The sequence below is a fragment of the Mesorhizobium qingshengii genome (genome assembly GCF_900103325.1).
Lineage (GTDB): Bacteria > Pseudomonadota > Alphaproteobacteria > Rhizobiales > Rhizobiaceae > Mesorhizobium > Mesorhizobium qingshengii.
This window is the reverse complement of sequence record NZ_FMXM01000007.1, coordinates 1-56521: the sequence shown is the minus strand read 5'-3', so window position 1 is coordinate 56521 and position 56521 is coordinate 1. Positions and strand designations below refer to the sequence as shown.

The following is a 56521-nucleotide window of genomic DNA, read 5'->3' as shown; positions in this document are numbered from 1 at the left end:
TTGCCTCGCCTCCGTCGATCATTCATTCACCTTTTGCGCCTAGGCTGATCCAAGCACGGAATGCGCCTGCGCGAACCCCCAAATCGCGATCAATACGCCCTAAGGATTGAGGTATGGTTGACGCAACAGCGTCATTTGACGGCAATCGGCTTGCGGCAACTGAGGCGTCGCCCCGCGCCTTGCCGCGGGACCAGGCCGGGCCGTCGACATCCGTGGTGTCCGCCGAGGGCCTCACGGCCTATGCCGAGTTCTGCCGCTCGGCGCTGTTTGCGCCGGCGCAGAGTGCTGCCTGGGTCCTGAACTGGGCCGGGCAGCTCGGACCGGATCTGCTCGTCGCGACGCTGAGCGCCGAAGGCAGGCCGGTTTTCTCGCTGGCCCTGGAGGTCAGCGGCACCGGACCGTTCCGCGTCGCCCGCTTCATGGGGGGGCGCCACGCCAACGGCAACTTCATCGCCGTCGATCCGCAATGGCTGACCAGACCGGATATCCCGGCCATCCGATCGATGCTGACCGCCATTACCAAGGCACGTCCGGACATCGATCTCCTGGCACTGGAAAGATTGCTGCCCGATCTCGATGGCGTCGCCAATCCACTTGTCTCGTTTGACCATTTCGCCAGCCCCAATCTGTCGCTGGCTGTTGATCTCGCCGATGGCTTCGATGCACTGCTGCTGCGCGCCAGCGGCAAGCGCAAGCGCAAGAAGCACCGCTCGCAGATGCGCAAGTTCGAGGCCTTCGGCACCCATCGCCGCATCGAGGCCACGACTGCGGACGAGGTGAACAGGCTGCTCGACGCCTTCTTCGAGATGAAGGAGTTCCGCTTCCGCAAGATGGGTATCACCAACGTCTTCGGCGACGAGCAAGTGCGTGCCTTCTTCCGCGCGCTGTTCACGCAAGCGCTTGCCGAGGACAAGCCTTCCTTCGTGCTGCACGGGCTCGAGGTTGCCGGCAAGCTGCGTGCCATCACAGGGTCAAGCCGTTCGGGCAAACGCCTGATCTGCGAGTTCGGAGCGATCGCCGAGGACGATCTCGGCCATACCAGCCCGGGCGACTTCCTGTTCTTCGACAATATCCAGGAAGCCTGCGAGACCGGTTTCGAGGTCTATGATTTCTCCGTCGGCGACGAGCCCTACAAACGGCTGTGGTGCGATATCGAAACCCAGCATTTCGAAGTACTTTTTCCCTTGACCCTGAAGGGCCGCGCGCTGGCGCTGACGCTCCGGCAAGGAGCGCGGCTGAAGGCCGTCATCAAGAATAGCCCGACGGTCTGGAAGCTGACCAAGATGCTGCGCCGCAAGGCGGCGGGACAGACAGCGGCTCGCACCGAGGACGAAGGCTAGAGTCCCTTTCATCCGGCGGAATCGGGATGAGGCTTTATCTATCAGTTTGAGGCCGGCCTCAGAAATTCAGGGCTTCCCTGAGCGCCGGGCCGGCCCTGACGCGCAGATCGAGATCCGCCTCGATATGGTCGATGTGGTGCAGCATCAGCCGGCTCGCCAGCCCGGAATCGCGGCTCTCCAGCGCGCCGACAATGCCGGTGTGCTCGCTATGCCCGCAGGCTGACGCTCCGGATCGCCCATAAAGGGCGATGACCAGCGACGAGCGCGCCACCAGTTCCTCCATGAAGCGCTGCAGGATGGCATTGCCGGCAACCGAGGCCAGCAGCAGATGGAAGTCGCCCGACGCCTTGATTTCGGAGCGTCGCGCATGTGGGCCGCGCTCGGCGATGAAGCGCCCCTCCTCGTCGAGCTGCGCCTTGAAGGCGACGATGTCGGCGGCGGTGACGCGCCCGCAGGCGGCGATGGCAATGCCCGGCTCGATCAGACGGCGCGAGGCGAATACCTGGCGCGCCTCCTCTGGCGACGGGTTGGCGACGAAGGCGCCACGGTTGCGCTCGGTGCGCACCAGCCCTTCAAAGGACAGCATCTGCAGGGCCGCGCGTGCGACAGTGCGGGAGACATCGAACAACGTGCCGACCTCGCCTTCCGACAGCTTGGTGCCTGGCGCCAGCCGGCGATCGACAATGGCATCGCGCAGCTGGTCGCGGATCGTCTGGGCGCGATCCTGCGTGGCGCTGTCGGCGGCTGAATAAACCTGGTCGGCGATGTTCATGGCGGATTGTCCTGCCCCCCTTCTAACGCGACTCGCGAGGCCAGCACGAGAGGCAAAGTGAACACGAAGGCAAAAAAGATTGCATACGATTTTTGTGCATATCGCCCACAATAGCCCATAATTTGTGCAATGCACAAACCGGCCCATTCTGTGAGCGGCGATCAAGAATCCGGATTCTGCCGACGATTCAATCGCTTGGCCACTCGCCTCGCGATTGGCACGCATGATGCTTTGGTTAATGCGACCAAACGGGGAAGCCTGATGTCCAAAGCCGCCGAAATCGACATCGTGTCCGTTTCGAAAGTCTATGGAACGACGACCGCCGTCGAGGACATCAGCCTGAAGATTCCCGCCGGCACCTATTGCTGTCTGCTCGGCCCTTCCGGCTGCGGCAAGACGTCGACGCTGCGCATGATCGCCGGCCACGAGAGCATATCCAGCGGCGATGTCCGCCTCGGAAATACCGTCGTGACGGACCTGCCGCCGGCCAAGCGCGGCACGGCAATGATGTTCCAGTCCTATGCGCTGTTCCCGCATCTAGACCTCATCGACAATGTCGCCTTCAGCCTCAAGATGAAGGGCGTCGACAAGGAACAGCGCCGCGCCAAGGCGCTGGATATGCTCAAGCTGATGCAGATGGAGGCCTATGCCACGCGCCGCCCCGCGCAGCTTTCCGGCGGCCAGCAGCAGCGCGTGGCACTGGCGCGTGCGCTGATCACCGATCCCGAGGCGCTGCTGCTCGACGAACCACTGTCGGCACTCGATCCGTTCCTGAAGATCCGCATGCGCGCCGAGTTGAAGAAACTGCAGACCTCGCTCGGTATCACCTTCGTCCACGTCACCCACAGCCAGGAGGAGGCGATGGCGCTTGCCGACCTGATCGTGGTGATGAATGACGGCCGCATCGAGCAGGCGGCCCCGCCGCGCGACGTGTTCGAGCGACCGGCCACCGCCTTCGTCGCGCGCTTCATGGGCGACCACAATGTCATCTCCGGCCGTGTCACCGGCAGCCAGGACGGCATGGTCGTCTTCGACGTCAATGGCGGTGGCTCGCTCACCGCCAGCGGGAAGTCACAGGAAGCAGGACAGCCGATCGACATCGCCATCCGCACCGACCATGTGCGCATCGGCGACGCACCCTCGCCCGGCCTCGGCTTCACCGGCATCGTCTCCAACATCGAATACCGCGGCGCCACGGTGAAGCTCTCCGTCACTGGCGCCGGCATCGGCGATTTCACGGTCATCGTCGACGATTCCGACTTCTTCGCCAAACCGGTCGCCATCGGCGACGCCGTACCGCTCGCCTGGGATCCGCAAGACGCGATCGTCCTCGGCCGCCTTCATTCATGACGTCAACGAAGCAAAACAAGAAAGGGGAATAGACATGACAAACACCACGCAAGCCAAGACGGGCCTATCGCGCCGCTCGCTGCTCAAGACAGGTGCGGCCGCCGTCGGCCTCGCCGCCGGCTCCGGCGCCATCACCGGCTTCCCGACCATCTGGGCGCAATCCAACATCACGCTGCGCCAGTTCGGCACCGGCGTGTCGAACCTCAATGCCATCGCCGACAAGTGCAAGGCCGACCTCGGCATCACGCTAGAGATGACGGCGACCGATTCCGACGCCGCCGCCCAGCGCGCCGTGACCCAACCCGACAGCTATGACATCGCCGACATCGAATACTGGATCTGCAAGAAGGTGTTCCCCACCGGCGTGCTGCAGCCGATGGATGTCAGCAAGCTGAAATATTACGACGAGTTGGTGCCGCTGTTCAAAACCGGCAAGCTGACGCCCGACAGCGTGATTGCCCAGGGCACCGCGCCGCATACGGTCGGCTTCGTCGAGGCGCAGGACAGCAAGGTGTTCGCCAAGACGCCGACCAACTGGTTCACGATGGTGCCGACCATCTACAACGCCGACACGCTGGGCATCCGCCCCGATCTCGTCGGCCGCGACATCACCACCTGGGCCGACATCATGGACCCGGCGTTCAAGGGCAAGACCGCGATCCTCAACATCCCGTCCATCGGCATCATGGACGCCGCCATGATCATGGAAGCCATGGGCAACATCAAATATGCCGACAAGGGCAACATGACCAAGGAGGAGATCGACAAGACCATCGACTTCCTGATCAAGGCCAAGCAGGGCGGCCAGTTCCGCGCCTTCTGGAAATCCTTCGACGAGAGCGTCAACCTGATGGCGTCGGGCGAAGTGGTCATCCAGTCGATGTGGTCGCCGGCTGTCGCCGCCGTACGTTCCAAGGGTATCGCCTGCCGCTTCCAGCCGCTCAAGGAAGGCTACCGCTCATGGGGCGGCGGCCTTGGGCTGGCAGCGCATCTCTCGGGCGCCCAGCTCGACGCGGCCTATGAATATATCAACTGGTATACGTCTGGCTGGGTCGGCGGTTATCTCAACCGTCAGGGCTACTACTCAGCCAACATGGTCTCGGCCAAGAAGTTCATGACCGAGGACGAGTGGGGCTACTGGATCGAAGGCAAGCCGGCCAAGGGCGACATCAAGGCGCCCGACGGCACCGTCATGGAAAAGGCCGGCGCCCTGCGCGACGGCGGCTCGTTCGAGGAGCGCATGGGCCATGTCGCCTGCTGGAACTCCGTCATGGACGAGGACCGCTACATGGTGAAGCGCTGGAACGAGTTCATCGCGGCGTAAAGAGCCGGCGTCGCCGCCTTCTCCCCTTGTGGGAGAGGGCGGATTGGCGCGCAGCGCCAAGACGGATGAGGGGTGTTGGACGGAGTGCCGTCATTGTCAAGATGGAACACCCCTCATCCGACCGAGCTTCGCTCGGCCACCTTCTCCCACAAGGGGAGAAGGAAAGGCCGCTCCGCCCGTACCGCGAACCTGCACCGGGAAAATTGATGACAGTCGCGCTCGAACGTCCCGCAATCGCCGCCGCGAAACCCGCCAGGCGCCGCCGCTTCTCGCTCGGCGCCGTCACGCCCTATCTGCAATCGGCACCGCTGGCGCTGATCCTCGGTGCGTTCCTGCTATTGCCGATCATCATGATCGTCGTCGTCTCTTTCTGGGACTACGACTTCGCCGCCATGTACCCGGATTTCCTGACCACCAACTATTCCGACGTGCTAGGCTCCTGGGTCACCTGGAAGACCTATCTCAACACCATCAAATTCGCGGCCATCGTCTGGGCGCTGACCTTGTTCATCGGCTTCTGGGTCGCCTATTTCCTCGCCTTCCACATCCGCACCACGGCAATGCAGATGGTGCTGTTCCTGGTCTGCACCGTGCCGTTCCTGACTTCCAACATCATCCGCATGATCTCGTGGATCCCGGTGCTCGGCCGCAATGGGCTGATCAACACGACGCTGGTGCATCTGGGCATTGTGCCCAAGCCCATCGAATGGCTGCTCTATTCCGAATTCGCCGTAGTGCTGGCCATGGTGCATCTCTACACGCTGTTCATGGTGACGCCGATCTTCAACACGCTGATGCGCATCGACCGCTCGCTGGTCGAGGCCGCCCACGACGCCGGCGCTTCGGGCTGGCAAGTGCTGTGGAACGTCATCATTCCGCTGGCCAAGCCAGGCATGGCGATCGGCACCATCTTCGTCGTCACCCTGGTGATGGCCGATTTCTCCACCGTGCAGGTGATGTCGGGCGGGCAGAGCGCATCGGTGGCGCTGATGATGAAGAACCAGATGTCGCTGCTGCAATATCCGGCGGCCGCCGCCAACGCTGTCGTGCTCCTGGTGCTGGTGCTTTTGATGGTCGCCGGCATTCTGCGCATCGTCGATATCAGGAAAGAACTGTGACATGAGCCACGAAAAGCGCACCTTCGAATTCTACGTTCTGGCAGTGTTCTTCACGCTCTTCGTGCTGTTCCTCTATGGCCCGCTGTCGGCGATCCTGATCCTGTCCTTCCAGGGGCCCGAGGGCGGGCTGACGTTTCCGCTCAATGGCGTCTCGCTGCACTGGTTCGCCAATCTGTTCGAACGCCAGGCGGTCGGCGATTTCGGCGGCAGCTTCAGGCGCTCGCTGGTGCTGGGCGTCATGGTGATGATCGTCACCGTCGTGGTGTCGCTGCTCGCGGGTCTTGCCTTCCGCCGGAAATTCCGCGGCGCCACAGCCCTGTTCTACCTGGCGGTCGCCAGCCTCGTCGTCCCTTCGATCATCATTTCGCTCGGCATCGGCGTCGTCTTCCAGCAGATCGGCTTTCGCCCGGCCTGGTACACATCGGCCTTGGGCGCGCATCTGACCTGGACGCTGCCCTTCGGCGTGCTGATCATGTTCGCCGTCTTCAACCGCTTCTCGCCTGCCTATGAGGAAGCCGCGCGCGATCTGGGCGCCACCTCCTGGCAGACCTTCGTCCATGTCGTGCTGCCGATGATCGCGCCGAGCCTGATCGGCGTCGGCCTGTTCGGCTTCACCTTGTCCTACGATGAATTCGCCCGCACGCTGATGACGTCGGGCACCTTCAACACGCTGCCGCTGGAAATCTACGGCATGACGACCAATGTGACGACGCCGGTGCTCTATGCGCTGGGCACGGTGACGACCGTGTTTTCCTTCCTGGTGATCCTGGCGACGCTGGGCGCCATCCTCTATGTCGGCCGCCGCCGGGCGAGAGCTTGATCGTGCGGATACTGGTGGTGAACCCCAACACGACGGCCAGCATGACCGAGACCATCGCGGCGGCGGCGCGCGCGGCTGCCGGCGCCTGGACCGAGGTCGTCGCCGTGACCTCATCGATGGGGCCGGCCTCGATCGAAGGCTATTATGACGAGGCGCTCGCCGTGCCTGGCCTGCTGATGGAAATCGCCGCCGGTGAGCGGCGCGGCGCGCAGGCGGCCATCATCGCCTGCTTCGACGATACTGGCCTCGATGCGGCGCGCGCCATGGCCGCGATTCCCGTCATTGGAATCTGCGAGGCGGCCCTCAGCATGGCGTCCTTCATCGCCCAGCGCTTCAGCGTCGTCACCACCACCGACCGCTCGCGCGTGCCGGTCGAGGCGCTGGTGCAGCGCTACGGCATGGCGGGACGGGCGCGCGTGCGCGCCGCCGACATTCCGGTGCTTGCGCTTGACGATCCGGCATCGGGCGCGGTCGGGAAGCTGCGCGACGAAATCGCCCGGGCCATCGACGAGGACCGCGCCGAAGCCATCGTGCTTGGCTGCGCCGGCATGGCCGATCTCGCGCACCGGCTGCAGGCGGAATTCGAACTGCCGGTCATCGACGGTGTCGGCGCGGCGCTGAAGCAGGCCGAGGCGCTGATCGCACTCGGCCTGTCGACATCGAAGCGCGGCGCCTATGCGAGCCCGCTGGCCAAGCCCTATCGTGGTGTGCTGAAATCCTTCTCACCCGGAGCAGTCGCAGCGGAGTGAGCGCAATGAAGCCAACCATCCGCACGCTGTCGCTGCAGGAGCTGACGGTCCTCGTCGACTGGGCAGCGGCGGAGGGCTGGAACCCTGGTCTCGAAGACGCGGCGATGTTCCAGGCCGCGGACCCCGAAGGCTTCATAGGCGCCTTCGTCGGCAACGAAATGGTCGCGGCGATCTCGGCGGTGGCCTATGGCCGCGAATTCGGCTTCATCGGCCTCTACATCTGCCGGCCGGACAAGCGCGGCAAAGGCTTCGGCAAAGCGGTCTGGAACGCAGGCATGAAGAGACTTGCCGGTCGCACCGTCGGCCTCGACGGCGTGGCCGAGCAGCAGGCCAATTACCGGCGCAAGGGCTTCAGCCAGGCCTATGAGACCATCCGCTACAGCGGCCGCATGGCGGGCCCGCCGGTCAAGGCCGACGGACTCAGGACGGTGAGGACCGAACTCGTGCCCGACATCATCGCCTATGATGCCCATTGCTTTCCCGCCCCCCGGCGCGCCTTCCTGCAGCGTTGGCTGCAGCCGCCCCACCATGCGCTGGCGGTGATCACATCTCTTGGAACGACGGGCTATGCCGTGGCGCGCTCGTGCCGCAATGGCTTCAAGATCGGCCCGTTGTTTGCCGACGACATCGGGGTCGCGCTGCACCTGCTGGAGGGGCTGGCGGGTGCGTGCGAGGGCGACGACCTGCACATCGACGTTCCGGCCGCCAGGGCGGACTTCATCGCCGCGCTCGATGCGGCAGGGTTTTCACCGACCTTCACCACCATGCGCATGTACAAGGGTCCGCCCCCGAAGCTCGGCCAGCACCGGATATTCGGCGTGACGACCCTGGAACTGGGATAGAACTGGACTTCTGAACAGGCTTCCGCGGGCGATCCACGCTCCTTTACGCGGCGGAGCGTCGTCCTGGCACCGGATTGCCCGGCGGCTCGTGGCCGAGCGGCGTCACCAGTGTCAGGTCGGGATAGCCGTTTTCGATCAGCTTGACGGCGGCCTGTGCCACCTCGTCGTCCGGTTCCAGCATCGAGAGAAAGACCTCGGTGGCATCGCCGGCCAGACGGCCGATGCCTTGCGCATCGGCCGGTCCGCATTCGACAACGACCAGGTCATAGGCGGTGGTCAGCGACTGCATGATGATCGGCAGCCGATCGGCGGCGCGCATGGCGCGGACCGGATCGGCGGTGCCGACGGGAATGACGTGGCAGTCCGAGTAGAGATCGGCGTGGATGACGTCGCTGAACTGCGCTTCCGAAGCGAGCAGATTGGTGATGCCGGGGAAAAGACCGCTGTCCAGCATCGGCCGCGAGGCAGCCCCCGACGCGGTCAGGTCCAGCAACAAGACGCGCAGGCCGGCGTCCGAGACCTCGCGCGCCACCAGGACCGCCGATGCGGCTGCCTCATCACCCTCCGGCGAGACGAATATGGCGCGCGCGGCCCCGCTTGCGATCAGTTTCTCCGCCGCCTTTTCGATGTCGATCTCACCCAGGCTGGAACGTGCCGGTTCGGCCTCGGCAGCCATGCGCTCGGCTGGCACCGCCTCGGGAACCGCAACCATGCCAGGGACCTCGGCCGTATCGGGCGCGACGGTCTCGGGCATTGCAGTTGTATAGGGCATCGGGCCCTTGTCGGGCTCCACCACCGCTTCAGCCGGATATTCCCCCATCTCCTGGAGGGCGGCAGGTTCCTGGCGGACAACCGGCATCGCGACCTCATCGATCGGCTCGAAACGGGCACCCGCCGCCGGTCGCATCGCGCGGCCTGAAAACAACTCCTGCAGAAGCGTCACAATGGCCATGATCAGCAGCGATGCGACGAAAGCGGCGCTGACGATCGGCAGGACCTTCGGGAAATAGGGCTCGGACGGCACCGAGGCCTTTGAGGAGATCCGGGCGTCGACGGGCAGATACTTGCGATCCTGGCGCGAAGCCGCTTCACGGTAATTGGTCAGATAAAGCTCGAGTTGCTGGCGCTTGGCTGCAGCGTCGCGCTGCAGTGCGTCGAGATCGACCTGCTGTTCACCGGCGCGCGCCGAAGCCGCCTTCAGCGTATTGACATCAGCGACAAGCTGGCTCTCGCGCGCCTTGGCCGTATCGGCCTGCGCCATCAGGCCCTTTATGATCTTCTCGGCTTCACCGCGGATCTGTGCATCGAGATCGGCCAGTTGTGATTTCAGCGCGCGAATGCGCGGATGATTGCCGAGCAGAGTCGTGGAAAGATCGGCGATGTTGGAGCGCAATTCGACCTGTCGTTCACGCAGACGCTGGATCAGGTCCGATGCCAGGACTTCCGGCACGGTATCCAGCGAACCGCCATTCCGCAGCACCTTGCGCACGTTGTCCGCGGTCGCTTCCGCCGAGGCACGATTGCCACGCACTTTCGACAGTTCGCTCGACAGCTCCGCAAGCTGCTGCGTGGCCAGCACCGAGTTGTTGCCGCCCATCAGAAGATCAGACTGGGCGCGGTAGGTCGCGACCTTGGCCTCGGCGGCCTTGACCTGCTGCTGCAGGTCGGCGATCTCCGGCGCCAGAAAATCAGCGGCCGCGGCATTGGATTCGAGCTTGGCTGTCCCTTGCCCAGCGATATAGGCAGCGGCGATGGCGTCAGGGATCGCCGCTGCAAGCGTCGGATCCTGCGAAGAAAACTCGATGGCGACAATGCGGGTTTTTTCGACGCCATAGACGTTGAGCTTCTCACGCATCTTCTTCAGTACGCGCTCGTCGACCGGTACGTCCATCGGGTCGCTTTTCAACCCGACCAGAACCAGCAGGCGACTCAACGATGACATGCCGGCTGCTTCGTCGAATTCGGGCAGTTTTGCCAGATCGAGCTTCTGCGCCACCTGCTTGAGGATGTCGTTGGAGGAAATTATCTGGACCTGGGTGGCAATGCCCGACTCATCGAGGATTGGCTTGTCGGTGTCGTTGTTGCCGGCCGGCCGCGTGTAGACCGATTCACGCGGAATGATCTCAACTTGTGCCTGGGCCTTGTAGTGCCGGGTTGCCATAGAGGCGAACGCGAAAGCCGCGCCGGTCACCACCAGCGTGACGACGAGGATGCGCAGCCAGTTCCTCGCCAGGCTGGCGAAGAGCTGCCTGAGATCGACATCGACATCTGCGGCCGCGGACTGAACGGACATGCATCCCTACTCCGGTACTGGGTCAGGATGCACCGTAAACAACTATGGTAACTCAGCCGTTAAGATCACGGTAAGCTTCCGTTAGGGTTTACTGGAGAGCAACAAACAAAACCGCCAAAGACCGCAAAAAACTCTTGCCGGCGCCCGCCGTATCCGCCGCCTCCTTTACCGGCCATTAACCCTAACAGGATGATAACGAAACCCGATCCCGAGCTTGCTGCGACGCTGCAGCGACCAGTCGAAGGTACGTGTCCGGTCATGAAAAGCACTGCTTCCCTCTTTCGCGCGCTGCTCGCCGTATCGATGCTTGCCGGCTGCTCCAGCTACCGGCCGACGCCGGCGGCCTTCCATGAGGTGCTCGATCAACCCTACCGCCTCGGCGCCGGCGACCGCGTCCGCGTCACCGTGTTCGAGCAGGACGGGCTGACCAATACCTACAGTGTCGACCAATCCGGCTATCTCTCCTTCCCGCTTGTCGGCGCCATACCGGCTCGCGGCCACACCGCACAGCAGATGGAAAAGGAAATCGCCGACAAGTTGCGACAAGGCTATCTGCGCGATCCCGACGTCTCGGTCGAGATCGACCGCTACCGGCCGATCTTCGTCATGGGCGAAGTGGGCGCTGCCGGTCAATATTCCTACGTCCCCGGCCTGACGGTGCAGAAGGCGATCGCCATTGCCGGCGGCTTCACACCGCGCGCCAACCAGGAAAGCGTCGACATCACCCGCGACATCAACGGCAAGGTGATGACCGGCCGCGTGGTCACTTCCGACCCGCTGCTGCCCGGAGATACCGTCTACGTTCGCGAACGTCTCTTCTGACGAACCACCACGTGGCGGACAAACTCAGGATCGTCCATTGTTTTCGCTCACCCGTCGGAGGAATTTTCCGACATGTGCGCGACCTGACCGAGGCGCAGGTCGCCGCCGGGCATTCGGTCGGCATCGTCTGCGATTCGACGACGGGTGGAGAATTCGAGGAACGCCTGTTCGAGCAGATGAACGATATGCTGGCGCTCGGTATCCATCGCACGCCGATGCAACGCCATGTCGGCCCGGGCGACGCGACGTCGGCCTGGCGCACCTACAGGATCATCAAGGAATTGCGGCCGGACGTGCTGCACGGGCACGGCGCCAAGGGTGGCGCCTATGCCCGTCTGTTCGGCTCATTGTTGCGGGTATCAAGGTCTCGCGTAGCCCGCCTTTATTCGCCGCATGGTGGCTCCCTCCACTATGACGAGAACACGACCACCGGAAAGCTGTTCTTCGCGCTCGAGCGCTTCATGGCCCGCTTCACCGACTGCCTGCTGTTTGTTTCCGACTACGAAAGGCGAACCTATCGCCGCAAGGTCGGTGAACCGCCGATCCCGAACACCTTGGTCTACAACGGCCTGCGCGCCGCTGAGTTCGAGCCGGTGCTCACCGGGCCCGACGGAGCCGACCTGCTCTATATCGGCATGATGCGCGACCTGAAGGGACCCGACATCTTCATCGATGCACTGGCCGCCGCCGGCCCCCAACTCGGCCGCGCGCTTACCGCGGTCATGGTTGGCGACGGTGACGACCTGCCGCGTTACCATGGGCAAGTGAAGCGCCTCGGGCTCGACGGCAATGTCCGCTTCCTGCCGCCGATGCCTGCCAGGGAAGCCTTCGCGCTGGCGGCGCTCGTGGTCGTTCCGTCGCGCGCCGAAGCCATGCCCTATATCGTCCTCGAGGCGCTTGCCGCGGGAAAACCGATGATCGCCACGGCCGTCGGCGGCATACCGGAGATTTTCGGTGCGCTCTCCCCTGCCCTGATCCGGCCCGACCCGAACGAGCTTGCGGCCAAGATGAGCCAGGCGCTGGCCGACCCCGCCGCCTATCGCAATCTGATGCCCGATGAGGCCAGCCTCAAGGCGCGCTTCGGCGCCGATGTGATGGCCGCCGAGATCGAGAAGGCCTATTTCGCCGCGCTCAACAAGTAGGCCGCAAACCCCAAGCCATTCCAAAGCCACCTGTTGTTTCAAGGGTTTCTTAGCTCTCTTTTGCTATTCACCGCAGGGAAGCTTGCGGAAAAGCCCCATGAACGAGATCGACCCCGCGCGCCGCTTTTCAGCAGAGGCGGTGCGTAAATTCGACGCCCCGACCGACGGCGATACGCCCGGCGGCATGAACGACGTCGCCCGCCAGGTCGCGTCGCAGTACAGGCGCGATACGATGTCGCCGATCATGGTCAGCGGCGTCCTGCGCATGGTCGAATTCGGGCTGCTGTTCCTGTCCGGGCTCTGCTCCTATTTCTATTACGTCGGGTTCTTCAACTATCTCTCCTGGCAGTACCCGCTGGCGATTGCCGCCACGTCCTTCCTTGCCGTGGTGCTGCTCGACGTCACCGACTGCTACCAGGTTGTTGCCCTGATGCGGCCGATCGCCAATTTTGGCCGCGTCCTGCTGGTCTGGGCCGGCACCTTCGCCCTGATGGCGTTGACTGCCTTCGCCATGAAGATGTCGGAAGACTATTCACGCCTGCTGTTCGGCACCTGGTTCGTCGTCGGTTTCGTCCTCATCTTCGGCCTCAGGCTGGTGATGTCGAAGCTGATCCGGCGCTGGGCGCGCGACGGCCGCATGGAGCGGCGCGCCGTCATCGTCGGCGGCGGCAAGGCGGCGGAAGTCCTGATCCGCTCCGTTGAAAAGCAGCCCTACAACGACATCCGTATCTGCGGCATCTTCGACGATCGCGGCGACAAGCGCTCGCCGCCCATCGTCGCCGGCTATCCCAAGCTCGGCACCATTTCCGAACTGATCGAGTTCGCCCGCATCGCCCGCATCGACATGCTGATCGTGTCGCTGCCGCTGACGGCCGAGTCGCGCGTGCTGCAGCTGTTGAAGAAGCTGTGGGTGCTGCCGGTCGATATCCGCCTGTCGGCACATTCGAACGCACTGCAATTTCGTCCGCGCGCCTATTCCTACATCGGCTCGGTGCCGATGCTCGACATCTTCGACAAGCCGATCAACGACTGGGATTCGGTCGCCAAGCGTGCCTTCGATATCGTCTTCAGCCTCATCGGCATCGTCGTATTCTCTCCTGTGATGCTGGCGACAGCCATCGCCATCAAGCTCGACAGCAAGGGACCCGTGCTGTTTCACCAGAAGCGGCACGGCTTCAACAACGAGATCATCGAGGTCTACAAGTTCCGCTCGATGTACACGGACCGGTCGGACCCGACCGCCAAGCAGACGGTGACCAGGAACGACCCGCGCGTCACCCGCGTCGGCCGCTTCATCCGCAAGACCTCGATCGACGAGCTGCCGCAATTCTTCAACTCGCTGCTGGGCTCGCTGTCGCTTGTCGGCCCGCGCCCGCACGCCATCGCCGCGCAGTCTCACAACCTCCTCTACAACGAAGTGGTCGACGGCTATTTCGCGCGCCACAAGGTCAAGCCCGGCGTCACCGGCTGGGCGCAGATCAATGGCTGGCGCGGCGAGATGGACACCAACGAGAAGATCCGCATGCGGACGGAGTACGACCTCTATTACATCGAGAACTGGTCGCTGCTGTTCGACTTGCGAATTCTGTTCCTGACGCCGATCCGGTTGCTGAACACGGAAAACGCCTATTGAGCGCGATTTCCCACGAGCTGCCACTGGGCGCGGTCAACGCCAAGCTGATCGCGCTGATCTCATCAGCAGCGGTTTTCCTCGGCATATTCCTGTCCGGCTTCGTCATCAGCGAACCGGCGCCCTATGAACTCTATATGGCCGGGCTGATCGCCATCTGGGCGCTCTTCGGCCTGAGGATTTCGCGTGCGGCGCTGCCGCTGCTGGTGCTGCTGGTGACGATGAACATCGGCGGCATGATCGCCATGACGCAAATGTCGGACCTCGCCAACACCCCGCTCTATCTCTCCGTTTCGCTGTTTCTCGCCTTCACCGCCGTGTTCTTCGCCTCGGTGACGGCGGTGCAACCCAGCCTCTACCGGCTGATCTTCTTCGCCTATGTCGTGTCGGCGGTGATCACCTCGCTGCTCGGCATTGCCGGCTATTTCCACGCCTTTCCGGGCGCGGAAATGTTCACCAAATACGACCGTGCCGCCGGCGCCTTCCAGGACCCGAACGTCTTCGGGCCATTCCTCGTGCTGCCTGGCATCTATCTGCTCTACCTGCTGCTGACCGGGCCAATCCGGCGCATGCCGCTGGCGGCGGTGCCGCTGCTGATCATCACCGCCGGCATCTTCTTCTCCTTCTCGCGCGGCGCCTGGGGCATGTTCGGCGTCTCGGCCATCCTGCTCACCGGCTGCCTGTTCCTGCAGAGCGCCAGCGGCATGTTCCGGCTGCGCGTCGTGGTGATGACGATCGCCGCGCTATCGCTTCTGGTCATCGCCATGATCGTCATCTTGCAGTTGCCCGGCGTGGCGGAGATGTTTTCCAACCGCGCCCATCTCGAACAGAGCTACGACACGGCCCGTCTCGGCCGCTTCGCCCGCTACGCGATCGGCTTCCAGATGGCGCTCGAGCACCCGTTCGGCATCGGCCCGCTGGTCTTCGGCACGATCTTCGGCGAAGACACCCACGACATCTGGCTGAAGATGCTGATGGACTATGGCTGGCTTGGCTTCGTGTCGTTCCTGACGCTCGTCGCCTGGACGATAGCGGCCGGATTCCGCATCCTGCTGCGCGACCGGCCGTGGCAACCCTACCTCCTGTGCGCCTACGTCGCCTTCATCGGCAATATCGGGCTCGGCACCTTCATCGACATCGATCACTGGCGCCATGTCTATCTGCTGCTCGGGCTGATCTGGGGTGCAATCGCGCTGGAATACCGGCATCAGCGGCTGTTGCGGCCGGCATTGCCGGGTTCGCCGGCGACCGGATCCACACGCGCGCGATAAATGCCGAATTTCGGTTGACCCGAGCGGGGTTATCACGATACATCGCGACCGGTCCGGAGTGTAGCGCAGCCCGGTAGCGCACTTGACTGGGGGTCAAGGGGTCGTCGGTTCGAATCCGGCCACTCCGACCATTTCGAAGCAGGACTTGCCCCCAAAGGTCCGCCTCACCAGACGCTCAGCCAAATCTTGGATCGTGCCTGTTACCTTGTTGCTCAGGCCTCGGGTCGAATCCGACCCGTTTGTCTAACCCTGGCACACATCCACCCACTCAGCGCCGGTAAGGTCAACCACGCGCTGCGGTGCAAGTCGCACGGCGGCGTTGGTGGCGCCGGCGGCGGGCACGACCTCGTCGAATTCGCGTAGCGACACGTCGCAGTAGACCGGCAGCGGCGCCGGCAGGCCGAACGGGCAGACACCGCCGACAGGATGGCTCGTGGCGGCGACAACCTCCTCAGCATCCAGCATGCGAGGCTTGCCGCCGAACTGGTCCTTGAACTTGCGGTTGTCCAGCCTGGCGATACCGCTGGTGACGACGAGCATGGTGCGGTCGCCAACGCGAAGGCAGATCGTCTTGGCGATCTGCGCCGGCAGTACGCTATGCGCCTCGGCCGCCAGCGCCACTGTCGCCGAACTCGCCTCGGTCACGATGACGTCGATGTCGGGCGCATGGGCGGCAAAGAAGGCACGAACGGATTCCAGGCTCATATCGAAAAACCCACGGTTCAACACTTGGACGGCGGACTTGATGGGCAACAGTGAATCTGCCCGCGCGTACAAACACGGGCGATATATCAATCGGCAAGCTGCAGCGGCGGGAACACTGCTGCACCAACAACAAACCCGCCAAGGGTATAACCTGGCGGGTTCTGTGGCATGCCTGGTGCTGATTTATGCCAGGGATCGACCTTGTGCGGCTGGTGTGCGCACGTCTGAACCGATGAAAGCGTCCTGTGGAAGTCGAAGCGCGGACGCAATACGACGCAGCTTCGACGGGTCGGCCGCCCTGCCGTTCTCAATATCCTCAATCTCGTCGGCCGCCAGACCACATGTCAGGGACAACTTTTCCACGCTGTATCCGAGGGTCTCCCGGATCGCTTTGAGGGTGCTGTAATCTGGCCCGATCCCGTTGGCTAGCGGCTCGGAGAGGGCTTCGCTTCTTGCATTGTGGGGCATTGGCAACTCCGTGGGCTGAAAGAGTTTGGTAAAATGACGATGTTGCCTGAGACGATCGAGAAGATGCCCGCTCGCCGGCGATTTGCCAAGTGCCAATCGGAGCGTCACGGTATCGTGAACCAGGCGCCAGTGCGGCCGCCTCGCGCGCACGCCGCGATCAAGTTGTTTTGAATGCTCGGGACCTTTTTGCTCAGTGGTTTCGGCCCACCTGTTCGTTGTTCTAATGCGCTGGCGTGAAAACCATCCGGTTCCAGCCAGCTCTTTCCCGGAAGGATTTCTGCAATGAACTTCAAGACATTCATGGTCGTGCTCGGCACTGTCTCCAGCCTCACCGTTGCCGGTACGGCCGGCGCTCAAGCGGCGGACGCGCTGCGGGTGCGCGGCACGGTGGTCAGTTTCGAGCCATCGCTGCTCACCGTGAAAACCCGCCAGGGCGACACCAATGCGATCAAGCTCGATGCCGGGTGGAAGATCTCGGGCGTCGCCAACGCATCCGTGAAGGACATCAAGCAGGGCGATTTCCTCGGCATCGCATCCGTCTCGAAAGCGGATGGCGGCAGCGGCGCACTGGAGGTGGTGGTCTTTCCAGCTGCTTTGAAAGGCACTGGCGAGGGTGACCGTCCCTGGGACCTGCAGCCAAACAGCCGCATGACCAACGGCACCGTCGCCGATGTAACCGATATAAACGGGCGAGCCGTCACACTGACCTACGACAATGGGCAGACAAAGAAGATCTCCATACCCGACAACACGCCTGTCGTGACCTTTGCAGCCGCCACGCCGACAGATCTCAAACCAGGCGCGACGGTCTTCGTTGTCGCTCAGCGTGACGGTGACGGCACACTGAGCGCCGGTCGCGTCGTGGTCGGAAACAACGGTGTGGTTCCGCCGATGTAAGCGAAACAGGCGGCGGCAAGGTCGCGACTTTCGGCCTTTGTCGATGATGATGGTGGAAGCCCGTTTCGTCAAAAACAGTCCAGAAACAAAAATCTATAGTCGGGAAATACTGACGAAAAAATTCAGGAGCGTAATCCCATTCGCGGCGGTCGGGCTGTCGCCCCGACTTATATCAGCCTGCTAAAAAGGAAACGATCCATGAAGAAGTCCCTCCTCTCGGCCCTCGGGCTTGCGGTTGCACTTGCTTTCACGGCGCCGGTGATTGGCGCTACGAGCGCGGATGCTGCCCCGATGGTAAAGCACCATCGTCACCACCATCATCATCGCTACTACCACCGCCATCACCGCGTTCATCATCACCACCACGTGAAGAAGATCGTGAAGAAGGCCTACTAAGCGGACTGCCAGCGAGAAGACCTGCCTTGGCGTCTTGTTCAAGGCTGGTCTTCCCGTGGTGGCGCAACGCGAAGCGCGACGCGATTCGAGGTCCTCGAATTTCCCCAATTGCAGCGCTGGTTCCAAGATCCCGGCGCAATACCACCACGGCGACGCTGGCCAACCTTTCACGCAAAGGCAAATTGCGGTACGGCACGGGATGTTTCTGACCGGCGCACTCCCACCGGATCAGGGTTTGCCAACGAGGCCCAGGTATCTTGATGAAGGCCAAGGCCGATGTTTCGTGGACAAGCCGCATTGTCCTGTCGACCGCGCGGTTCTGGCTTACCCTTCGGCATCCGGCTCTGATCGTGCGCTTCGTGCGCCGGTTGGGTTACCTGCCAAACCCGGCGGAACCCAGGAGCTATCATGAGCGATTGCTCTGGCGAAAGATCGTTGACCGCAATCCGCTGTTCGTAACGCTGACCGACAAGCTGGCGGCGAAGACCCATATCCATAATGCCTGCCCGGACCTGAAACTGCCCGCAACGCTGTGGGCCGGCAGCGACCCGGCTGCGATCCCGCCGGCATTGCTGGCCGGCGACGTGGTGGTGAAAGTCAACCATGGCTGCGAGATGAACATGTTCGTCGCCGATGGCCGGCCGGATCGCGACGCCATCGTCTATCGTACCAGCCGCTGGTTGAGGAGGCGCTTCGGCGTTCGCGACGGCGAATGGGCCTATTGGCCGATTGTTCCGGCCGTCTTCGTCGAACAGCGGCTGGCGCTAAGCGGCGGAACGATCGCCACCGACATCAAGGTTCATGTCTGCAGCGGCGTGATATCCCATGTCTGGGTCGAGGATAAGCAAGCCAGTCGTTCGCTGCTGTTTGACCGCGAAGCCAATCCGCTGCCTGGTCGCGATCCCGACTATCCTCGCCAGGATCAGGCCTTGCCCGTCAATGCGCGGCTGATCGACTATGTTCGCCAGGCGATCTCGGTCGCGCCAGCCATCGCCGGCGACCTCGACTACATCCGTGTCGACTTCCTCGTCACCGACGACTGTCTCTATGCCGGCGAGATCGCCGTCTATTCGGCGGCGGGCTATGCTACCTGGACCAACCCGGCGATCGTCAGGGAAATCGAGCGATGCTGGCGGCTTGACCAATCCGCATTCCTGCGCCGGCGGCACAGCGGTGCCATGCGCCTCTACGCCGAGGCGCTGAGCGCCAGATGCCAGAGCGACACCAGAAATCGCTAATCGGGTCGGGCTTGGGAAACGCCTCGGGAGAAGGCGCCTGAGCCCGAGGCTTACCACTCAGCGCCGGCTGAACAGCAGACTGGCGACGAGACCAACCACGACAAGGCCGACCGCGGCAGCCACCGCCGGATGGTCGCGAGCCGATCTCTCGATCACCCTGCCCTGCTTGCGGATTGCCGGCATCGCCTCCCGCAAACGCCCTGCGAGATCGGAATACGTGTCGAGCGCGGCATCACGACCGTCTTCATAGACGGCGCCGCCTCGCCTGGAGACCGCCTTTTTCAGAGCCGCCAGTTCCTTGGAGAGAGCAGCAACCTGCTTGTCCAGATCGATATCGGAGAGGGTCGAGAACGATGCCATGATTTGTTTCCTTGCTTGCAGAAGGAAACGTAACGCGTCACCCGAAGGCGGGTTCCGGTTTTAGGAATATCACAGTCGCTTCGGGTGCCGAGTCAGCGCACCTGGTCGAGCAGCCGCTTGCATTCCAGGAGGTCGAACAGCGCCTCCTGCAGCAGGGCGCGATTGTCGCGCGAGAGTTTCGACGCGTCCGGCTGAACCGGACCTTCCTCATCGCTCTTGCCGAGACCAAAAAAGCGCCGGCTTGGCTTGACGCGGGGTTGGCCAACCAGTTCGTCATCGCCGCCGCGCGGCTGGGCTGCCGGCGTCAGCGGCACCTGATCGGCCTGCCTTCGCTGCGAGATCGCCTCGACGGCGGCCATGTCGCCATTGCCGATGGCGACCAGGAAATGATTGCCATTCTCGCGCAAAAGCTTTTGCACGCCCTTGATGGTGTAGCCCTGGTCGTAGAGCATGTGCCGGATGCCCTTGATCAGTTCGACATCCTGCGGTCGGTAGTAACGGCGACCGCCACCGCGCTTCATCGGCTTGATCTGGTTGAAACGCGTTTCCCAGAAGCGCAGCACGTGCTGCGGCAGGTCGAGATCCTCGGCGACCTCGCTGATGGTACGGAAGGCGTCAGGGCTCTTGTCCATGGGCGAAATCCTCACGCTGGAGCGTGATCCGGAACGGTCTTCAGACGAGATCACGCTCACCAAAGAGAGAAGCTCATTCCGTTTTCCGCGGAATGGATCATACGCAGAACACCAATCCAGCCATGCTGCCGAATCGGGCCTTATTTCAGCGGTTTGTGAAGCAATATTCAAGCCCGGCGTGATGAAGGGGCCGGTTTTCAACCGCGCAGTAGAACGAGACTACTTGCCGCTTTTGGCCTTGCCGCTTTGATGAGAACGCAAAATGCGGCTCTTCAACACGTTCGACGACTTGAACGTCATCACCCGGCGCGGCAGGATCGGCACCTCTTCGCCGGTCTTGGGATTGCGGCCGATGCGCTCGTTCTTGGAGCGGACGTGGAATGTCGCGAAGGACGACAGTTTCACCGTCTCGCCGCGGACGATCGCTTCGCAGATTTCGTCCAGAACCGCTTCAACGAGTTCGGCCGATTCAGTGCGTGACAGGCCGACCTTTCGGTAGACGGCCTCGGCAAGGTCGGCGCGCGTAAGTGTCTTTCCCCCCATGCGACCGTCCCATCAGCTCAAAACATAAAATTCGGCACAACAACGGCAGAGCCTAAGTAATTGATCCGGCAAGGTCAAGGACCGAAACCGGAGCGTTCTGCACTTACCAGCGAACGAGAACAGCGCCCCAGGTGAAGCCGCCGCCCATCGCTTCCAGAAGCACGAGATCGCCCTTCTTGATGCGCCCGTCGGCGACGGCAACGGCAAGCGCCAGCGGCACGGAAGCAGCCGAGGTGTTACCGTGTAAATCGACCGTAACCACCACCTTTTGCTCTTCTATCCCGAGCTTCCTCGCGGAAGCGTCAATAATGCGTTTATTGGCCTGGTGCGGCACGAACCAGTCGAGATCCGCGGCGGTGATACCAGCTTGTGAGAACGTCGCCTCGATGACGTCGGTGATCATGCCGACCGCATGCTTGAAGACTTCGCGGCCTTCCATCCTGAGATGGCCGACGGTCCCCGTGGTCGATGGCCCGCCGTCGACAAAAAGCTTGTCCTTGTGAGTGCCGTCGGAGCGCAGGCTGGCCGCCAGAACGCCGCGGTCGGCGATCGTGCCTGCGCCCTCGCCCGCCTCAAGCACCAGCGCGCCCGCGCCGTCGCCGAAAAGCACACAGGTCGAGCGGTCGCTCCAGTCGAGGATGCGCGAGAATGTTTCCGCACCGATCACCAGCACGCGCTTGGCCAAGCCGCCACGGATGTAGAGGTCGGCGGTGGTCACGGCATAGACGAAACCGGAACAGACCGCCTGCATATCGAAGGCAAAGCCGTGATGCATGCCGAGCCGGTGCTGGATCTCGACCGCTGTGGCCGGAAAGGTGTTGTTGGGCGTCGAGGTCGCCAGCACGATCAGATCGATATCATCGGGCGTCAGCCCCGCATTGGCTAGCGCGGCGCGCGCGGCCGCTTCGCCCAGCGAGGCCGTCGTCTCGTCGTCACCCGCGATGTGACGCTGGCGGATACCGGTGCGCTGGGCGATCCACTCGTCCGACGTTTCGACCATGCCTTCGAAATCGGCATTCTTCATGATGCGGCGGGGCAGCGCGGCGCCCGTGCCGCGCACGACTGATCTGATCAATGCTCTTTCCTATTCCTTCGCGTCGGTAACGACGTCGGATTTCCTAGATGTCATGGCATGCGGGTTGCGCGCATGAAACAGGTCCAGATCGGCCTCGATGCGGTCAAGCAAATTGTTGCGCACCATGTCGTAGCCGAGCTCGATCGCCGCGGCGAAACCGTCCGAATCGGCCCCGCCGTGGCTTTTGACGACGATGCCGTTCAGTCCCAGGAAAACACCACCGTTGGAACGGCCGACGTCCATCTTTTCGCGCAGGCGGTCGAAGGCGCCCTTGGCGAAGACATAGCCGATCTTGGCCATCAGGGTGCGGCTCATCGCGGCTCGCAAATAGCCAGCGATCTGCCGCGCGGTGCCTTCAGCCGTCTTCAGCGCGATGTTACCGGCGAAGCCTTCAGTGACCACCACGTCGACCGTACCCTTGCCGATATCGTCGCCCTCGACAAAGCCGTGATAATTCATGGAGGCCATATTGGCCTCGCGCAGCATGCGCCCCGCTTCCTTGACCTCTTCCTGGCCCTTGATCTCCTCGACGCCGACATTGAGCAGGCCAACCGTGGGCCGCGCGATGCCGAACACTGAGCGCGCCATGCCGGTGCCGAGAATGGCAAAATCAATGAGTTGGTGCGCGTCGGCACCGATGGTGGCGCCGACGTCCAGCACCACGCTTTCGCCGCGCAATGTCGGCCAGAGCGCCGCGATCGCCGGGCGATCGATGGTTGCCATGGTGCGCAGGCAGAATTTCGACATCGCCATCAGCGCGCCGGTGTTGCCGGCGGAGATGCAGGCATCCGCTGCGCCCGACTTGACCGCTTCGACCGCCTTCCACATCGACGACTTCCAGCGGCCGTGGCGCAGCGCCTGACTCGGCTTGTCGTCCATCCTGACCGCTATCTCGCAATGGATGAACTCGCTGACACCGGCCAGCTTGGGAAACTTGGCCAGCTCGGGGCGCACTACATCCTCGCGCCCGTAGATGACGAATCGGATGTCGGGACGGCGGGTCGCAACCGTCATGAGCGCTGGAATGACCACGGCTGGTCCGTGATCGCCGCCCATGGCATCGATGGAAATCCTGATCACGCGGTATTCATCTCACGGTTAGGCGGCAGGTCGCTTTAGCGGTCGCGAAGGTTCGGCGAAAATAACGGTTTTGGGCTGCCGCACAACCGACTTTTCCGTCGCGGGCGAGGTTTTCAGGATTTTCCCAGCAAGGATCGCAGTTTTTGCTGAAATTCATTCTCCGCCGGTTCGACCTCGCCGCCGGCATCCAGCGAGGCGCCCTGCTTGCGCGGATAAGGGTCGATGGCCAGTCCGAAGAACTGTTCGGCGAGCGCCCCGACATCGATCGTGTCGCCGGAAAATGTTTCCGGGCTGTCAGGACCGTCCGCATCGATCAGGATCTCGCCGCTACCATCGAAACCTTGCCGTCCGAGCTTGGAGTCATCCGGTAGGAACAGCGCCTCGATCGCCTCGTCGATATGCGCTTCGACGGGCTCGAGCGTGACGATGCAGGCCTGAGTTATGTCGGCCTCGACGCGGCCGCTGACTTTGACACCGTTGCGCTTCCATGGCGCGACCAGGAGTTCGGCGCGATAGGTTTCGACCGACAGCAGATCATGCTCTGCGGCAAGGGCCGCGCGTTGGGCAGCGTCGGCGGTGATGACCACCGGCAGCCCCTTGTGCGGCAAGCGGGCGACATTGGCGATGAAGGACACCGGGCCTTGTGGTTCTGCATGTTTCATCGCTGCCTCCTTCAGTCTGCCTTGGCGGTTGGAAACATCACCGTACCGGAGAGAATCGATTCGGTTGGCTGCGCGGCAAGATGCCCTGCCGCATCGGCGACATAGAAGGCCAGTCGTGCTGCTTCCGGCCAGGCGCCAGCGTCGGGCCGGACATTACGGGCAAGGGCAGCGGTGAGCCCGTCGTGGTCGTTTCGCTCCAGGGCATCATCATAGGCGGCGGTTCGGCCATAGAACATCTTCGCCAGCTTTTTCATGCGTTTGGGAACGCCGACGTCGCCAATGCCCAACTCCCGCAGCGAATGATCGACGTCGAGGAAGAACTCGTCGATCAGCACCTGGGCGACCTCTTGCGCCGCAGCGCCCTCGCCGCGCAACCGGTGCTGGAACAGGAACATGTGCAGCGACAGCATCTCGAAACGGCCAAGCGGCGTGTCGGGTACATTCCAGTGGGAATAAAACACAGTCTGCCGCGCCGCCGCCACGATTTGTGCGTAAAGCGCCTCGGTGATGGCGCGGTTGGCGTGGCGTTCGCGGCCAAAAAGGCGCTTGAACATTGGGGATGGTCTCCCGGGACCGTTTGTTTAGTTGGCCTTGTTGCATCGGCAGGCAAGCTGGTTTACCGGTTTTGCGGCCCAGCGCAAGTTGCGGCGATATAATGGAGAATTGTTGTTGCGCGCGCTGAATTTCAAGTCGTCCTTCTCGTCCAGGCCCGCCGGTGCGATCTCGCTGCTGCTCGTCGTTTCGGCGCTGTCAGCGTGTCACACCAACAAGATGATCGGCGACCTCAACCCAAGCGAGACGCTGACGCAGGGGTATGTTATCGACCAGCAGGCGATTGACCTGGTGCCGGTCGGATCGAGCCGCGAACAGGTGCTTCTGGCACTCGGCACGCCGTCGACCACTGCGACCTTCGACAACGAGGCCTTCTACTACATTTCCCAGACGCGCAAGCGCTACGTCGCCTTCGACAAGCCCAGGCTCGTCGACCAGCATGTGCTGGCGGTCTATTTCGGCGCCGACGGTCGCGTCACCCAGATCGCCAATTACGGCTTGAAGGACGGCAAGATGTTCGACTTCATCTCGCGCACGACGCCGACCGGCGGCAAGGACCAGAACTTCCTCAGCCAGATCATCAACGGCGCCAGCAAGCTGGCGCCCGGCATTCCCGGCGGCGGCACTCCCTGATCTTCAGACCTGCCTTCCCGGGTCCTCCAGGAGGCAGCAACATCTCAGGCGACCAAAAACCCGCGGGAGCGATCCCGCGGGTTTTTGTTATGGCCAGACCGAGCGGTCCTGGCGGCATGCTCGCCAGCAATGGGAGTGGCTTCGCCATCGCCATGCCGTAAACCGAACCTGAAGGAAATGCTTCCGCTTGAATGCAAGCATTTCGCGAACCTGACGAAGAGAAGAGCTGAACGGCCCGCGCTTCATTCGCCACAACAAAAACCCGCGGGATCGCTCCCGCGGGTTTTGACTTTGAGCGTTGGACGCTGTTCAGCCGTGCGCGAGCACGGCGAGCAGCAACAGCGCGACGATGTTGGTGATCTTGATCGCCGGGTTGACGGCCGGGCCGGCGGTGTCCTTGTAGGGATCGCCCACAGTGTCGCCGGTGACCGAGGCCTTGTGCGCCTCGGAGCCCTTCAGATGCTTGACGCCGTCCTTGTCGACAAAGCCGTCCTCGAAGGACTTCTTCGCGTTGTCCCAGGCGCCGCCGCCTGAAGTCATCGAGATGGCGACGAAGAGGCCATTGACGATGACACCAAGCAGCGAGGCGCCAAGTGCCGCAAAGGCGGAAGCCTTCGAACCCGAGATCAGCAGCACGCCGAAATAGACGACGAGCGGCGCCAGCACCGGCAGCAGCGACGGGATGATCATTTCCCGGATCGCCGCCTTGGTCAGAAGGTCGACCGCACGCGCGTAGTTCGGCTTCGAGGTGCCGGCCATGATGCCCGGATCCTCGCGGAACTGCTTGCGCACTTCCTCGACGATGGCACCGGCCGCGCGGCCGACGGCCGTCATGGCGATGCCGCCGAACAGATACGGGATCAGGCCGCCGAAGATCAGGCCGGCGACGACGTAAGGGTTGGAGAGGTCGAAGGAGATCTCACCCATGCCCTGGAAGTAAGGATATTTGTCGCCATTGGCGGCAAAGAACTTCAGGTCGTTCGAGTAGGCGGCGAACAGTACCAGCGCGCCGAGGCCGGCCGAACCAATGGCATAGCCCTTGGTCACCGCCTTGGTGGTGTTGCCGACCGCGTCGAGCGCGTCGGTGGAGTGGCGCACTTCCTTGGGCAGACCGGCCATTTCGGCAATGCCGCCGGCATTGTCGGTCACCGGGCCAAAGGCGTCGAGCGCGACGATCATGCCGGCCAGGCCGAGCATGGTGGTGACCGCGATCGCGGTGCCATAGAGACCGGCGAGCTGGTAGGTCGAGATGATGCCGCCGACGATGACGATCGCCGGCAGTGCCGTGGATTCCAGCGAGACCGCAAGGCCCTGGATGACGTTGGTGCCGTGACCGGTCACCGAGGCCTGGGCGATGGAGTTCACCGGGCGCTTGCCGGTGCCAGTATAATATTCGGTGATCACCACGATGAGACCCGTCACCACGAGGCCGATCAGGCCGCAGATGAACAGGTTCTTGCCGGTGATGGCCATGCCGGCGACGGTGCCGATCTCGCCCCAGCCGAGACACACCGAAGTGGCGACGCCGAGACCGACGATGGACAACAGGCCGGTGACGATCAGGCCCTTGTAGAGAGCGCCCATGATCGAGCCGTTGGCGCCGAGCTTGACGAAGAAGGTGCCGACGATCGAGGTCAGGATGCAGGCGCCGCAAATGGCCAGCGGATAGAGCATCGCGGCGCCGAGAACGGCGGTGCCGCCGAAGAAGATGGCACCGAGAACCATGGTGGCGACGACCGTCACCGCATAGGTTTCGAACAGGTCAGCGGCCATGCCGGCGCAGTCGCCGACATTGTCGCCGACATTGTCGGCGATGGTGGCCGGATTGCGCGGATCATCCTCGGGAATACCGGCTTCGACCTTGCCGACCAGATCGCCGCCGACGTCAGCACCCTTGGTGAAGATGCCGCCGCCGAGACGGGCGAAGATCGAGATCAGCGAGGCGCCGAAGCCGAGTGAAACCAGCGAGTCGATGACGATGCGGTCGTTGGGCTGAAGGCCCATGAAGTGGGTCAGGACAAGGTAGTAGATCGACACGCCGAGCAAGGCGAGGCCCGCCACCAGCATGCCGGTGATGGCGCCCGACTTGAAAGCGATGTCGAGGCCGGCGGCGAGGCTGTTGGAGGCCGCCTGCGCGGTGCGCACATTGGCCCGCACCGAAACATGCATGCCGATGAAACCCGCGGCGCCTGACAGAACGGCACCGATCAGGAAGCCGATCGCGGCGGTGATCGAAAGCAGCCACCAGGCGAGCACGAGCACGACCACGCCGACGATGGCGATGGTGGTGTACTGGCGCGCCAGATAGGCTTGCGCGCCTTCGCGGATGGCGGCGGAGATTTCCTGCATGCGTGCATTGCCCTGATCGGCCGCGAGGACCGAACGTGTTGCCCAGATGGCGTAGAGGACAGAAAGCAGGCCGCAGGCGATGACGGCGGAAATAATTGTCATTGCCGGATTTTCCTCGATTGTTGGCCCAAAAGAACCCCTCCCTGGGCCGTTGAGACAGAGACCGGATTCCGCGGGCGGAATCCGACCCTTCGCAGCGGTGTATGCGAAACGGGGCTCGGAACGTCAAGATATTGTTCGGTTTTTGCCCGGCTTTCGCCGTAATGCTTTCGTGCAAACCGATTGAATGCATTCAGGCCGGGCCGTGCCAGGCACTGAAGGGCTTGTCGCCGCCCTGAAAGTGCAGCCGCTCTGGGTTCAGCCACCGTGCGACCTGCTCGTCTGTCGGCCCGGCGAGATCGGGCGGCATGCCCCTCCCAGCCGCGCTCGGCGCAAAAAGCGTCTATCGCCTTGTGGTCCTGCCAGTAGTCGCGGACGACGGCTGGCCAGCATCGGGCAGATGTTCGGGCCTGTTGAATGACAGGATGGCGATCGGAAAGCCGGTCGGACGCGCTGGCCTTGCCCGGCCAGAGCCCTCACTCCCGAGGCTAAGGCGTGATCGCCAGTCCATGACCAGATGCCTCGTGCTGTACTGTCAATTCGGCTTCCTCGCACTCAGCCTCGTTGATTAGTCCTTTGCTGGCCAGAAACCGTATGACAGCCACGAACCCCGCAGAGACCTGGCAATTCTTGCCGCGCCGTGGGCGTTACACAGGGCGGAGTTTCGAGCCAATATCGCGCGATCAGATTCTGGGGATGCTCGCGAGAGCCTCCGCAAAGGTGCGGGGCCATAGCTTTTTGCCGTCCTATTATGCTCTTGGAGCAAGCCAACCTGGCCCAATGGCCGCGACCATAGTGGCGCTCAGGGAAAGTTTAGCGCGCCCGTATACAACCTCGACAGGCGACAATAACTGATGGTCAACTTTCCGCATAAGTATAGAGCGCATATAATTCTTTTACGCCGGGGAGGAGGTCGGTAGTGAGGTGTTTGGTGATCAATCTTGACCGATCAATTGATCGGCTCGCTGACGTCACGGCAGAATTTTCCCGCATTGGAATTCCTTTTGAACGCGTCGCAGCTGTCGATGCGGCTGCCGGGGCTCCGTTCATCGGCCCTCCGCTCACCGAGGCGGAAATCTGTTGCTTTCTCAGTCATCGTCTCTGCTGGCAAAGCATCGCAGACGGCCCTGATCGGTATGGCGCAGTCTTCGAGGATGACGTTGTTTTCAGCCACAACGCCGGACCGGTGCTGAACGATGATGCCTGGGTCCCCCGAGACGCGGACGTGGTCAAGCTCGAAACATTCTTTGTGCGGGTGAGGATTGGGCGCCGGCACGTTCCCGTAAAAAATGGATACTCCGCAACGCGATTGCTCGGACATCACCTGGGCGCGTGCGGGTATCTGATTTCGAAAAAGGCCGCCCAAAAACTGCTCAAGAACACGAGGCGTCTTAGGGCAGCGGTCGATGTCGCGCTCTTCAGTCCCGATGAGATGACGACCGTGCTCAACACGACCTACCAGTTGATGCCCGCGCTCTGCGCCCAGGCCAAGTTCATTTCAGAGAACGACAGCCCTGCGACCTTGATCCAAGTCACTCCGAGGCTCCACAGAGACAAGCGGGTCATCGACAGAATCCGGGCAGAGGCGACACGCGTCTTCGGGCAATTGCGAAATAGAAGCTTTTTCGCGACGGAGAAGGTCGACGCCGTGCCGCTGCGTTTTCCGTTGGCGGCGCACGCCGACATAGATCCCAAGCCCGTACCCGCTTAGAATAAAAGTGTTGAGCGAATGAACGGGGTCAAACCTCCAACATTTAGAACTGCTTCCTGCCGACGCCAGGTGAGATCGTAAACTACGCCGTCTCCCTGCCCATGCGGCGCGCGGTATAGCGTTCGACCGCCGACAGCCCGTCATAAATGAGCACGGCAAGCGCCGCCACGATCAGCCCTCCCTGAAGGATGAAGGCGAGGTTGTTGGACAACAGCCCGGCGATGATCACCTCGCCCAGCGTCTTGGCGGCCACGGTCGAGCCGATGGTGGCGGTGGCAAGGCCGATGACAACCGACAGCCTGATACCGCCGAGTATGATCGGGGCGCTGAGCGGCAGCTCGACCTTGACCAGTCTTTGCCAGCCGGTCATGCCGGCGCCGCGCGCCGCCTCCATCACATTGGCCGGCAGCGTCGTCAGGCCGGTCAACGCATTCTCGAAGATCGGCAGCAGGCCATAGAGAAACAATGCGATCAGTGTCGGCTTTTCGCCGAACCCGACCGCCGGCACCGCAAGCGCCAGCACCGCCACCGGCGGAAAGGTCTGGCCGATATTGACCAGGCTGCGCGACAGCGGCAGGAACTCGGCGCCGGCGGGCCTGGTGACCAGGATGGCAAGTGCCACCGCAACGATGGTTGCCGCCATGGTGGCGATCAGCACGATGCGCAAATGCAACAGCGTCAGGGTCAGCAGGCTGCCCTGGTTATAGATCACCGGGGCATTGTTCTCGGTCAGCGGCTTCAGCAGCGGTTCGAACCAGCCGGGATTGGTGAGGAAGGCGACGAGCAGCACCACCAGGGCCAATCGCAGCAGCGCCGGAAGCCAGGCTTTCATGCCGGCCTCGCCGAGCGTTTGACCAGACCGTCGAGGGTGACGCGGCCGAGCGGCTTGCCGTCGGCGTCCCTCACCGGCAGCGCCGGCCGGCCCGACCACAGCAATTCCGCCAACGCATCGCGCTGGCTGGCATCGCCGGGGATCGCCTCGCCCTCAGCGGTGCCTTTCTCCACCGCGTCGCGCACCCGGCCGAGCGACAGCAGGCGAAACGGCCGTTCGCTTGCGCCGACCAGGGTTTCGACAAAAGCGCTGGCCGGTTTGGCCAGGATCTCGGCGGGCTTGGCGTATTGCACGAGCTTGCCGGCATCCATCACGGCGATCTTGTCGCCCATATGCACGGCCTCCTCCATGTCATGGGTGACAAGGATGATGGTGGTGCCGAAGCGCTTCTGGATCGTCAGCAGGTCTTCCTGCGCCTTGGTGCGGATGATCGGGTCGAGCGCGCCGAACGGCTCGTCCATCAACAGCACGTTTGGCTCGGCGGCGAGCGCGCGGGCAACGCCGACGCGCTGCTGCTGGCCACCGGATAGCTCGTGCGGGTAGCGCGGGCCGAACGCCTCGGGATCGAGCTGGTAGAGCGTCATCAGCTCGTCGACGCGGGCCTTGATGCGGGCCTTGTCCCAGCCGAGCAAAACCGGCACGGTGGCGATGTTCTGCGCCACCGTGCGATGCGGAAACAGGCCGTGGCCCTGGATGGCATAGCCGATGCTGCGGCGCAGTTCATAGCCAGGCAGCGAGCGGTTGTCGGCGCCGTCGAGCTTGATGACGCCGGCGGTCGGCTCGACCAACCGGTTTATCATGCGAAGCAGTGTCGTCTTGCCGGACCCGGACGTGCCGACAATGACGGCGATGGTGCGCGGCTCGATGACCATCGAGACGTCGTCGACCACCGCTGTCGCATCATAGCGCTTGGTTATGCCTTCGATCTCGATCATGCCGGGCTTGCCTCGCGTCGTCTGGTGGCGGTCATTTCGATCACCGCGTCGAGGATAATGGCGGCGGCGAAGGCGAGCGCGACCGTCGGCACCGCGCCGAGCAGCACCAGATCCATCGCCGTCTGGCCAACGCCCTGGAAGACGAACACGCCGAAGCCACCGCCGCCGATCAGCGCGGCAATCGTTGCAAGGCCGATGTTCTGCACCAACACGATGCGGATGCCGGTGAGGATCACCGGAAAGGCGAGCGGAAACTCGACGCCGAACAGGCGTTGCCTGTCGGTCATGCCCATGCCGCGGGCCGCGTCATTGGCGGCGCGCGGCACGCCAGCGAGGCCGACCACCGTGTTGGCCACCACCGGCAGCAGCGAATAGAGGAACAAGGCGACGAAAGCCGGCGCGGTGCCGATGCCGCGAATGCCGAGTGCCGCCGCCGCCGGTACATGCGTGGCGACCCAGCCGAGCGGCGCGATCAGCAGGCCAAACAGTGCGATCGACGGAATGGTCTGGATGATGTTGAGCACGTTGAGGACGCTCGCACGCAGCCTCTCGACGCGATGGCAAAGGATACCGAGCGGCAGGCCGATGATCACCGCAGCAAGCAGCGAACCGAGTGCCAGCGTCACATGCTTGGAGCCCTCGGCCCAGAAGCTGTCGGCACGGTTGGCGTATTCCTTGAGGATGGAGAGGTCGTTCCAGCTTCCTGAAATCAACAGCAGAGCGACCGCCGCACTGGCCACTACCAGCACGCCGACGCGTGCCCAGGGCGAAAGCTCCAGCCTCGTCAGAACGTCGGCCAGCAAGAGCGTGAAAGCAAAGATGAGGATCCAGAAACCGGAGGCCGGCGAAATCCTCGCAAAGGTGTTGCCGGTAGGCGTGAGAAATGTGCCAGCGACGCCGATCAGAAGCGCGAGCGCGGCAAGTGCCGCTGCGCTGGCGGCAAGGCGCAGCAGCAGCGGCGTCTTGAACAGCGCAACAAGTGCGGCAACGACAACGATGGCGAGCAGCAACGGCCCGGTCGCTGCCGGCAACGCTTCGAGCATCGAACGCGCCTGGCCGGGAACGATGCGGTTGGCACGGAACGTGGCAAAGGGCGCGGCGAAAGCCGCGTAGGCTGCTATCACGGCAATGACCACGCCGAGCTTGTCGAAGCGGATAGGCACGCCCTCCCCCGTCAGTCGTTCCGGCGCGCCACGCATGCGGCGCGCCGGAAATCGCTCTATTTCAGGAAGCCATTCTTCTTCAGAAAGTCTTCGGCGACGCCCTTGACCGGCTCACCGCCGACCTGCACGCGGCCGTTCAGCTCCTGCAGCGTGACGAGGTCGAGCTTGGCGAAGACCGGCTTCAGCAGCGTCTCGATCTCGGGATGCTCCTTGAGCACCGCTTCGCGGATGATCGGTGCCGGCTGGTAGACCGGCTGGACGCCCTTGTCGTCGTCGAGCACGACAAGGCCGGACGGCGCGATGCCGCCGTCGGTGCCGTAGACCATGGCGGCGTTGGCGCCGCTGGTCTGGTTGGCGGCTGCAGCGATGGTTGCCGCCGTGTCGCCGCCTGAGAGCGTGATCAGTTGCTCGGGCTTCAGCGTGAAGCCATAGGTGGTCTGGAAGGCCGGAAGTGCTGCCGCAGAATTGACGAACTCGGCGGAAGCCGCCAGCACCACCTGGCCGCCTCCAGCGACGTACTTGCCGAAGTCGGAGAGCGTGGCGAGCTTGTTGGTTTCGGCAACCTCCTTGCGCAGCGCGATCGCCCAGGTGTTGTTGGCCGGCGACGGCGACAGCCAGACGATCTTGTTGGCGTCATAGTCGAGCTTTTTGGCCGTCTCATAGGCCTTGGCGGCATCCTTCCAGACCGGGTCGTCGGCCTTCTCGAAGAAGAAGGCGGCATTGCCGGTGTATTCGGGATAGATGTCGATCTCGCCGGCGGTAATCGCCTTGCGCACCACCGGCGTGCCGCCGAGCTGGATACGGTCGGTGGTCTTAATGTTGTTGGCGTTGAGAACGAGCTGGATGATGTTGCCGAGCACGCCACCCTCGGTGTCGATCTTCGAGGAGACAACCACCTGAGCGCTCGCCGAGGCAGCGGTGATGCCGAGCGCAAGCGCCGCGCCGGCCAGTGCCTTGATTGAAAACATTGTGAAATCCCTTGCAATGAACCGAAATTCGGAGGCCGCACATGAGCATGCCCCAAACGCGCCGTCGGGGCATACGGTTTCATAAGAACAGGGATCGGCGCAATAATTTTGTTCGGGCAGCGGCGGGTTTGCCGAGACCATCCTGACAGCATCATGTCAGGCAAAGCGATCCGGGATCAGGCTTTGCGAATGCCCGTCAGCTTCAGCGCGCCAAGGGCCACGAAGCACAGAACGGTGACCGGAAAGATCATCCAGTTCAGCATCTCCCAGCCCCAGGCGTTGTAGACCATGCCCGACATCAGCGAAGCGCAGGCCACAGAGCCGAACAGGACGAAGTCGTGGAAGCCTTGCACCTTGCCCTTTTCCGACGGCCGGTAGCTGGCCGCCACCATCGCCGTGGCGCCGATGAAGCCAAAATTCCAGCCAAGGCCGAGCAGGATCAGCGCCGTCCAGAATTGCCACAGCGCCAGACCCGACAATGCGACAATGGCGCAGCCGATCAACAGGATCAGGCCGGTGGCCACGATGCGCTCGGCGCCGAAGCGATGGATCAGCGAGCCGGTGAAGAAGCTCGGTGCGAACATAGCCATGACGTGCCAGGAAATGCCCAGCGTCGCATCGTCCTCCGACAGGCCGCAGCCAACCATGGCCAGCGGGGCGCCGGTCATGACGAAGCTCATCAGGGCGTAGCTGCCGACCGCGCAAAACAATGCGGCGACGAAACGCGGCCGCGTGACAATTTCAGCCAATGGTCTGGCGTCGCTGTCGGCGATTTCCGCTTTCCCTGTTGCTTTCGCCGGCAGTCGCAGGAACGACAGGACGACGGCGCCGACCGCGGCCAGCGGCAGGATGGAAGCGAACGAGCCGGCAAACATCACCGGCGCGAACAATTCGCGGGTGAAGATAACGATCTGCGGCCCGAGAATGGCGGTGACGATGCCGCCGGCCAGCACGAAAGAGATGGCGCGCGCCTTGAACGCCGGCGGCGCGTTGTCGGCGGCGGCAAAACGGAACTGCTGGACGAAGGCGCCGCCGACGCCAATCAGCAGCAGGCCGAGGGCAAACAGCCAGAAGCTGCCATGGAAAAGCGCCAGGGTGGCGACCAGCCCGCCAAACGCGGTAACGACCGTACCGGTCATGAAGCCGCCGCGCTGGCCCAGCCTGCGGATTATCGCCGCTGCCGGCAACGCGCCGAGCGCCACGCCTAGGTTGAAGCCGGTGACCGGCGCCGTCGCCAGCGACTTGTCGACGGCAAGCAGATATTGCCCGGCCAGCGCACCCATGGAGATGGCGATGGGGGCAGCCGAGCCGACGATCGCCTGCGAGGCGGCGAGGATCAACGCGGTGCGACGCGCCTCCTTGCCTGCCTCGACGGCGATTGCCGTCATGATGCGTCCTTGCCGCGCCCTTCGCCACGCACCCGGCGTGACACGCGGTCGAGTACGGCATTGACCAGCTTCGGCTCGTCTTCCTCGTAGAAGGCCTTGGCGATGTCGACATACTCGGAAACGATGACGGCAACGGGCACGTCCTCGCGCTTCATCAGTTCGTAGACCCCGGCGCGCAGGATGGCACGTAGTGTCGAGTCGAGCCTCGACAGCGGCCAGTCCTCGGTCAGCGCCTGGCGGATGATCGGATCGACGGTCTTCTGGTTCTCGACGACACCGGAGAGGATGGCGCGAAACCATTGCGCATCGGCCTCGCGGTAGAGCGCCCCGTCAACTTCCTTGCCGAGGCGAAAGGCCTCGTATTCGGCTGTGATCTCGATGACACCGCTGCCGGCGACATCCATTTGGTAGAGCGCCTGCACGGCAGCCAGACGGGCAGCGCCACGCTTGTTGGCCTGGCGCACCGGGGGTCGGTCCTTGTCTCCGGATTGCGTCACGCCGTTCAGGCTCCGAGCCGTTTCTTCAACGCGATCATGGTCAGTGCGGCACGGGCCGCAAACCCACCCTTGTCGCCTTCCGTGCGCCGGGCGCGGACCCAGGCCTGCTCGTCGTTCTCGGTGGTCAGGATGCCGTTGCCGACGCAGATGGCCTCCTGCACGGACAGATCCATCAGGGCGCGCGCCGATTCGTTGGCGACGATGTCGAAATGATGCGTCTCGCCGCGGATCACGGTGCCGAGCGCAACGTACCCGTCATACTCGGCACCCTCGCCTTCGGCGGCGTCGAGCGCAAATGAGATCACAGCCGGAATTTCCAGCGCGCCCGGCACGGTGACGACATCGTATTTGGCGCCTGCCTCGTCGAGCGCAGCCTTGGCGCCGTCGAGCAGCGCATCCGCCAAATCGTCATAGAAGCGCGCTTCAACGATCAGCAGCTTGAGTTTCTTGTCTCTGGGCATTTTGGCTCACGTTTCCGGCGGAGCCGGTGACTTAGGCCGAAGCCGACAAGTTCGCAAGCTTTCCGAAGGTGACCCTGGGTCGAAAATTCCTGGCAGCCGCTCAAAACCCTTCTTTCGCCGCCTCCACCAGGCGTGCCGCGTAGCGGGCCATGGTGTCGATCTCGAGATTGACGCGGTCGCCGACCTTGCGCTCGCCCCAGGTGGTCACGGTCAGCGAGTGGTGGATCAAAAGCACGTCGAAGCGTGTGCCTTCCACCCTGTTGACGGTGAGCGAGGTGCCGTCGAGCGCGACCGAACCCTTGGGTGCAATGAACTTCGCCAACTCGCGCGGCGCCTCTAGCGTGAAGCGCACGGCATCGCCCTCATCCTTGCGTTCGATGATCTCGGCCATGCCGTCGACATGACCCGAAACGATGTGACCGCCGAGTTCGTCGCCGATCTTCAGCGCCCGCTCCAGGTTGATCCTCGTGCCTGTTTTCCAGCCCGAGGCCGTGGTCAGCCGCAAGGCCTCTTCCCAGGCCTCGACCTCGAACCAGCGCGCATTCGAGCCATGTTCGGGCAGCGCCGTGACCGTCAGGCAGACACCGCCGCAGGAGATCGAGGCGCCGATGGCGATGGTCTGGGGGTCGTAGGCCGTGTCGATGCGCAGCCCCACCCCTTCCCTGAGCGGTTTGACGGCTGCGACAGTGCCGACATCAGTAACAATCCCGGTGAACATCAGATCATATCTTTCCGTTTGACCATGATCTTGTCCCGGTTCCCGCTTTTCGGGATCATGATCTAGATATCCCTTACCCACTCTGCATAGCTGTCTTCGCCGAAACGCATGTCGCGAAGCTTGCGAAATCCTGCCGGGATGTGGTCAGCGTCGATCGGCGATGCAACGCCGTCATCGCCGATCGCTTCGGGACCCTGGAACAGCACGATACGGTCGACCAGCCCATCGGCCAGGAAAGCCTTGGCCACCCTGGCACCACCCTCGACCAGAACACTTGCCATGCCGAGCGCGGCGAGATCCTCGAGCAGTTCCGGCAGCGCGACGCCGCCTTCATGTGTTTCGGTGCCGATGAAGCGCACGCCGGCGCGTTCGAGTGCTGCCCGCCGCAGCGGATCGGCCTCCAGGCAAGCGGCGACATAGAGCGGCACCCGGTCCACGCCCGAAACCAGCTTGGAGGCCTCGGGCAACCTGATCTGCCTGTCGAGCACGATGCGCGCCGGCGAACGGTTCTCCAGTCCGGGCAGCCGCACCGTCAGAGCCGGATCGTCCTCCAGCGCGGTGCCAATGCCGACCAGTATGCCGTCGGCCTCGGCGCGCATCAGATACACCTCGCGACGGGCGATATCACCGGTGATCGACACCTGCCCCTCGCCTTCCCTGCCGATCTTGCCGTCGCTGGAAAGCGCAAGCTTGAGAATCACTTCGGGCCGTTTTTTCAACGATCGAATCAGATAGCCGGCCATCTGCTCGGCGGCTTCCGCCGCCAGTACCTTTTCGACCACCTCGACACCCGCGGCGCGCAGGATCGCATAGCCCTTGCCGGACACGCGCGGATCGGGATCGCTGGCGGCGCCGACGACGCGCGCGACACCGGCATTGACCAGCGCGTTGGCGCAAGGCGGCGTCCGGCCATGGTGGGCGCAAGGCTCCAGCGTGACATAGGCGGTGGCGCCGCGCGCCAGCTCGCCAGCCTCAGCCAGGGCCTCGGTCTCGGCGTGCGGGCGGCCGCCGACCGCGGTGACGCCGGTGCCGACGATCATCGGCCCGGCGCCGTCATCGCGCACAATCAACGTGCCGACGGAGGGATTGGTCGAGGTGCGTCCGGCATTCTTCCGCGACAGTCTGAGCGCCGCCGCCATGAAACGGCGATCAAGGGCGGCCTGTCCGGTCTTGTCGCTTGCGGTCATGCTCAGCTGGCGTCCTCTTCGCCCTTTGTTTCGTCTCCCTTGAGCTCGCCCAGCAATTCGTGGAAATCCTTGGCCTCGCGAAAATTGCGGTAGACCGAGGCGAAGCGCACATAGGCGACATCGTCGAGCGACTTCAGTGCTTCCATGACCAGCCGGCCGACTTCGCCGGAGGCCACTTCCGTTTCACCGGAGCTTTCGAGCTGGCGCACGATGCCGGTCACCGCGCGGTCAATGCGCTCCGGATCGACATTGCGCTTGCGGACGGCGATCTCCACCGAGCGCAGCAGCTTGTCGCGGTCGAACGGCACTTTTCGGCCGGACTTTTTCACCACCACGAGGTCGCGCAGCTGGACGCGCTCAAAGGTGGTGAAGCGGCCGCCACAATCGGGGCAGACACGCCGCCTGCGGATCGCCGCGCCATCCTCGGCGGGGCGCGAATCCTTCACCTGCGTATCTTCTGACTGGCAATAGGGACAGCGCATGGAGAGCCTTGGGTTCGCGAATCTCGTGGGACGAAAGGCTTAGTGCTTTTTGCAACGATGGCAAAGCATGCACGGCCCTTCGCGCCTCAGAGATAGCGAGGCGCAGGGAAAATTGCGAGAGCCGCCAGCAGCCAGACGGCGATGCCGCCAAGCACGCCCAGCCGGTAGTCGACCTTGTCGGAGGCGAGATAGGCGGGGATGGTCACCCCGGCCAGACAGGCCTCGCGAAAGCCACGGCCGTGGCTGAGCCGGGGCGGCTTGCATGGGTGTGGTTTGGGCCAAGGCGGTGCCGGGGCGCGGCAAGGCAGCCAAAGCGGCCAGGGCGCGCGCGGCGCCGGCGAGACGAAACATGCATATCATCAAGGCTCCTGTCGATCACGCCGGCCTTGCCGCGACGATAGTTGTCGTCGCGACAAGGCGGCGAGACCCGAAGTCTCGTCAGCCGAGATAGGGATAGAGCGGGAAACGGTCGGTCAGCGCCATCACCTTGGCCTTGACCGCCGCTTCGACAGCGGCATTGCCCTCGTCGGAGTTGGCGACCTTGAGACCGTCCAGCACTTCGGCGATCAGTTTGCCGATCTCGCGGAACTCGGCCTGGCCGAAACCTCGCGTGGTACCGGCCGGCGTGCCGAGACGCACGCCCGAGGTGACGAAAGGCTTTTCCGGGTCGAACGGAATGCCGTTCTTGTTGCAGGTGATGTTGGCGCGGCCGAGCGCTGCCTCGGCGCGCTTGCCGGTGGCGTTCTTGGGACGCAGGTCGACCAGCATCAGGTGGTTGTCGGTGCCACCGGAGACGATGTCGAGCCCGGTTTCCTTCAGGCTCGCGGCCAGCGCCTTGGCATTGGCGGCGACGCTTTCGGCGTAGACCTTGAAGCTCGGCTTCAGCGCTTCGCCGAAGGCAACCGCCTTGGCGGCGATGACGTGCATCAGCGGGCCACCCTGCAGGCCGGGGAACACCGCCGAGTTCATCTTCTTGGCGATCTCCTCGTCATTGCACAGGATCATGCCGCCACGCGGGCCACGCAGCGATTTGTGCGTGGTGGTCGTGACCACATGCGCGTGCGGCAGCGGCGACGGATGGACGCCGCCGGCGACGAGACCGGCGATATGCGCCATGTCAACCATCAGGTAGGCGCCGACCGCATCGGCGATCTCGCGAAAACGCTTCCAGTCCCAGACGCGCGAATAGGCGGTGCCACCGGCCAGGATCAGCTTCGGCTTGGTCTCGTGAGCGGTCTTCTCAATGGCGTCCATATCCAGCAGATGGTCATCCTTGCGCACGCCATAGGAGACGACCTTGAACCATTTGCCGCTCATGTTGACCGGCGAGCCGTGGGTCAGATGGCCGCCGGAATTGAGGTCGAGGCCCATGAAGGTGTCACCGGGCTGCAGCAGCGCCAGGAACACCGCCTGGTTCATCTGGCTACCGGAGTTCGGCTGGACGTTGGCGAAGTTGCAGCCGAAGAGTTTCTTCGCCCGCTCGATGGCCAGTTCCTCGGCCACATCGACGAACTGGCAGCCGCCATAGTAGCGCTTGCCCGGATAGCCCTCGGCATATTTGTTGGTCATGATCGACCCCTGCGCTTCGAGCACGGCGCGCGAGACGATGTTTTCAGAGGCAATCAGCTCGATCTCGTGGCGCTGGCGACCAAGCTCGTTGCGGATGGCGCCGAAAATCTCCGGATCGGCATCGGCAAGCGTGGTTTCGAAGAAGGATTCGAATTTGTTCGACACTGCCGCTGCTGTTGCCATGGCTTGAAATCCTCGAAGTTCGGGGGGCGATCTTTGTTGAGCATGTCGTCGTCCCAAAACCGCTGCACAGTTTTGGGCGACATTCGCCGCGCATTAACACAGTTGCTTTCGCCCCGCCACGTTTGCAGCGCGAAATTTGCTGGCCGGTTTGCGGCAGAAGGGCAGCATGGCCGTTATTTCCTTTTCTGCCGGCCCTTCAGCAAAGCTTCGGTAAGGGTGATCTCGGAAAACAGGGCCCGCATCGTATGGTCGTTGATCTCGCGGCTGCGAAACATTGCCCGGACGGCGGTGCGTTCCGCCTCGATGCCGGCGAGCCTCAGTTCGAGCTCCAGCCTGCCGGCTTCGCGGGCCTCGGCGCGCGCTTCGTCGGCCTCGTCGGAGGCGGCTATGCGTCGCCGGTAGCCGGCGACGATGCTGTCGGCGACGGCCAGCCTGGCGTCCGCCACCTCGCCCTCGCCTGCCTCGTTGGCGATGCTCTCGATCCTGGCGATGGCCGCCTTGGCCGCGCCGACACGCGCCCGGCGCTCTTCGGCCGCAGCCGGGTCCTCGCCCGGTTCGACCAGCCCACGTGCGATCTTGGGCAAGGCAAGGCTGGCGATGGTGAGCGAGCAGATGATGACGCCGGCCGCGAGGAAGATGACAACATCGCGCGCCGGAAACGGCGAACCATCCGGCATGGCGAGCGGCAAGGACAGGATGCCGGCCAGCGTGATGGCGCCGCGCACGCCTGCCACCGAACCGGCGAGCCGTACGCGCAGGCCGAACGCCTTGGCCTTGCGCTTGCCCAGCCGCGCGGCAACCGCCTGCGCGATATCGCCAATCCAGATCCACAGGAAGCGCAGGCCGATCAGGCACAGCGTCAGAGCCAGTACCGTGGCGACCGGCTCCAGCAGCCAATGCCGGCTGGCGAGTTCGGGCGGAACGTTGCGGATGATGTCGGGCAGTTGCAGGCCGAGCAGGATGAAGAGCGCGCCGTTGAAGACGAAGGACAGCGTCGTCCACAGCGACATCGTCTGCATGCGCGCCGAGACGCCAAGATAGCGGAAAATGCCGGAGCCGCCAGTGAGCAAGCCGGCGGTGACCGCCGCAAGGATGCCGGAGGCGCCGGCATGTTCAGCGCCTAGATAGGCGATGAAGGGTATCAGGATCATGACCAGCACCTGCGCCTCGGCCGGCACGCCGCCGATGCGGTTCAAAAGCTGCAGCGTCTTGGCGGCGACGATCAACGCCACCACGCCGGCCAGGATGCCGGCCGCAACGGCATAGAGAAAGCTCAGCGAGGCCGCCGCGAAAGAGAAGCTTCCGGTCAATGCAGCCGCAACGGCGAAGCGGAACATGACGAGGCCCGACGCGTCGTTGAGCAGCGACTCGCCTTCGAGAATGTGCATCAGCCGCGCCGGCACGACGTTCCTGTCGACGATCGAGGACACCGCGACCGCGTCGGTCGGCGACAGTACGGCGGCAAGCGCAAAAGCGACGACCAGCGGGATGCTCGGCACCAGCCAGTGCAAGGCATAGCCGAAACCGACGACGGTGAAGAAGACGAGCCCGATGGCAAGGTCCAGGATCGGCCCGCGCAGCGCTATCAATTCGCGCTTCGGCGCGGCAACGGCGTCCGCAAACAGCAGCGGTGGAATGAACACCAGCAGGAACAGATCCGGATCGATATCGACATGGATGCCGCGCACCGGCCAGGCGAGTACGGCGCCTATGGCAATCTGCAGCACCGGCAACGGCACCCGCACCAGACGCACCAGCGCGCCGGAAACCGCGACGAAGACGAGCACGACCAGGATGAAGACGGCGACCTGCATGGGCGCGTTTCCGAGTGTTTTCCGGACCATGCGCAAACAGCTGCGGTCCGTCCAGAAAAGAAAAGGCCGCCCGAAGGCGGCCCTTTGCGATACCGAGAAGCCTGCTAGAGCGCCGACGTGATTTGTAGCTCGTTGGCGCCGTCGAGCGCATAGACGTCGTCGCGGAACTGCACAACGCCCGGGCCTGTCGACCAGGCCGAGAGATAGAGGAAATGCACCGGCACCGGGTTGGTAATCTGGATCGGCGTGTTTTCGCCAGTCTTGATCGCCGCCTCGAAATGCTGGCGGTCCCAGCCGGGCGTGTCGCGCAGAATCCAGGTGACCAGGTCGCGCACGTTCTGCACGCGCACGCAGCCCGAGGAATCGAAACGCATCATCTTGCCGAACAGGCTCTGCTGCGGGGTGTCATGCATGTAGACGCCGTCCGGGCTCGGGAAATTGATCTTCACCGAGGCCATCGCGTTGCCCGCGCCCGGATCCTGGCGGAAGCGGTACTTCGCCGCGTCGTCAGTCGACCAGTCGACATTGAGCGGATCGACCTCGCTGCCGTCTGGAGCGAACAGGCGGATATGGCTGTCCTTCAGATAGTTGGGATCCTTCCGCATCAGCGGAATGATGTCCTTGCGCACGATCGAGACCGGCGCGTTCCAGTAAGGATTGACGATGATCTCGTTGATCTTGGAATTGACGATCGGCGTCTGGCGATCGATCTTGCCGACGATCGCGGTGTGGCGAAGCACGACGCGGTCGTTCTCGACCGCTTCGACCTGCGCCGCCGGAATGTCGACCAGCACATAGCGGCTACCCAGCGTGCCAGCCTTCTCCTTCAGCCGCTGCAGATTGGTCTGCAACTGGCCAAGCCGGATCTGCGCCGAAACATTCATCGCGGCATAGGTGTACTTGCCCATTGAACCGTCAGCAGGCAGGCCATGGCGCAACTGGAAGCGTTTGACCGCCGAGTCGACATAGGAATCGAAGGCCGTTGAAACTCCGGCGCTCTGCGCCAGGTCGCCGGAAACCATCAGACGCTTGCGCAACGGCACGACATCCGGATCATCGACGCCGAGTTCCAGTTTCTTGGTCGCGGGGACCTCTACCCAGCCGCCCTGCGCGACGATATTCTGATACTGGGCGACCGCCTGCTCCGTGAAGGCGACGGTCTGCAGGCTGAAAATCGGCAGTGTCGAGGCCACCTTGCCGCCCTCGCTGGCACGGGCGTCGAACTGATCGTCCCAATTGCCACGGGCCGACGATTTCAGGATATCCCCGATCACATCCTGCGCATTGGCGCCGCCGGCGACCATCGCTGCTGCGAGCGCGGAGGCTCCGGAGAGGAAAAGACGGCGGCTGGTTCTCATGGACGTTCCAGACATTCTTGTAGCGTTCGATCTACTGCATTCGGTTATCGGGCGATCTTGCCCGCACTCTAGAGTTGGCAACCTTAACAATTGACCAACCATGTCCGCATCAGTTCGGCCACAAACGCGCGAGGCACGATACGGGTTCCGGGTGAACGCACGGCTTTCGCCACAGCATCACCGGCATCCTCGCTCCCATTGGAATATGGCGGCAACGTGGCTTCCGGCCGAATTTGGCCCAGCTGTCGCGGCGAAATGGAAGACCCGTGCTCTTTCGGTACCGATCAACGATCGCCTGCATGACATCATCGAGTAAGCCACCAGCCATTGATGATACAATGACAAGCCACGCAAAGTTCCGTCCGCTGAGGCGTAACCCGACGATCGTCAAACCCAAAAGAAAAGGCCGGTGCTTTCGGCCCCGGCCCTGACTGAAGGTCGCTGTTTCGGCCGCGCTTCTTTGGCGCGGGCCAGATCCGATGCGCCGGATGCGCCTTACATCCGGTAGGCGATGGTGTCGTTCCAGAAGCGGTCGAGCCGCTGCAGGGCGCGGTTCATCTGCTTGAACTCGTCGGTGTTGATACCGCCGACCTGCTCGATCGAGCCGACATGGCGCTCATAGAGGCCGGCGACGACGTCAGCCACCTCGTTGCCCTTCGGCGTCAGCGAGACACGAACCGAACGGCGGTCGATGCGCGAGCGCTGGTGGTTGATGAAGCCGAGATCGACCAGCTTCTTCAGATTGTAGGAGACGTTGGAGCCAAGGTAGTAGCCCCGCGAGCGAAGCTCGCCGGCGGTCAGTTCGGAGTTGCCGATGTTGAACAGCAGCAGCGCCTGGATGGCATTGATGTCGGAACGGCCGTTGCGGTCGAACTCGTCCTTGATCACGTCAAGCAGGCGGCGGTGCAGCCGCTCAACAAGCTGCAGCGATTCCATGTACAGCGAACGGATAGCCTCGCGGCGATCGTCGGATACGTTGGCGGTCTTCGCCGCCGGACGCGAATTGATCATTGTCTTTGCCTCTCGTTTGTCGCCCTGGTGATTTTTTGTTTTTCACCTTGATCGCGACACTATCGAATACTCATAAAATTCGACTTAAACGCTAGGGCTAACAAGAGCTTACCGGTAAGAGGTTTCGAAAGAGGCTTAACGAACGGTCACCCGAGCAAGGATAATTAACCTAAAGATTTAGCCAAGGATTTCGGGGCCCCAAATTCACGGCCTGTCAGACCGCGCGGGCGTCTACCGGGCCTTACCCTCGCACCGGCCGCTTCTGCATATGGATGACGACGCGGAAGACGATATAGAGCACGGCCACCGCTGTATGCGAGACGACGATCAACGGGCGGGAGCCGAAAAGCTCGGGAAAGCCGACATACATGACGATCTCGGTCACCGCGCAGATGAACCAGATCACCGGTCCCCAGGAGGCCAGCATCCACAGGCCGGCAGCGGCGAAAGGGAAGAACACGGCCAGCACCACCGCCGCCACTTGCCAGTGCACCGGCATCAGATCGAAACGCCATAGTGAGCCCGGATAGAAGCCAATCAGCTTTATCCAGTACAAGATGCCGAACAGCAGGCAGTAGCCTGATATGACGCGCTGGAACCAGGCGAATATCACCTCGACCGTCGAGGGCTGGAGCACCACGCGTCTGGAGGTCACTTCGCTCACAGTTCGAGCTCCCGTTCGCCGAGCGAGGCAAAATAGGCGTCGACATCCGCCTCGCTGACCGCAGCAAGGCTGGCGGGCCGCCATTGCGGCTTCGAACCCTTGTCGATGATGGCGGCGCGGATGCCCTCGTAGAAATCATGGCCGGTCAGCATCCGGTTGAGGATGCGGAACTCCATCCTCATGCAATCGTCCATCGACAGTGTCAGCCCGGCGCTGAGCTGGCGCCAGGCGACGCGAAGGCTGGTCGGCGAACGCGTGCGGATCGTCGCCAGCGTCCTTGCCGCGAAGTCGTCGGTGCCTGCCGCCCGTTCCAGGCTGTCGATGACGGCCGTGAGCGATGGTTGCGCAAAATGGCTGGATATCGCCTGCAGCGTCGGGCTGTCGGTCTCGCGCTTCGCCTGGGCGAAGAAACCGCGCAGCACCGTTTCCGGATCGCCGGTCAGCGTCAGCCGGTCGAGGAAGCCGGCCTGGTCCTCGGCCTTGATGGTGTGGGTGGCCAGCCCCGACCACAGCGCGTCGCCATAGCGGATGCGATTGCCGGTCAACGCCAGATACATGCCGAACGAGCCGCCAAGATCAGGCAGCAGATGGCTGGCGCCGACATCCGGGAAAAAGCCGATGCCGACCTCCGGCATGGCGAACTGGGCATTCTCCGTCATCACCCGGTGCGAGCCGTGGAAGGAGATACCAACGCCACCGCCCATGACGATGCCGTCGATGAGCGCCACATAGGGTTTCTTGAAGCGCGCGATCTGGGCGTTGAGCCGATACTCGTCGGCGAAGAACTCGACCGGCGGCTTTCCAGCCCGGCCAGCTTCATAGATGTGCAGGATATCGCCACCGGCCGAGAACGCCCTGCCCTCGGCTTTGACGATCACGACATCCACACCGTCGTCGCGCTCCCAGCAATGCAGTGCCTGGCCCAGCGCCTTGACCATGCGGTGCGTCACGGCATTGAGCGCCTGCGGCCGCGTCAGCGTGACGACGCCAGCCCTGCCCAACCGTTCGAAGCGAATTTCGTCGCCTCCACCAAAATCCATCGCCAGAGAATCCCTCCCCCGCGCCTGCGGGACTGAAGTGCTAAAGGCGGCGCATGGGTGCGTCAATGGCAGCAGTCCGTCGGCAGCTGTCTTGGCGACCGGCGGCGGCCGGTGCTACGAAGATCACCGCCGTTGCCCGCCACACGCTGATACCGTGCGCTGCCGACGGCTTCGGGGGGGACGGTTGGCCATGTCCGGATTTTTGCGTCTCACGCTGTTGACTGTCGCGCTAATGGTCGCCGGCCTTGCACCGTGCACGGCTTTCGCCGCCACGCCCGACGAACTCTATCAGTCGCAGACCATCGTCACCGGCCAGGGCGAAGTAAACAGGCAGATCGGCTTCAAAGACTGCCTGGATCGGGTGCTGGTCAGGGTTTCCGGCGACCAGCGGCTGCCGAAGAAACCCGAAATGGCTGATCTGCGCGACAAGGCCGGCAGCTTCGTCGATTCCTTCCGCTATCATGACAGGCTGGAAGGCATCCCGGTGCATGACGAGCAAGGCACGCACGACCGGCCGCATGATCTAACCTGCCTCTACAAGCCGGCGGTCATCGACAAAGTGCTTGGCGAGCTCGGCAGCAAGCCGTGGCTTGGCGGGCGGCCACGGCTCGCCGTGTTCCTCACGGCCGAGCAAGGCACAAGGCATTTCGCGCTGACGGCTGATGATCCGCCAGGGCAGGCGATGCGCGAATCCTTCGTCAACGCGACCGGCCCGCTCATGATGCACATTGAATTTCCGCCGGCCTCGCTGCTTTCCGGCATGGACGAGAAAACCGAGCGCGCCGCCGACATGGCAAGCCTGGATCGGCTCGCCCAAAAGGCAGGCGCCGACCAGGCGCTTGCCGGCAGCATCGTCTGGAGTGACAAGGAGCTAGGCTGGATCGCCGATTGGCGGGTTGCCATGGCCGGCAAGACCTATCGCTGGCAGGTGCGTGGAGTGAGCTTCGACGAGGCGTTCCGCGTCGCCATAAGGGGCGCGGCGCAGATCCTGTCGGGCAATGGACAACCGAAATAGGACGAGACCGGGTCGCTGGCACAAACGTGTCGCATTGGTCAGCGGCAAGGGCTCGTGGTAAAAGCCCGCCGATCTGGAGTTTTGGCGATGAACAAATTCACCCCGACAAAGCCAGCCGGCGCGCGCAGCGTCGACGACATCACCGGCAGCCGTCGTTTGCGCCGCATGCGCAAGGCCGACTGGTCGCGCCGCCTCGTACAGGAGAACCGGCTGACGGTCGACGACCTGATCTGGCCGATCTTCGTCGTCGACGGCAAACAAGTGCGCGAGCCGATCGCAGCCATGCCTGGCGTATTCCGCCTGTCGATCGACCTTGCCGTCAAGGAGGCAGAACGCGCGGCCAGGCTCGGCATTCCCGCGCTCGCCACCTTCCCCAATGTCGACATCTCGCTGCGCGACCAGACCGGTTCGCACATCCTCGACCCCGACAACGTCATCAACCGCGCCACGCGCGCGATAAAGGATGCCGTGCCTGGGATCGGCATCATCACCGATGCCGCGCTCGACCCGTTCACCAGCCACGGCCATGACGGCATTTTGCGCGACGGCATCATCGTCAACGACGAAACGGTTGAACAGGTCGCGGCGGCGGCGGTCATCCAGGCGGCCGCCGGTGCCGACATCATCGCGCCGTCCGACATGATGGACGGCCGGATCGGCGCCATCCGCGACGCGCTCGACGCCAACGGTTTCCAGGACGTGGCGATCATGTCCTACGCGACCAAATTCGCCTCGGCCTTCTACGGCCCCTATCGCGAGGCGGTGGGCACCGCCGGCCTGCTCAAGGGCGACAAGAAGACCTATTATATCGACCACGCCAATTCCGACGAAGCGGTGCGCGAGGCCGAGCAGGACATCGCCGAAGGCGCAGACATGCTCATGGTCAAGCCCGGCATGCCCTATCTCGACATCATCCGGCGGCTGAAGGATGAATTCCAGATGCCGACCTTCGCCTACCAGGTGTCGGGCGAATATTCGATGATCAAGGCGGCCGGCGCCAATGGCTGGATCGACGGCGAGAAAGCGATGCTGGAATCGCTGCTCGCCTTCAAACGCGCTGGCTGCGACGGCATTTTGACCTACTTCGCACCTGAAGTGGCGGAGCTGCTCAAGGGATAACTTTCTCTTCTCGCGGACGGCCGGCAGCGGCGAGCAAATGCCGGCGATCCGCTTCGACATCCAGGATAATTTCCGGCTGGCGGCCGGGGAACCAGAGCGAAGGTCGTTGGACCAAGTGACTTAGGCTTCTTCGCGCCCAAAAAATACCGCTTGCAATTCGCAATCGGTTTGCTAGAAAACAGCTGCTTGCAAAATACGATCGGTTGTCGAGGAGGCCTGTCATGCCCAAGCTGCGTGTCAACGCATTCACCCTGTCGCTCGACGGCTACGGCGCCGGTCCCGATCAGGATCTGCAAAATCCGCTCGGCGTCGGCGGGGAATCCTTGCACAAGTGGTTTGTCGATACCCGCACCTTCCGTAAGATGGTGCTCGGACAAGATGGCGGCACCACCGATATCAACGAGGCGTTCGCGGCGCGCAGTTTCGAGAATGTCGGCGCCTGGATCCTCGGCCGCAACATGTTCGGGCCGATCCGCGGCGAATGGCCTGACGACAGCTGGAAAGGCTGGTGGGGCGACAACCCTCCCTACCATGTGCCGGTTTTCGTGCTGACGCACCACGAGCGGGCACCCATCACGATGGAAGGTGGAACGACCTTTTATTTTGTGACCGACGGCATCCATTCGGCGCTTGAGCAGGCGAAGGCGGCGGCTGGCGGCAAGGATGTGCGGGTTGGTGGCGGCGTAGCCACCATCCGGCAATATCTGCAGGAGAGGTTGATCGACGAGATGCATCTGGCGATCTCGCCGGTGTTGCTCGGGGTCGGCGAGAACCTTTTTGCCGGCCTCGACATGCCCAAGCTCGGCTACCAGTGCACCGAACAGGTGGCGACGGCGCTTGCCACCCATGTTGTCATCAAGCGCGGTTAGGTGGAGAGCCTAATCTCCCCCCGCGTGGGGGAGATGGCCGGCAGGCCAGAGGGGGGCGCTGTCCCTCCAGCGCTTCAATCCGTAGCGACTTTACATTCCGACCGTCTTCGACAGGCTGTGGAGAGGCTGGCAATCCTGCACGCCCCCCTCTGCCCTGCCAGGCATCTCCCCCCGCGTGGGGGAGATCGCAGGCTTCGTCTACCTCAATACTTCTCCGGCACGTAAAGCTCGCGCGGCAGCGTCTGGCGCTCGTATTCGGGATTGAAGACACGCTCCGGCAGCGTGATCTCCTCGTGCGGCACCTCTTCATACGGCATTTGCTTGAGCAGATGATCGATGCAGTTGAGCCGCGCCCGCTTCTTGTCGTTGCCCTCGACGATGAACCAGGGCGCTTCCGGAATGTTGGTGCGGGCGAAGGTCTCTTCCTTGGCCTTGGTGTACTGTTCCCAGCGCACACGAGACTGCAGGTCCATCGGCGACAGCTTCCACTGCTTCATCGGATCGTGGATGCGCATCAGGAATCGCATCTGCTGTTCCTCGTCGGTGATCGAGAACCAGTACTTGACCACGGTGATGCCGGAGCGGACGAGCATGCGCTCGAACTCCGGCACGTCGCGAAAGAACTCCTCGACCTGATCCGGTTCGGCAAACCCCATAACCCGCTCGACGCCGGAACGGTTGTACCAGGAGCGGTCGAACAGCACGATCTCGCCGCCGGCCGGCAGATGTGGGACATAGCGCTGGAAATACCATTGCGATTTCTCGCGCTCGGTGGGCGCCGGCAGCGCCACGACACGGCAGATGCGCGGATTGAGCCGCTGCGTGATGCGCTTGATGACGCCACCCTTGCCGGCGGAATCGCGGCCCTCGAAGATCACCACCAGCTTCTTCTTGTGATAGGCGACCCAGGACTGCAGCTTGATCAGCTCGGACTGCAGACTGATCAGGTCACGAAAATATTGCATGCGGTCGATCGATGGCGGATGGGCGTTCTTGTAGATCCTGGCGATCTCCATCGACAATGCCGGCTCAGACATTTCGAGCTCATAGTCCTCGTCGAGCGTGTCGGCGAGCTCGGCTTCAAGCCAGTCCTTGGCCCCGGATTTCAGTGTGGGTTCGTTCATCTGCACCGCTCCGCAAGCTGCCGTCCGTGATCCTGGCAGGCGCCCTCGCCCGGCGGGAAAAGGACCCTGAGCCGACTTGATATAGGCCGGCAATGACGGTTTTATTGCAGTCGGCCAAGGTCAAGGCCGCCGGGGCAGATCCCGCGAGGCATGATCGATCGGTCGTCGTGGCATGGCGACAAGTCGTCCAAATTGTCCTACAAATAGCAGCCACATTCGGGCGCTTTCCCGGCATCCCTTCCCAAATGCAATCGCGAGGACTGACATGGAATACCGTACTCTCGGCCGTTCCGGCTTGAAGGTTTCGACACTGACCATGGGCACCATGACCTTCGGCGGCGCCGGCGCGTTCTCCGCGGTCGGCAAGACCGACCTCGACGAGGCGCGACGGATGATCGATCTGTGCATCGACGCCGGCATCAACCTCATCGACACCGCCAATGTCTATTCGAATGGCATCTCGGAAGAGATCATCGGCGAGGCCCTCGGCGGCAAGCGCAAGGGCGACGTGCTGATCGCCTCCAAGGCACGGATGCGGATCGGCAAAGGTCCGAACGATGAAGGCCTGTCGCGCTATCACCTGATCCGCGAATGCGAGAAGAGCCTGAAGCGGCTCAAGACCGACGTCATCGACATCTACTTTCTGCATGAGTGGGACGGAGTGACGCCACTGGAAGAAACCATCGCCGCGCTCGACACGCTGGTTGCCCAAGGCAAGGTCCGCTATGTCGGCTGCTCCAACTATTCCGGCTGGCAAGTGATGAAGGGGCTCGGCATCAGCGATAGCCATCACCAGCCGCGCTTCGTCACCCAGCAGATCCACTATACGCTGGAGGCGCGCGAGGCGGAGTATGAGCTGCTGCCGATTTCGGTCGACCAGGGGCTGGGCGTGCTGGTCTGGAGCCCGCTCGCCGGCGGATTGCTGTCGGGCAAATACCGCCGCGACAGCCCGACCGCGCGACAGCTCGCCGGCTGGTCGGAGCCGCCGATCCGCGACGAGGACCGGTTGTGGCGCATCGTCGATGTCCTTGTCGATATCGGCACGCAGCGCGGCGTGTCGACGGCCCAGGTGGCACTGGCCTGGCTGCTTGGCCGGCCGGCGGTCTCCTCGCTGGTGATCGGCGCCCGCAACGAAGCCCAGCTCAAGGACAACCTCGGGGCCGCAAGCCTGGTGCTCACCGACGACGAACGCAACCGCCTGGACGCGGTCAGCCGGCCACCGCTGCTCTACCCCTATTGGCACCAGCAATTGACGGCAAGGGACCGGTTCGGCGCCGCCGATCTCGTGATTGACCGAAGCGGCGTGTGACCGCGGGGTTCGACGAGGAGCCCGGCCGGCGCTGTCCGCCGGGCAACTCTATCTTTTTGACGCAATTCCCAAGGGAAAGCGCTACGCGCTTTTCCGGGGAAAACCCGTTTCACGCTTTTCCTGGAATTGCTTCAGCCCGTGATGTAGCGCCAGACTTCGGCGTCCGGTTTGATCTGGCCGCTGAGGACGAAGTATTTGTAGAGCACCAGCAGCGAGATCGCCTGCTCGGCCTGCTCGTTGGCGAATGTCCTGCAATAGGCATTCGCAGCGGCGATGATGCGCTCGGCTTGCTCAGGATGGCGTTCGAAATACGCCACGCGTTCAGCAAGATTGGAGAAGTCCGCTTCAAGCGGCACATAATGAACATTCGCTTCGAGCTGTCTTTCCGCAAACCATGTCTCGTAGGTCGGCGGCGGCATCAGGCACAGCGACTTCGAGTTCATGATCCATTTCAGGTTGGTCGCCACGTCATTGCCTTCGAGCGAGACAATGTAGCGATAACGCTGATGCTGGCTGATGCTGAGGAAGGGCTTGCTGTACTCGGCCGGCGCGTTCGGCTTGTGCGAACCGGCGTCGCAGAACGGCAAGTCGCGCACGGCGTTCAGAAACCTTGTGCGTATGGGATTGTTGAGATCGCCGCGCCAGACCACTGCCGGAAGCTTGTCGGCGAACGCAGTTGCGTCGGCAGGCATCTGGAAATGACGAAACTTGTCGAGCTTCATGATGACCGCATTGCTGTCGTCGGCGAGGATCGGCCGATCCTTGACGATAGAAGGCACCTTCGGCACCTTCCTGACGTCTCCGTATTCCACGTCGATCAGCAGCCCGCGATCGAAATAGCGGGCAAATTCCTTCAGGTCGTAATAGTACATGGTCGGCGTAAACGGCAGCTTGCCGATGCGCACGGCATCGGCGCTGGGCGTAAACGCATCCTGCAGCTTGTTATAGTAATTCAGCCGCCGGCGAACCGAAGCGTCCGGGAGCCTTGCCTTTTCGAGGCGAGCGGCCAGCCTGTGGCGAAACAACGCCTGCGGGACGATATCGCGCGCAAAGTTTCGCGCATAGTAGAAAACCTTTGCCGTCGTTCGCGCAATTGTGGCCATGGTTCACTTGATCAAAACAAGCGGGCGGCTCTCAATACCTTGGCGCCCCGGATCCTCCTACACCATTGTGCCGGGCATCTTGCAAGCCCGGACCACCCACCGACGCCAACAGCCGCGCACTTCACTTCAGCTGTTGTGTTTGGCGGCCAATGCTCCTAGGCAGGGTCAGAGCCGCGAGGCAGTGAAAAGGAGCCGATATGGCGCGAGCACCAAACTACGATCAGGAACGCAAGGAACGCGACCGCCAGAAGGCGGCCAAGAAGGCTGAGAAGCTGGCGGCCAAGGTTGCCGCTCGGGAACGTTCGCAGCCCGAGAGCGAGACTGAAACCGAAGCAGCGAAATGACGGCAAAAGGCCCGCGAATGCGGGCCGTGCCTCAATCCGGATTGTCGCCTTGCGTCAGGCCGTCGCCTTGTCGCTGACGAAGACGTCCACTTCGCGCGCTGCGGCAATGAAGGCGCGCCTGGCGTTCATCGCCGGCTTGTCGCCAGCCAGCGCATCATGACAGGCTTGCAGCGCCGCGCGATGCTTGGGGCTGCGTTTGCCCGGCCAGCTGTTGAGCAGGTAGTCGGAAGCCTCTCGGGCCGAGCGCAAGAGCTGAGTGCTTCCCGCCGCGACTGACTTGACCGTCACGGGTGTTTCAAATCGGTTGTTTTCCATCGCCGCTCTTACGCCATCGGCGCTCGCGAAGCGAGGCCGAAAGTGCATCTCGCGTCCGGGACGTCGCCTTTTGCGGGGCGACCGCCCTGCCCCGCAACCGCCGCACTAAGCGGCAACGACGGCAAAACCCCTGGCGCGAAGGCCACGCCTATCGTTGGCGAGCGACGTCACCAGCCTGTCGCGGCTGCCGACGATGTGGGCCGAAAGCCGCCGCGCGGCCTCTTCGGCATCGCCAAGGCGTGTCGCCGCCAGAATGGCGCGATGTTCGGCCCAGGCACGGGCAAGGGCCGCCTCATCGCGAACCTCCAGCCAACGGGCCCGCGACAGGCGCGTCATGGCATCGCGCACCGCGCGAAACAGGAACTCGTTGCCCGACAGGCGCGCCAGCTCGATGTGAAAATCCATGCCGACACGATGCCATTCCTCGCGCGGCGTGTTGCTGTCGCAGGATTCGAGCATCGCCTCGATGACATCGACCCCGCTCCTGTCGGCCAAGGAACAGGTCAGGCGAAGTGCGGCAACCTCGACCGCCTCCCTGTAGACGGCGATCTGCTCGAGTTCAGCCAGATTGATGGGCGACACCGTCCAGCCACGGCCATCCCTGCCGACCAGGCCTTCGGTCTCGAGCCTCAGCAGCGCGGCCCTGACGGGGGTTCGCGACGCGCCGAAGCGACTTTCGATCCAGCGCTCGGTCAGTTTCTCGCCAGGACCGATCTCGAGGCCCAGGATCATCTCTCGAAGCTGTTTTTCAACGCTCTGCATCTGCGACATTGTCGTTCTCGTTTTCTGGCCGTTTGCTTGCGACCGGCCTGCGTCCGATCACGTTTGAGACGGTCGCATTGACAGCGGCCGGGCTAGCGTCCATGACGGATACCAGCTTGGTATCCCAAAATGGTATCCGCAGCAATAGGCCACTCCAAGTTGCTCGGGCAGGACATTCAACATGCCGCAGAACACGCCCCCGGCGACCGATAGCACCTACAACGTCCACTGGCGGCGCAATCTGTTCGTATGCTTCGCCGGCTCGTTCTCGACGCTTGTCGCCATGACGCTGCTCCTGCCGTTCCTGCCGCTCTACATCGAGCAGCTCGGCGCCGAAGGTCATGCAGCGATCGTGCAATGGTCCGGGATTGCCTATGGCGCGACCTTCTTCGCGGCGGCACTGGTGGCGCCGCTCTGGGGACGGCTTGGCGACCGCTACGGCCGCAAGTCGATGCTGGTTCGCGCCAGTTTCGGCATGGCCATCTGCATGTCGCTGACCGGCATGGTTCAGACAGTCTGGCAACTGGTGCTGCTGCGGCTGCTGATTGGTTTTGCCGGCGGCTATTCCTCGGGATCGACCATCCTTGTCGCCATGCAGACGCCGAAAGAGCGTTCCGGCTGGGCGCTTGGACTGCTGTCGGCCGGGATCACGGCTGGGGCGCTGGTCGGCCCGCTGGTTGGCGGCGCCTTGCCGCCGCTGATCGGCATCCGCGCCACCTTCCTGTTGTCCGGCGGCGTCATCTTCCTGGCCTTCCTGGCGACCACCTTCCTGATCAAGGAGAATCCCCGGCCGAAGACAAAAGATGCCGCATCGAAGGGGACGCCAAAAGGCGGATGGGCACAAATTCCCGATAAACGGCCTGTTATCGCCATGCTGGCGACCGGCATGCTGTTGAGTTTCGCCACCATGTCGATCGAGCCGATCATCACCGTCTATGTGCAGCCGCTCATCGAGGACCAGAGCCGCGTCACGTTGATCTCGGGCGTCGTCATGTCGGCGGCGGCGCTTGGCGCCATCCTGTCGGCGTCGCGCCTCGGCAAGCTCGCCGATCGCATCGGCCACTGGAACGTCATCATCGGCGCGCTTGCCGTCTCGGCCCTGCTGCTGATCCCGCAGGCCTTCGTCACGCAAAGCTGGCAACTCATCGGCCTGCGCTTCCTGATGGGGCTGGCGCTGGGCGGGCTGCTGCCCTGCATCACCAGCGTGATCCGCCACAATGTTCCCGATGGCGTCGGCGGCAATGTATTGGGACTCTCGATCTCCGCCCAATATGTCGGACAGGTCGCCGGTCCCTTGCTTGGCGGCTTTGCCGGCGGCCATTTCGGCATGCGCTCGGTGTTTCTCGGCACCTCCGTCTTGATGGCGGGCGGAGCGATGTATAATTGGCTGGCGCAATCTCGCCGCGAGCAGGACATGCTCACCAACGCCGGCAAGTCCTGATCGGGTTGGCCGCATCCCTTGAATGTCACGGAGCCCCGGATATGAGCACGGTCGAACAGTCTTCCGGCAACAGCGGACGCATCCTCATCCTGGCCGCCGGCCTCAGTGGTGCCGCCGGCGTGGCGCTGTCGGCCGCGGCTGCGCATCTGGGCGGCGCCTTCGTCGGCACCGCCGCATCCTTCCTGCTCATGCATGCGCCGGTCTTCCTCGCCACAGGATTGCTCGGCACGAACCGGATCCTGCGCATCGGCAGCCTGGTCCTGCTGGTCGGACTTCTCCTGTTCTGTGGCGACCTGCTCGCCCGAGACTTCCTCGGCTCGCGGTTGTTCCCGCTGTCGGCGCCGATCGGCGGCACCTTGCTCATAGCCGGCTGGCTGGTGATCGCGGCCTCTGCACTGGGACGGGCGCGTTCCTGATCCGGCTGAGTTCCCGCACAAGGCTCCGAAAAGGCGGATGATGCCTCAGGGTGCCCTGCCCTCGGACTTGATCCGGTCGCGAAGACCCGTGCCAGGCCGCTGCCTGTCAAACGTCGTTTTTCCGAACGATCAGTCCTGACGGCGTTCCGGCTGAACAAGCAACTCGCGATCGCGCCGTAACCTAGTCGGACGGCGCGCCTCCGGCCGGCGGTAAGCGATGCCCCAATAGTTGCGGTAGATGTCTTCGAACAGATAGCTCACGGGATGCATAGTGTGTTCTCCAATGAAAGAACACAAGGGCAAGACACCATCGTTTGGCGGCTGTTTCCTTGGGTTCGGTTGGTTTTTGACCGGCATTTTCGCCGATCGACTAAATCTCGTCCTTCCGCGCGACAGGCATCTGCCGTTCGGTTCTTGAACCATTCTCCAATCCGTGACCCTGATGCACATGGCTTCGGTCACATAGTGGCGTTCGGCTCCCGGCTCCCCATTCTCCTTGAGAGCGCAGCCCAGTCCTGCCGGGCTCGCTAGCACGCAATCAGGACAGCCGGGATATCATCGACGCGCCTTCCTCTTGGCTGGTGCCGCGCGGCTCGTAAGCGCGCTGGTCACGCAGGATCTGGAAGGCGATCGTCAAAAGCTTGCGCGCGATCGCCACGCGCGCTTTGTTGGTTCCTCTGACCTTCAGCTGGTCGTACTGGGCTCGAAGCTGCGCATCGCTGACGATCGCAGGCGTCACCGCCTCGACGAAAGCCCAGCGCAGCCACTTGTTGCCCTGCTTGATGATCTTGCCGTGATAAGTCTTGCCGCCACTCGAATAGGTCGAGGGCACCAGCCCGGCATAGGCGGCAAGCTTCTTCGGCGTGCGGAACCGCGATATGTCGTCAATCTCCGCGTCGATCAGCCGGGCGAAGAACTCGCCGATGCCAGGGATCGTCTTCAACAGTTTCACATTGGCATTTGCCTTAGTCATCGCCCGGATCGTTGATTCCGACTGCTTGATGCGCACGTCGATGTCGCCGATGAAGTCGAGACCGCGATCGATCTGGATGCGGTCGATCGGCGAGACGTTCACCCGCGCAAGCTGAACGCGGCCGGCCTTGCCGAACAGGTCGCCGAGCTTCCTCAGCTCTGCCGTCTGCTCCGGGTAGCGATCAAACACCGTGACGATCCGGTTCTTGGTCATCGTGCGCAGCCGCACGTAAAACATCCGTTCGCGCAGGGCGACGCGCAGTTCTCTTGCTCGTTCGCCGGGTGCCCAGGCCTCCGGTACCAGGTCGGCCCGGAGTAGATGCGCCAGCACCGTCGCGTCGATCTTGTCGGTCTTGATCTTGGCGTCGGCAATCGCCTTGACCTTCAACGGGTGGGCGAGAACGACATCATCACAGATGTCGTCGAGCCAGTCGTACATCACCATCCAGTTGCGCGTCGCTTCGACAACCGCATGCGAGTTCTCGCGATAGCGTTCCAGAAACCCGCCCAGCGACTGGCGGTCGTTCTTCACCCGACCGCAGCGCAACGTCTTGCCGCTACTGTCCTGCACCACCAGATGACTGTAGGA

Annotated in this window: 58 protein-coding genes and 1 tRNA gene (1 of these 59 cut by a window edge); 25 read left to right on the top strand and 34 right to left on the bottom strand. The window is 63.1% G+C overall.

The features are described from left to right. Positions 1–22, bottom strand: the 5' end (the start) of a protein-coding gene (locus BLS48_RS13010) for a polysaccharide deacetylase family protein (RefSeq protein WP_091578168.1). 1037 nt of this gene lie to the left of the window's left edge; the window shows 22 of its 1059 coding nt (coding positions 1–22); it begins with the start codon at positions 20–22; its stop codon lies beyond the left edge, outside the window. Between the two features lie 91 nt (positions 23–113). Here BLS48_RS13010 and BLS48_RS13005 point away from each other — a divergent pair, with 91 nt between their 5' ends. After that, positions 114–1340, top strand: a complete 1227-nt coding sequence (locus BLS48_RS13005) for a GNAT family N-acetyltransferase (protein ID WP_091578166.1) — start codon at positions 114–116, stop codon at positions 1338–1340. A 58-nt stretch (positions 1341–1398) separates the two neighbouring features. Here BLS48_RS13005 and BLS48_RS13000 read toward each other — a convergent pair whose 3' ends face one another. Continuing rightward, complete coding sequence (locus tag BLS48_RS13000; RefSeq protein ID WP_091578163.1) at positions 1399–2112, bottom strand: GntR family transcriptional regulator; 714 nt, start codon at positions 2110–2112, stop codon at positions 1399–1401. Positions 2113–2373: 261 nt separating this feature from the next. On the opposite strand from BLS48_RS13000, the gene BLS48_RS12995 reads away from it, so the two are divergent. The 6 genes from BLS48_RS12995 to BLS48_RS12970 all read left to right on the top strand — a co-directional run bounded on the left by BLS48_RS12995 (position 2374) and on the right by BLS48_RS12970 (position 8315). Then, entirely contained in the window at positions 2374–3462 is a 1089-nt protein-coding gene (locus tag BLS48_RS12995) for an ABC transporter ATP-binding protein (RefSeq protein WP_091578161.1), read from the top strand. A 34-nt stretch (positions 3463–3496) separates the two neighbouring features. Next, positions 3497–4786, top strand: coding sequence for an ABC transporter substrate-binding protein (locus tag BLS48_RS12990; RefSeq protein WP_091578159.1), 1290 nt, complete (start codon positions 3497–3499; stop codon positions 4784–4786). A 206-nt stretch (positions 4787–4992) separates the two neighbouring features. Continuing rightward, positions 4993–5904, top strand: coding sequence for an ABC transporter permease (locus BLS48_RS12985; protein WP_091578158.1), 912 nt, complete (start codon positions 4993–4995; stop codon positions 5902–5904). Position 5905: 1 nt separating this feature from the next. Then, entirely contained in the window at positions 5906–6724 is an 819-nt protein-coding gene (locus BLS48_RS12980) for an ABC transporter permease (protein WP_091578156.1), read from the top strand. Between the two features lie 2 nt (positions 6725–6726). Then, complete coding sequence (locus BLS48_RS12975) at positions 6727–7473, top strand: aspartate/glutamate racemase family protein (protein ID WP_208604617.1); 747 nt, start codon at positions 6727–6729, stop codon at positions 7471–7473. Between the two features lie 5 nt (positions 7474–7478). Then, complete coding sequence (locus tag BLS48_RS12970; protein ID WP_091578498.1) at positions 7479–8315, top strand: GNAT family N-acetyltransferase; 837 nt, start codon at positions 7479–7481, stop codon at positions 8313–8315. A 43-nt stretch (positions 8316–8358) separates the two neighbouring features. Here the strand turns inward: BLS48_RS12970 and BLS48_RS12965 are convergent, their stop codons facing one another. Continuing rightward, a complete protein-coding gene (locus tag BLS48_RS12965; protein WP_091578153.1) occupies positions 8359–10608 on the bottom strand; it encodes a GumC family protein in 2250 nt (749 codons plus the stop codon). A gap of 258 nt (positions 10609–10866) precedes the next feature. On the opposite strand from BLS48_RS12965, the gene BLS48_RS12960 reads away from it, so the two are divergent. From BLS48_RS12960 to BLS48_RS12940, 5 genes are all read left to right on the top strand, one after another. Continuing rightward, positions 10867–11430, top strand: coding sequence for a polysaccharide biosynthesis/export family protein (locus BLS48_RS12960; protein ID WP_013532220.1), 564 nt, complete (start codon positions 10867–10869; stop codon positions 11428–11430). Between the two features lie 11 nt (positions 11431–11441). After that, positions 11442–12572, top strand: a complete 1131-nt coding sequence (locus BLS48_RS12955) for a glycosyltransferase (protein ID WP_091578151.1) — start codon at positions 11442–11444, stop codon at positions 12570–12572. Between the two features lie 97 nt (positions 12573–12669). Further along, positions 12670–14205: an undecaprenyl-phosphate glucose phosphotransferase gene (locus BLS48_RS12950; protein ID WP_091578149.1), complete on the top strand. Its 1536-nt coding sequence runs from the start codon at positions 12670–12672 to the stop codon at positions 14203–14205. Next, positions 14202–15473, top strand: coding sequence for an O-antigen ligase family protein (locus BLS48_RS12945; protein ID WP_091578148.1), 1272 nt, complete (start codon positions 14202–14204; stop codon positions 15471–15473). The genes BLS48_RS12950 and BLS48_RS12945 overlap by 4 nt, the downstream gene beginning before the upstream one ends. A gap of 54 nt (positions 15474–15527) precedes the next feature. Beyond that, positions 15528–15604 (top strand) — tRNA-Pro (locus BLS48_RS12940). Between the two features lie 112 nt (positions 15605–15716). On the opposite strand, the gene BLS48_RS12935 is transcribed toward BLS48_RS12940, so the two are convergent. Together BLS48_RS12935 and BLS48_RS12930 are read right to left on the bottom strand one after the other, a co-directional pair. Continuing rightward, the gene (locus BLS48_RS12935) at positions 15717–16178 is read right to left on the bottom strand and encodes a YbaK/EbsC family protein (protein WP_091578497.1); all 462 of its coding nucleotides are present in this window, start codon (positions 16176–16178) and stop codon (positions 15717–15719) included. Between the two features lie 183 nt (positions 16179–16361). After that, positions 16362–16646, bottom strand: coding sequence for a helix-turn-helix domain-containing protein (locus tag BLS48_RS12930; protein WP_091578146.1), 285 nt, complete (start codon positions 16644–16646; stop codon positions 16362–16364). 282 nt (positions 16647–16928) lie between these two features. Here BLS48_RS12930 and BLS48_RS12925 point away from each other — a divergent pair, with 282 nt between their 5' ends. From BLS48_RS12925 to BLS48_RS12915, 3 genes are all read left to right on the top strand, one after another. After that, positions 16929–17543, top strand: a complete 615-nt coding sequence (locus BLS48_RS12925; RefSeq protein ID WP_143019423.1) for a hypothetical protein — start codon at positions 16929–16931, stop codon at positions 17541–17543. Positions 17544–17741: 198 nt separating this feature from the next. Further along, positions 17742–17939: a hypothetical protein gene (locus BLS48_RS12920; protein WP_091578144.1), complete on the top strand. Its 198-nt coding sequence runs from the start codon at positions 17742–17744 to the stop codon at positions 17937–17939. Between the two features lie 260 nt (positions 17940–18199). Beyond that, positions 18200–19177, top strand: a complete 978-nt coding sequence (locus BLS48_RS12915) for an ATP-grasp fold amidoligase family protein (protein WP_091578143.1) — start codon at positions 18200–18202, stop codon at positions 19175–19177. Positions 19178–19234: 57 nt separating this feature from the next. Here BLS48_RS12915 and BLS48_RS12910 read toward each other — a convergent pair whose 3' ends face one another. Together BLS48_RS12910 and BLS48_RS12905 are read right to left on the bottom strand one after the other, a co-directional pair. Then, positions 19235–19537, bottom strand: coding sequence for an MDR/zinc-dependent alcohol dehydrogenase-like family protein (locus BLS48_RS12910; RefSeq protein ID WP_091578141.1), 303 nt, complete (start codon positions 19535–19537; stop codon positions 19235–19237). Between the two features lie 92 nt (positions 19538–19629). Then, entirely contained in the window at positions 19630–20169 is a 540-nt protein-coding gene (locus BLS48_RS12905) for a MerR family transcriptional regulator (RefSeq protein ID WP_091578140.1), read from the bottom strand. Here BLS48_RS12905 and BLS48_RS34935 point away from each other — a divergent pair. Next, entirely contained in the window at positions 20168–20419 is a 252-nt protein-coding gene (locus tag BLS48_RS34935) for a hypothetical protein (protein WP_143019422.1), read from the top strand. The genes BLS48_RS12905 and BLS48_RS34935 overlap by 2 nt on opposite strands. Here BLS48_RS34935 and BLS48_RS12900 read toward each other — a convergent pair. The 5 genes from BLS48_RS12900 to BLS48_RS12880 form a co-directional block, all read right to left on the bottom strand. Further along, on the bottom strand, positions 20389–20712 hold the full coding sequence (locus BLS48_RS12900) for an integration host factor subunit alpha (protein ID WP_013532231.1): 324 nt from the start codon (positions 20710–20712) through the stop codon (positions 20389–20391). The genes BLS48_RS34935 and BLS48_RS12900 overlap by 31 nt on opposite strands. Before the next feature lie 103 nt (positions 20713–20815). After that, positions 20816–21787: a beta-ketoacyl-ACP synthase III gene (locus BLS48_RS12895; protein ID WP_091578138.1), complete on the bottom strand. Its 972-nt coding sequence runs from the start codon at positions 21785–21787 to the stop codon at positions 20816–20818. 9 nt (positions 21788–21796) lie between these two features. Continuing rightward, positions 21797–22867, bottom strand: a complete 1071-nt coding sequence (plsX, locus tag BLS48_RS12890; protein WP_091578137.1) for a phosphate acyltransferase PlsX — start codon at positions 22865–22867, stop codon at positions 21797–21799. Positions 22868–22980: 113 nt separating this feature from the next. After that, a complete protein-coding gene (locus BLS48_RS12885) occupies positions 22981–23529 on the bottom strand; it encodes a YceD family protein (RefSeq protein ID WP_091578135.1) in 549 nt (182 codons plus the stop codon). A gap of 11 nt (positions 23530–23540) precedes the next feature. Next, positions 23541–24083 (bottom strand): ubiquinol-cytochrome C chaperone family protein, encoded by a 543-nt coding sequence (locus BLS48_RS12880; RefSeq protein ID WP_091578133.1) that lies wholly within the window; start codon positions 24081–24083, stop codon positions 23541–23543. A 115-nt stretch (positions 24084–24198) separates the two neighbouring features. Between BLS48_RS12880 and BLS48_RS12875 the strand changes: the two genes are divergently transcribed. Next, positions 24199–24714: an outer membrane protein assembly factor BamE gene (locus tag BLS48_RS12875; RefSeq protein WP_091578495.1), complete on the top strand. Its 516-nt coding sequence runs from the start codon at positions 24199–24201 to the stop codon at positions 24712–24714. A gap of 309 nt (positions 24715–25023) precedes the next feature. Here BLS48_RS12875 and BLS48_RS12870 read toward each other — a convergent pair whose 3' ends face one another. Next, entirely contained in the window at positions 25024–27165 is a 2142-nt protein-coding gene (locus BLS48_RS12870; RefSeq protein WP_091578131.1) for a sodium-translocating pyrophosphatase, read from the bottom strand. Between the two features lie 928 nt (positions 27166–28093). On the opposite strand from BLS48_RS12870, the gene BLS48_RS12865 reads away from it, so the two are divergent. Then, positions 28094–28873: a glycosyltransferase family 25 protein gene (locus tag BLS48_RS12865; RefSeq protein ID WP_167365067.1), complete on the top strand. Its 780-nt coding sequence runs from the start codon at positions 28094–28096 to the stop codon at positions 28871–28873. Between the two features lie 82 nt (positions 28874–28955). Here the strand turns inward: BLS48_RS12865 and BLS48_RS12860 are convergent, their stop codons facing one another. From BLS48_RS12860 to BLS48_RS12785, 16 genes are all read right to left on the bottom strand, one after another. Continuing rightward, positions 28956–29705, bottom strand: a complete 750-nt coding sequence (locus BLS48_RS12860) for an ABC transporter permease (RefSeq protein ID WP_091578128.1) — start codon at positions 29703–29705, stop codon at positions 28956–28958. After that, positions 29702–30640, bottom strand: coding sequence for an ABC transporter ATP-binding protein (locus BLS48_RS12855; RefSeq protein WP_091578126.1), 939 nt, complete (start codon positions 30638–30640; stop codon positions 29702–29704). Before BLS48_RS12855 ends, BLS48_RS12860 begins: the two co-directional genes overlap by 4 nt. Continuing rightward, complete coding sequence (locus BLS48_RS12850; protein ID WP_208604615.1) at positions 30637–31839, bottom strand: ABC transporter permease; 1203 nt, start codon at positions 31837–31839, stop codon at positions 30637–30639. The genes BLS48_RS12855 and BLS48_RS12850 overlap by 4 nt, the downstream gene beginning before the upstream one ends. Before the next feature lie 20 nt (positions 31840–31859). Further along, positions 31860–32771: a glycine betaine ABC transporter substrate-binding protein OsmF gene (gene osmF, locus BLS48_RS12845; RefSeq protein ID WP_091578125.1), complete on the bottom strand. Its 912-nt coding sequence runs from the start codon at positions 32769–32771 to the stop codon at positions 31860–31862. Between the two features lie 176 nt (positions 32772–32947). Next, entirely contained in the window at positions 32948–34159 is a 1212-nt protein-coding gene (locus BLS48_RS12840) for an MFS transporter (protein WP_091578123.1), read from the bottom strand. Beyond that, a complete protein-coding gene (gene nusB / locus BLS48_RS12835; RefSeq protein ID WP_091578122.1) occupies positions 34156–34656 on the bottom strand; it encodes a transcription antitermination factor NusB in 501 nt (166 codons plus the stop codon). Before nusB ends, BLS48_RS12840 begins: the two co-directional genes overlap by 4 nt. Positions 34657–34661: 5 nt before the next feature. Beyond that, positions 34662–35117 carry a 6,7-dimethyl-8-ribityllumazine synthase gene (locus BLS48_RS12830; RefSeq protein ID WP_091578120.1) on the bottom strand — a complete coding sequence of 152 codons (456 nt, stop codon included), beginning with the start codon at positions 35115–35117 and terminating at the stop codon, positions 34662–34664. 100 nt (positions 35118–35217) lie between these two features. Next, entirely contained in the window at positions 35218–35835 is a 618-nt protein-coding gene (locus BLS48_RS12825; RefSeq protein ID WP_091578118.1) for a riboflavin synthase, read from the bottom strand. 62 nt (positions 35836–35897) lie between these two features. Next, a complete protein-coding gene (ribD, locus tag BLS48_RS12820) occupies positions 35898–37022 on the bottom strand; it encodes a bifunctional diaminohydroxyphosphoribosylaminopyrimidine deaminase/5-amino-6-(5-phosphoribosylamino)uracil reductase RibD (protein ID WP_091578117.1) in 1125 nt (374 codons plus the stop codon). Between the two features lie 2 nt (positions 37023–37024). Further along, complete coding sequence (nrdR, locus tag BLS48_RS12815; protein WP_091578115.1) at positions 37025–37504, bottom strand: transcriptional regulator NrdR; 480 nt, start codon at positions 37502–37504, stop codon at positions 37025–37027. A 438-nt stretch (positions 37505–37942) separates the two neighbouring features. Beyond that, positions 37943–39256, bottom strand: a complete 1314-nt coding sequence (glyA, locus tag BLS48_RS12810) for a serine hydroxymethyltransferase (protein ID WP_091578113.1) — start codon at positions 39254–39256, stop codon at positions 37943–37945. Between the two features lie 173 nt (positions 39257–39429). Beyond that, on the bottom strand, positions 39430–41070 hold the full coding sequence (locus BLS48_RS12805) for a Na+/H+ antiporter (protein WP_091578492.1): 1641 nt from the start codon (positions 41068–41070) through the stop codon (positions 39430–39432). Positions 41071–41174: 104 nt separating this feature from the next. Further along, positions 41175–42428 carry a L,D-transpeptidase family protein gene (locus BLS48_RS12800; protein ID WP_091578112.1) on the bottom strand — a complete coding sequence of 418 codons (1254 nt, stop codon included), beginning with the start codon at positions 42426–42428 and terminating at the stop codon, positions 41175–41177. 495 nt (positions 42429–42923) lie between these two features. Continuing rightward, positions 42924–43439, bottom strand: coding sequence for a transcriptional regulator LdtR (gene ldtR, locus BLS48_RS12795; RefSeq protein WP_013896002.1), 516 nt, complete (start codon positions 43437–43439; stop codon positions 42924–42926). 241 nt (positions 43440–43680) lie between these two features. Next, the gene (locus tag BLS48_RS12790) at positions 43681–44103 is read right to left on the bottom strand and encodes a DUF6163 family protein (protein ID WP_091578110.1); all 423 of its coding nucleotides are present in this window, start codon (positions 44101–44103) and stop codon (positions 43681–43683) included. Further along, positions 44100–45143 carry an enoyl-CoA hydratase/isomerase family protein gene (locus tag BLS48_RS12785; RefSeq protein WP_091578109.1) on the bottom strand — a complete coding sequence of 348 codons (1044 nt, stop codon included), beginning with the start codon at positions 45141–45143 and terminating at the stop codon, positions 44100–44102. Before BLS48_RS12785 ends, BLS48_RS12790 begins: the two co-directional genes overlap by 4 nt. Positions 45144–45333: 190 nt before the next feature. On the opposite strand from BLS48_RS12785, the gene BLS48_RS12780 reads away from it, so the two are divergent. From BLS48_RS12780 to BLS48_RS12770, 3 genes are all read left to right on the top strand, one after another. After that, positions 45334–46158 carry a DUF2066 domain-containing protein gene (locus tag BLS48_RS12780; RefSeq protein ID WP_091578107.1) on the top strand — a complete coding sequence of 275 codons (825 nt, stop codon included), beginning with the start codon at positions 45334–45336 and terminating at the stop codon, positions 46156–46158. 87 nt (positions 46159–46245) lie between these two features. After that, positions 46246–47277 (top strand): porphobilinogen synthase, encoded by a 1032-nt coding sequence (gene hemB / locus BLS48_RS12775; RefSeq protein ID WP_091578106.1) that lies wholly within the window; start codon positions 46246–46248, stop codon positions 47275–47277. 221 nt (positions 47278–47498) lie between these two features. Then, the gene (locus BLS48_RS12770) at positions 47499–48146 is read left to right on the top strand and encodes a dihydrofolate reductase family protein (RefSeq protein WP_091578104.1); all 648 of its coding nucleotides are present in this window, start codon (positions 47499–47501) and stop codon (positions 48144–48146) included. Positions 48147–48349: 203 nt separating this feature from the next. Here the strand turns inward: BLS48_RS12770 and ppk2 are convergent, their stop codons facing one another. Beyond that, positions 48350–49270, bottom strand: coding sequence for a polyphosphate kinase 2 (gene ppk2 / locus BLS48_RS12765; RefSeq protein WP_091578103.1), 921 nt, complete (start codon positions 49268–49270; stop codon positions 48350–48352). A gap of 265 nt (positions 49271–49535) precedes the next feature. On the opposite strand from ppk2, the gene BLS48_RS12760 reads away from it, so the two are divergent. Next, positions 49536–50579: an aldo/keto reductase gene (locus BLS48_RS12760; protein ID WP_091578101.1), complete on the top strand. Its 1044-nt coding sequence runs from the start codon at positions 49536–49538 to the stop codon at positions 50577–50579. Positions 50580–50710: 131 nt separating this feature from the next. On the opposite strand, the gene BLS48_RS12755 is transcribed toward BLS48_RS12760, so the two are convergent. Further along, positions 50711–51682, bottom strand: a complete 972-nt coding sequence (locus BLS48_RS12755; protein ID WP_091578099.1) for a glycosyl transferase family 90 — start codon at positions 51680–51682, stop codon at positions 50711–50713. 197 nt (positions 51683–51879) lie between these two features. Here BLS48_RS12755 and BLS48_RS12750 point away from each other — a divergent pair, with 197 nt between their 5' ends. Beyond that, positions 51880–52026 carry a hypothetical protein gene (locus tag BLS48_RS12750; protein ID WP_091578098.1) on the top strand — a complete coding sequence of 49 codons (147 nt, stop codon included), beginning with the start codon at positions 51880–51882 and terminating at the stop codon, positions 52024–52026. Positions 52027–52080: 54 nt separating this feature from the next. Here the strand turns inward: BLS48_RS12750 and BLS48_RS12745 are convergent, their stop codons facing one another. Beyond that, the gene (locus tag BLS48_RS12745; RefSeq protein ID WP_244529578.1) at positions 52081–52314 is read right to left on the bottom strand and encodes a DUF982 domain-containing protein; all 234 of its coding nucleotides are present in this window, start codon (positions 52312–52314) and stop codon (positions 52081–52083) included. A gap of 132 nt (positions 52315–52446) precedes the next feature. Next, a complete protein-coding gene (locus tag BLS48_RS12740; RefSeq protein WP_091578095.1) occupies positions 52447–53112 on the bottom strand; it encodes a GntR family transcriptional regulator in 666 nt (221 codons plus the stop codon). Between the two features lie 172 nt (positions 53113–53284). On the opposite strand from BLS48_RS12740, the gene BLS48_RS12735 reads away from it, so the two are divergent. Together BLS48_RS12735 and BLS48_RS12730 are read left to right on the top strand one after the other, a co-directional pair. Then, positions 53285–54544, top strand: a complete 1260-nt coding sequence (locus BLS48_RS12735; RefSeq protein WP_091578093.1) for a multidrug efflux MFS transporter — start codon at positions 53285–53287, stop codon at positions 54542–54544. 41 nt (positions 54545–54585) lie between these two features. Continuing rightward, positions 54586–54960 (top strand): DUF423 domain-containing protein, encoded by a 375-nt coding sequence (locus BLS48_RS12730; protein ID WP_091578091.1) that lies wholly within the window; start codon positions 54586–54588, stop codon positions 54958–54960. 538 nt (positions 54961–55498) lie between these two features. Here BLS48_RS12730 and BLS48_RS12720 read toward each other — a convergent pair. After that, the coding region (locus tag BLS48_RS12720) for an IS110 family RNA-guided transposase (RefSeq protein WP_091576951.1) at positions 55499–56521 on the bottom strand (1023 nt) is incomplete at its 5' end.

Bases quoted from the DNA above. Each gene is read 5' to 3' on its own strand.
- BLS48_RS12980 (WP_091578156.1), top strand. From the start codon at position 5,906: ATGAGCCACGAAAAGCGCACCTTCGAATTCTACGTTCTGGCAGTGTTC.
- BLS48_RS12910 (WP_091578141.1), bottom strand. From the start codon at position 19,537: ATGGCATCGTTCTCGACCCTCTCCGATATCGATCTGGACAAGCAGGTT.
- ldtR (WP_013896002.1), bottom strand. From the start codon at position 43,439: ATGATCAATTCGCGTCCGGCGGCGAAGACCGCCAACGTATCCGACGAT.
- BLS48_RS12935 (WP_091578497.1), bottom strand. From the start codon at position 16,178: ATGAGCCTGGAATCCGTTCGTGCCTTCTTTGCCGCCCATGCGCCCGAC.
- BLS48_RS12965 (WP_091578153.1), bottom strand. From the start codon at position 10,608: ATGTCCGTTCAGTCCGCGGCCGCAGATGTCGATGTCGATCTCAGGCAG.
- BLS48_RS12840 (WP_091578123.1), bottom strand. From the start codon at position 34,159: ATGACGGCAATCGCCGTCGAGGCAGGCAAGGAGGCGCGTCGCACCGCG.
- BLS48_RS12800 (WP_091578112.1), bottom strand. From the start codon at position 42,428: ATGAGAACCAGCCGCCGTCTTTTCCTCTCCGGAGCCTCCGCGCTCGCA.
- BLS48_RS12770 (WP_091578104.1), top strand. From the start codon at position 47,499: ATGCCCAAGCTGCGTGTCAACGCATTCACCCTGTCGCTCGACGGCTAC.
- osmF (WP_091578125.1), bottom strand. From the start codon at position 32,771: ATGTTTTCAATCAAGGCACTGGCCGGCGCGGCGCTTGCGCTCGGCATC.
- BLS48_RS12735 (WP_091578093.1), top strand. From the start codon at position 53,285: ATGCCGCAGAACACGCCCCCGGCGACCGATAGCACCTACAACGTCCAC.
- BLS48_RS12855 (WP_091578126.1), bottom strand. From the start codon at position 30,640: ATGATCGAGATCGAAGGCATAACCAAGCGCTATGATGCGACAGCGGTG.
- nrdR (WP_091578115.1), bottom strand. From the start codon at position 37,504: ATGCGCTGTCCCTATTGCCAGTCAGAAGATACGCAGGTGAAGGATTCG.
- BLS48_RS12750 (WP_091578098.1), top strand. From the start codon at position 51,880: ATGGCGCGAGCACCAAACTACGATCAGGAACGCAAGGAACGCGACCGC.
- BLS48_RS13000 (WP_091578163.1), bottom strand. From the start codon at position 2,112: ATGAACATCGCCGACCAGGTTTATTCAGCCGCCGACAGCGCCACGCAG.
- BLS48_RS12780 (WP_091578107.1), top strand. From the start codon at position 45,334: ATGTCCGGATTTTTGCGTCTCACGCTGTTGACTGTCGCGCTAATGGTC.
- BLS48_RS12880 (WP_091578133.1), bottom strand. From the start codon at position 24,083: ATGTTCAAGCGCCTTTTTGGCCGCGAACGCCACGCCAACCGCGCCATC.
- BLS48_RS12900 (WP_013532231.1), bottom strand. From the start codon at position 20,712: ATGGGGGGAAAGACACTTACGCGCGCCGACCTTGCCGAGGCCGTCTAC.
- BLS48_RS12990 (WP_091578159.1), top strand. From the start codon at position 3,497: ATGACAAACACCACGCAAGCCAAGACGGGCCTATCGCGCCGCTCGCTG.
- BLS48_RS12870 (WP_091578131.1), bottom strand. From the start codon at position 27,165: ATGACAATTATTTCCGCCGTCATCGCCTGCGGCCTGCTTTCTGTCCTC.
- BLS48_RS12970 (WP_091578498.1), top strand. From the start codon at position 7,479: ATGAAGCCAACCATCCGCACGCTGTCGCTGCAGGAGCTGACGGTCCTC.
- BLS48_RS12830 (WP_091578120.1), bottom strand. From the start codon at position 35,117: ATGCCCAGAGACAAGAAACTCAAGCTGCTGATCGTTGAAGCGCGCTTC.
- BLS48_RS12915 (WP_091578143.1), top strand. From the start codon at position 18,200: ATGAAGGCCAAGGCCGATGTTTCGTGGACAAGCCGCATTGTCCTGTCG.
- BLS48_RS12960 (WP_013532220.1), top strand. From the start codon at position 10,867: ATGAAAAGCACTGCTTCCCTCTTTCGCGCGCTGCTCGCCGTATCGATG.
- BLS48_RS12850 (WP_208604615.1), bottom strand. From the start codon at position 31,839: ATGCGTGGCGCGCCGGAACGACTGACGGGGGAGGGCGTGCCTATCCGC.
- BLS48_RS12760 (WP_091578101.1), top strand. From the start codon at position 49,536: ATGGAATACCGTACTCTCGGCCGTTCCGGCTTGAAGGTTTCGACACTG.
- BLS48_RS12985 (WP_091578158.1), top strand. From the start codon at position 4,993: ATGACAGTCGCGCTCGAACGTCCCGCAATCGCCGCCGCGAAACCCGCC.
- BLS48_RS12920 (WP_091578144.1), top strand. From the start codon at position 17,742: ATGAAGAAGTCCCTCCTCTCGGCCCTCGGGCTTGCGGTTGCACTTGCT.
- hemB (WP_091578106.1), top strand. From the start codon at position 46,246: ATGAACAAATTCACCCCGACAAAGCCAGCCGGCGCGCGCAGCGTCGAC.
- BLS48_RS12995 (WP_091578161.1), top strand. From the start codon at position 2,374: ATGTCCAAAGCCGCCGAAATCGACATCGTGTCCGTTTCGAAAGTCTAT.
- BLS48_RS12805 (WP_091578492.1), bottom strand. From the start codon at position 41,070: ATGCAGGTCGCCGTCTTCATCCTGGTCGTGCTCGTCTTCGTCGCGGTT.
- BLS48_RS12905 (WP_091578140.1), bottom strand. From the start codon at position 20,169: ATGGACAAGAGCCCTGACGCCTTCCGTACCATCAGCGAGGTCGCCGAG.
- BLS48_RS12885 (WP_091578135.1), bottom strand. From the start codon at position 23,529: ATGAAACATGCAGAACCACAAGGCCCGGTGTCCTTCATCGCCAATGTC.
- BLS48_RS12950 (WP_091578149.1), top strand. From the start codon at position 12,670: ATGAACGAGATCGACCCCGCGCGCCGCTTTTCAGCAGAGGCGGTGCGT.
- BLS48_RS13005 (WP_091578166.1), top strand. From the start codon at position 114: ATGGTTGACGCAACAGCGTCATTTGACGGCAATCGGCTTGCGGCAACT.
- BLS48_RS34935 (WP_143019422.1), top strand. From the start codon at position 20,168: ATGGGCGAAATCCTCACGCTGGAGCGTGATCCGGAACGGTCTTCAGAC.
- BLS48_RS12755 (WP_091578099.1), bottom strand. From the start codon at position 51,682: ATGGCCACAATTGCGCGAACGACGGCAAAGGTTTTCTACTATGCGCGA.
- BLS48_RS12930 (WP_091578146.1), bottom strand. From the start codon at position 16,646: ATGCCCCACAATGCAAGAAGCGAAGCCCTCTCCGAGCCGCTAGCCAAC.
- BLS48_RS12925 (WP_143019423.1), top strand. From the start codon at position 16,929: ATGAACTTCAAGACATTCATGGTCGTGCTCGGCACTGTCTCCAGCCTC.
- BLS48_RS12785 (WP_091578109.1), bottom strand. From the start codon at position 45,143: ATGGATTTTGGTGGAGGCGACGAAATTCGCTTCGAACGGTTGGGCAGG.
- BLS48_RS12730 (WP_091578091.1), top strand. From the start codon at position 54,586: ATGAGCACGGTCGAACAGTCTTCCGGCAACAGCGGACGCATCCTCATC.
- glyA (WP_091578113.1), bottom strand. From the start codon at position 39,256: ATGGCAACAGCAGCGGCAGTGTCGAACAAATTCGAATCCTTCTTCGAA.
- BLS48_RS12825 (WP_091578118.1), bottom strand. From the start codon at position 35,835: ATGTTCACCGGGATTGTTACTGATGTCGGCACTGTCGCAGCCGTCAAA.
- ppk2 (WP_091578103.1), bottom strand. From the start codon at position 49,270: ATGAACGAACCCACACTGAAATCCGGGGCCAAGGACTGGCTTGAAGCC.
- BLS48_RS12740 (WP_091578095.1), bottom strand. From the start codon at position 53,112: ATGTCGCAGATGCAGAGCGTTGAAAAACAGCTTCGAGAGATGATCCTG.
- ribD (WP_091578117.1), bottom strand. From the start codon at position 37,022: ATGACCGCAAGCGACAAGACCGGACAGGCCGCCCTTGATCGCCGTTTC.
- BLS48_RS12860 (WP_091578128.1), bottom strand. From the start codon at position 29,705: ATGAAAGCCTGGCTTCCGGCGCTGCTGCGATTGGCCCTGGTGGTGCTG.